41 protein-coding genes and 1 pseudogene (1 of these 42 cut by a window edge) are annotated in these 57,671 nt (G+C 52.9%); 21 read left to right on the top strand and 21 right to left on the bottom strand.

All coding sequences use genetic code 11. From position 1 onward, the window contains the following. From IE117_RS10665 to IE117_RS10645, 5 genes are all read left to right on the top strand, one after another. Positions 1–19, top strand: the end of a protein-coding gene (locus IE117_RS10665) for a hypothetical protein (RefSeq protein WP_189564414.1). The gene continues 128 nt to the left of window position 1, outside the view; the window shows 19 of its 147 coding nt (coding positions 129–147); the start codon falls outside the window, past its left edge; its stop codon occupies positions 17–19. A 6-nt stretch (positions 20–25) separates the two neighbouring features. Continuing rightward, positions 26–601 (top strand): Uma2 family endonuclease, encoded by a 576-nt coding sequence (locus IE117_RS10660; RefSeq protein WP_189564413.1) that lies wholly within the window; start codon positions 26–28, stop codon positions 599–601. Positions 602–871: 270 nt separating this feature from the next. Then, positions 872–1,936, top strand: coding sequence for a family 20 glycosylhydrolase (locus tag IE117_RS10655; RefSeq protein ID WP_229580718.1), 1,065 nt, complete (start codon positions 872–874; stop codon positions 1,934–1,936). Between the two features lie 90 nt (positions 1,937–2,026). Then, positions 2,027–2,275, top strand: coding sequence for a DUF433 domain-containing protein (locus IE117_RS10650; RefSeq protein ID WP_189564412.1), 249 nt, complete (start codon positions 2,027–2,029; stop codon positions 2,273–2,275). A 149-nt stretch (positions 2,276–2,424) separates the two neighbouring features. Next, positions 2,425–4,536, top strand: coding sequence for a hypothetical protein (locus IE117_RS10645; RefSeq protein WP_229580716.1), 2,112 nt, complete (start codon positions 2,425–2,427; stop codon positions 4,534–4,536). Positions 4,537–4,646: 110 nt separating this feature from the next. Here IE117_RS10645 and IE117_RS10640 read toward each other — a convergent pair whose 3' ends face one another. Then, positions 4,647–4,844: a Txe/YoeB family addiction module toxin gene (locus tag IE117_RS10640; RefSeq protein WP_189564410.1), complete on the bottom strand. Its 198-nt coding sequence runs from the start codon at positions 4,842–4,844 to the stop codon at positions 4,647–4,649. A gap of 633 nt (positions 4,845–5,477) precedes the next feature. Here IE117_RS10640 and IE117_RS10635 point away from each other — a divergent pair. Further along, entirely contained in the window at positions 5,478–6,293 is an 816-nt protein-coding gene (locus tag IE117_RS10635; protein ID WP_189564409.1) for a ceramidase domain-containing protein, read from the top strand. Positions 6,294–6,329: 36 nt separating this feature from the next. Here IE117_RS10635 and IE117_RS10630 read toward each other — a convergent pair whose 3' ends face one another. Beyond that, on the bottom strand, positions 6,330–7,223 hold the full coding sequence (locus tag IE117_RS10630) for a PIG-L deacetylase family protein (protein ID WP_189564408.1): 894 nt from the start codon (positions 7,221–7,223) through the stop codon (positions 6,330–6,332). 403 nt (positions 7,224–7,626) lie between these two features. On the opposite strand from IE117_RS10630, the gene IE117_RS10625 reads away from it, so the two are divergent. After that, entirely contained in the window at positions 7,627–8,628 is a 1,002-nt protein-coding gene (locus IE117_RS10625) for a ScyD/ScyE family protein (RefSeq protein ID WP_189564407.1), read from the top strand. Positions 8,629–8,770: 142 nt separating this feature from the next. Here the strand turns inward: IE117_RS10625 and IE117_RS10620 are convergent, their stop codons facing one another. Both IE117_RS10620 and IE117_RS10615 read right to left on the bottom strand, forming a co-directional pair. Further along, the gene (locus tag IE117_RS10620) at positions 8,771–10,969 is read right to left on the bottom strand and encodes an alpha-amylase family protein (protein WP_189564406.1); all 2,199 of its coding nucleotides are present in this window, start codon (positions 10,967–10,969) and stop codon (positions 8,771–8,773) included. Between the two features lie 120 nt (positions 10,970–11,089). Continuing rightward, a complete protein-coding gene (locus tag IE117_RS10615; RefSeq protein ID WP_189564405.1) occupies positions 11,090–11,755 on the bottom strand; it encodes a hypothetical protein in 666 nt (221 codons plus the stop codon). Positions 11,756–11,921: 166 nt separating this feature from the next. Here IE117_RS10615 and IE117_RS10610 point away from each other — a divergent pair, with 166 nt between their 5' ends. Both IE117_RS10610 and IE117_RS10605 read left to right on the top strand, forming a co-directional pair. Then, entirely contained in the window at positions 11,922–12,845 is a 924-nt protein-coding gene (locus tag IE117_RS10610; protein WP_189564404.1) for a helix-turn-helix transcriptional regulator, read from the top strand. Between the two features lie 133 nt (positions 12,846–12,978). After that, a complete protein-coding gene (locus IE117_RS10605) occupies positions 12,979–14,250 on the top strand; it encodes an MFS transporter (protein WP_189564403.1) in 1,272 nt (423 codons plus the stop codon). Between the two features lie 76 nt (positions 14,251–14,326). Here the strand turns inward: IE117_RS10605 and IE117_RS10600 are convergent, their stop codons facing one another. Then, positions 14,327–14,926 carry a hypothetical protein gene (locus IE117_RS10600; protein WP_189564402.1) on the bottom strand — a complete coding sequence of 200 codons (600 nt, stop codon included), beginning with the start codon at positions 14,924–14,926 and terminating at the stop codon, positions 14,327–14,329. A 315-nt stretch (positions 14,927–15,241) separates the two neighbouring features. Between IE117_RS10600 and IE117_RS26555 the strand changes: the two are divergent. Both IE117_RS26555 and IE117_RS10590 read left to right on the top strand, forming a co-directional pair. Further along, positions 15,242–15,799 (top strand): annotated as a pseudogene (locus IE117_RS26555) (immunoglobulin domain-containing protein); the annotation flags it as partial. A gap of 138 nt (positions 15,800–15,937) precedes the next feature. Then, on the top strand, positions 15,938–16,291 hold the full coding sequence (locus IE117_RS10590; RefSeq protein ID WP_189564400.1) for a hypothetical protein: 354 nt from the start codon (positions 15,938–15,940) through the stop codon (positions 16,289–16,291). 92 nt (positions 16,292–16,383) lie between these two features. On the opposite strand, the gene IE117_RS10585 is transcribed toward IE117_RS10590, so the two are convergent. The 4 genes from IE117_RS10585 to IE117_RS10570 form a co-directional block, all read right to left on the bottom strand. Continuing rightward, a complete protein-coding gene (locus tag IE117_RS10585; RefSeq protein WP_189564399.1) occupies positions 16,384–16,983 on the bottom strand; it encodes a hypothetical protein in 600 nt (199 codons plus the stop codon). A gap of 135 nt (positions 16,984–17,118) precedes the next feature. After that, positions 17,119–18,318 (bottom strand): WG repeat-containing protein, encoded by a 1,200-nt coding sequence (locus IE117_RS10580; protein ID WP_189564398.1) that lies wholly within the window; start codon positions 18,316–18,318, stop codon positions 17,119–17,121. 401 nt (positions 18,319–18,719) lie between these two features. Next, a complete protein-coding gene (locus tag IE117_RS10575) occupies positions 18,720–20,867 on the bottom strand; it encodes a xanthine dehydrogenase family protein molybdopterin-binding subunit (protein WP_189564397.1) in 2,148 nt (715 codons plus the stop codon). 3 nt (positions 20,868–20,870) lie between these two features. Then, positions 20,871–21,332 carry a (2Fe-2S)-binding protein gene (locus IE117_RS10570; protein ID WP_189564396.1) on the bottom strand — a complete coding sequence of 154 codons (462 nt, stop codon included), beginning with the start codon at positions 21,330–21,332 and terminating at the stop codon, positions 20,871–20,873. A 248-nt stretch (positions 21,333–21,580) separates the two neighbouring features. Between IE117_RS10570 and IE117_RS10565 the strand changes: the two genes are divergently transcribed. Continuing rightward, a complete protein-coding gene (locus IE117_RS10565; RefSeq protein WP_189564395.1) occupies positions 21,581–22,897 on the top strand; it encodes a MutS-related protein in 1,317 nt (438 codons plus the stop codon). Positions 22,898–22,990: 93 nt separating this feature from the next. On the opposite strand, the gene IE117_RS10560 is transcribed toward IE117_RS10565, so the two are convergent. After that, entirely contained in the window at positions 22,991–25,270 is a 2,280-nt protein-coding gene (locus IE117_RS10560) for a penicillin-binding protein 1A (protein ID WP_229580714.1), read from the bottom strand. Positions 25,271–25,508: 238 nt separating this feature from the next. Here IE117_RS10560 and IE117_RS10555 point away from each other — a divergent pair, with 238 nt between their 5' ends. Continuing rightward, positions 25,509–26,831, top strand: coding sequence for an Nramp family divalent metal transporter (locus IE117_RS10555; RefSeq protein ID WP_189564394.1), 1,323 nt, complete (start codon positions 25,509–25,511; stop codon positions 26,829–26,831). 56 nt (positions 26,832–26,887) lie between these two features. Here the strand turns inward: IE117_RS10555 and IE117_RS10550 are convergent, their stop codons facing one another. Further along, entirely contained in the window at positions 26,888–27,484 is a 597-nt protein-coding gene (locus IE117_RS10550; protein ID WP_189564393.1) for a Uma2 family endonuclease, read from the bottom strand. Between the two features lie 97 nt (positions 27,485–27,581). Beyond that, positions 27,582–28,289 (bottom strand): ATP-binding cassette domain-containing protein, encoded by a 708-nt coding sequence (locus tag IE117_RS10545; RefSeq protein ID WP_189564392.1) that lies wholly within the window; start codon positions 28,287–28,289, stop codon positions 27,582–27,584. A 247-nt stretch (positions 28,290–28,536) separates the two neighbouring features. Between IE117_RS10545 and IE117_RS10540 the strand changes: the two genes are divergently transcribed. Then, positions 28,537–28,890, top strand: coding sequence for a hypothetical protein (locus IE117_RS10540; RefSeq protein ID WP_189564391.1), 354 nt, complete (start codon positions 28,537–28,539; stop codon positions 28,888–28,890). A gap of 10 nt (positions 28,891–28,900) precedes the next feature. Here the strand turns inward: IE117_RS10540 and lacZ are convergent, their stop codons facing one another. Continuing rightward, positions 28,901–32,239, bottom strand: a complete 3,339-nt coding sequence (gene lacZ / locus IE117_RS10535; protein WP_189564390.1) for a beta-galactosidase, LacZ type — start codon at positions 32,237–32,239, stop codon at positions 28,901–28,903. Between the two features lie 182 nt (positions 32,240–32,421). Here lacZ and IE117_RS10530 point away from each other — a divergent pair, with 182 nt between their 5' ends. Beyond that, positions 32,422–33,180, top strand: coding sequence for a type III pantothenate kinase (locus tag IE117_RS10530; protein ID WP_189564389.1), 759 nt, complete (start codon positions 32,422–32,424; stop codon positions 33,178–33,180). Positions 33,181–33,191: 11 nt separating this feature from the next. Here the strand turns inward: IE117_RS10530 and porU2 are convergent, their stop codons facing one another. The 7 genes from porU2 to IE117_RS10495 form a co-directional block, all read right to left on the bottom strand. Further along, on the bottom strand, positions 33,192–37,106 hold the full coding sequence (porU2, locus tag IE117_RS10525) for a putative type IX secretion system sortase PorU2 (protein WP_189564388.1): 3,915 nt from the start codon (positions 37,104–37,106) through the stop codon (positions 33,192–33,194). A 61-nt stretch (positions 37,107–37,167) separates the two neighbouring features. Continuing rightward, positions 37,168–38,358, bottom strand: a complete 1,191-nt coding sequence (locus IE117_RS10520) for a sialidase family protein (protein WP_189564387.1) — start codon at positions 38,356–38,358, stop codon at positions 37,168–37,170. Between the two features lie 14 nt (positions 38,359–38,372). Next, the gene (locus tag IE117_RS10515; protein ID WP_229580712.1) at positions 38,373–38,843 is read right to left on the bottom strand and encodes an META domain-containing protein; all 471 of its coding nucleotides are present in this window, start codon (positions 38,841–38,843) and stop codon (positions 38,373–38,375) included. 43 nt (positions 38,844–38,886) lie between these two features. Continuing rightward, positions 38,887–39,489, bottom strand: a complete 603-nt coding sequence (locus IE117_RS10510; protein WP_229580710.1) for a TlpA family protein disulfide reductase — start codon at positions 39,487–39,489, stop codon at positions 38,887–38,889. 33 nt (positions 39,490–39,522) lie between these two features. Continuing rightward, the gene (locus tag IE117_RS10505; protein ID WP_189564385.1) at positions 39,523–40,398 is read right to left on the bottom strand and encodes a YitT family protein; all 876 of its coding nucleotides are present in this window, start codon (positions 40,396–40,398) and stop codon (positions 39,523–39,525) included. A gap of 93 nt (positions 40,399–40,491) precedes the next feature. Continuing rightward, entirely contained in the window at positions 40,492–40,857 is a 366-nt protein-coding gene (locus IE117_RS10500; RefSeq protein ID WP_189564384.1) for a TerB family tellurite resistance protein, read from the bottom strand. 61 nt (positions 40,858–40,918) lie between these two features. Then, positions 40,919–41,896: a hypothetical protein gene (locus tag IE117_RS10495; protein WP_189564383.1), complete on the bottom strand. Its 978-nt coding sequence runs from the start codon at positions 41,894–41,896 to the stop codon at positions 40,919–40,921. Between the two features lie 106 nt (positions 41,897–42,002). Here IE117_RS10495 and IE117_RS10490 point away from each other — a divergent pair, with 106 nt between their 5' ends. Beyond that, complete coding sequence (locus tag IE117_RS10490) at positions 42,003–42,686, top strand: MCP four helix bundle domain-containing protein (protein ID WP_189564382.1); 684 nt, start codon at positions 42,003–42,005, stop codon at positions 42,684–42,686. A 20-nt stretch (positions 42,687–42,706) separates the two neighbouring features. After that, positions 42,707–43,063, top strand: coding sequence for a hypothetical protein (locus IE117_RS10485; protein WP_189564381.1), 357 nt, complete (start codon positions 42,707–42,709; stop codon positions 43,061–43,063). A gap of 96 nt (positions 43,064–43,159) precedes the next feature. Here IE117_RS10485 and IE117_RS10480 read toward each other — a convergent pair whose 3' ends face one another. Next, complete coding sequence (locus IE117_RS10480) at positions 43,160–43,684, bottom strand: dihydrofolate reductase (protein ID WP_189564380.1); 525 nt, start codon at positions 43,682–43,684, stop codon at positions 43,160–43,162. Positions 43,685–44,157: 473 nt separating this feature from the next. Between IE117_RS10480 and IE117_RS10475 the strand changes: the two genes are divergently transcribed. The 4 genes from IE117_RS10475 (at position 44,158) to IE117_RS10460 (ending at position 57,634) form a co-directional block, all read left to right on the top strand. After that, complete coding sequence (locus tag IE117_RS10475) at positions 44,158–45,312, top strand: DUF11 domain-containing protein (RefSeq protein ID WP_189564379.1); 1,155 nt, start codon at positions 44,158–44,160, stop codon at positions 45,310–45,312. 38 nt (positions 45,313–45,350) lie between these two features. Then, positions 45,351–51,032: a DUF11 domain-containing protein gene (locus tag IE117_RS10470; protein WP_189564378.1), complete on the top strand. Its 5,682-nt coding sequence runs from the start codon at positions 45,351–45,353 to the stop codon at positions 51,030–51,032. A 47-nt stretch (positions 51,033–51,079) separates the two neighbouring features. Further along, complete coding sequence (locus IE117_RS10465; RefSeq protein WP_189564377.1) at positions 51,080–55,666, top strand: beta strand repeat-containing protein; 4,587 nt, start codon at positions 51,080–51,082, stop codon at positions 55,664–55,666. 213 nt (positions 55,667–55,879) lie between these two features. Next, positions 55,880–57,634 carry a DUF11 domain-containing protein gene (locus IE117_RS10460; protein WP_189564376.1) on the top strand — a complete coding sequence of 585 codons (1,755 nt, stop codon included), beginning with the start codon at positions 55,880–55,882 and terminating at the stop codon, positions 57,632–57,634. Positions 57,635–57,671 lie beyond the last annotated feature (37 nt).

Raw genomic sequence — 57,671 nt, 5'->3', positions numbered from 1 at the left:
AAAATGGGCAGAAAACTGAACTCTTATGGTACTTGAAAATGGATTTTTGATAAAAACGGTGGACGGAATGACCGAAGAAATGTTCTTCGATCTTTGCCAGGCCAATTCAGAATTGCGCATGGAGCGCGATCGACACGGAAACATCACAGTTATGTCGCCTACGGGAATGAGTACCGGGAATTTCAACTTTGAGTTTTATCTGGAACTCGGTCTCTGGAATAGAGAAAAGAAACTGGGCTATGCTTTTGATTCGTCCTCAGGCTATACGCTTCCAAATGGAGCCGTACGCTCACCTGATGTGTCCTGGATCGTCAAAGAGCGCTGGGAAAGTCTGCCCGAAGCAGACCGCAAAGTCTTCACGCATACCTACCCCGACTTCGCGGTCGAAATTCGCTCCGAAAGCGACCGCCTGGCTGACCTGAAAGCAAAAATGGAAGAATACCGCGACAACGGTTGCCGCCTGGGCTGGCTCATCGATCGCAAAGGCAAAGCGGTGCATGTCTACCGGGCCGATGGCAATGTCAACGTACTGAAAGGCAAATCAGTTGAGCTCTCCGGCGAGGAGGTGTTGCCGGGCTTTTCGATGACCTTAGAGCTCTGATTCGAATAGTTGTTTTTGGGTTTTTGGGAAGGAAACATCCCGCCTTTTCACCATGCTCAAGACGGTCAGCGGAGAACCAGGGAATTGTCTCTTATTCCTATCCGTCATTCAATTCAAATGATCCAAACGAATTGTATCGATCAACATCGTGGGGGGGCTGACGCCCTTTTTGATGCTGTTCGTGAGTGACTTCCTCGGTTCGGTAGTGTGGGCGTTTAGTATGATTGCCTTGGCCGCTTTATTGGCCAAACTCAATATTCGCTTAAAATTATGATGATGAAAAAAAGTACCCTGCTCGTCTTTGCTGTTCTCTTTTCCTTTTTCGTCCGTGCGCAAAATGACTTTCCAGTCCGGGGTCTTGCCATTGCCGCACCGGACAGAGAGAATGTAGATCGGTTTGTGACATTTATCAACGAGGAACTCGCTCCCCGGAATATCAACACGCTCATCCTGCGGGTAGATTATAACTTCAAATACAAAACGCACCCTGAACTGGCGCAGGAAAACGGTCTTTCGCAGGCCGACGTCGATAAAATGGTGGCGGCGTGCCAAAAACACGGCATCGCCATCATTCCGCAGGTGAATTTGCTGGGGCATCAGTCGTGGCATTCTACGCTTGGAAAATTACTGCAGGTTTATCCTGAATTTGATGAAACGCCGGGCATCCAACTACCCGAAAACTATGAGTGGCCCAATGAAGACGACTTGTACTGCAAAAGCTATTGTCCATTGCATCCAGGCGTACACAAGGTAGTTTTTGAGGTGATGGACGAAATCGTCGCGGCTTTCAAGGCCGATGCTTTTCATGCCGGCATGGACGAAGTATTTTATATCGGACACGAGGATTGTCCCCGCTGCCAGGGACGCGACAAAGCGGAGTTGTTTGCCGGTGAACTGACCAAAATCCGTAATCACTTGGCGTTAAAAAATAAGCGGTTGTGGATTTGGGGCGACCGCCTGATCGACGGCAAAACTACCGGAATTGGGCTTTGGGAAGCCAGTTATAACAACACCTACCGCGCCATCGATATGATTCCGAAAGATGTCATGATCTGCGATTGGCATTACGAGCGACCTGACCCCACCGCCGTCTATTTTGCCATGAAAGGCCTGGACGTAGCTACCTCGCCGTGGCGGAATACACCCGTCGCGCTCCAGCAAAAACAGATGATGCTCGACCTCCGGGCAAATGCCACCCCAGAAATGAAAGCGCATTTCACCGGCATCGTGCAAACGGTCTGGAGCGGAGCGGGTGGTTTCCTGGATCGATTCTATACTGAAAGCGAGGAAGACAGCGATGCGAAGTGTTTTAAGGCGTTGTTTGTGAAGGAGTAAGGTAGTTTGATTTCAAAGGGAGGGAAACAGCAATGAAATCGTAGAAAATGTTTAAATTTCACTTACCATGAGCATTTAAACCAAGAACAGATGGAATCTTACAAAGACATTATCAAAATAAACCCTCTGAAAAGGTTCGGGCACCCCTGTGTGCGCGATACCCGGTCCAGTGTGTATGACATGCTGGCTTGGCTTTCCAAGGGAATGTCGAATGCCGAAATTATTGAGGATTCACCTGAACTGACAGAGACAGATATAAACGCTTGTCTGGAGAATGCGGCTGATCGCGAGCGAACGGTACAGGTAGCCTTTTATTTCAAATACGCAGTCTGTCGTTGAAAGACGTAGACAAAACGCGGTTGGAATAGCTCGAAAAATAACTGTTTAATTTGTGTTGTATCAGTAATAGTACCTTTAACGGATATAATGTCATGGCTATAAAATCAATATTTCTATTATTTTTTCTGATATACAGCACGAGTATTTGTATGGGTCAGCAACAGATTGAAGAAGTCCCCCCCCATATAGTAGACTTATATAAATGTGAAGGAGACACATTTATGGCATTTAGAGATCAATATGTCGAGAGTAGGATAAGAATCCGATATAAGAAAGGAGATTGCGGGGTGTATGGAGAACGGCTCTACACATACCCTAACAATGAGGAATTTACATATACTACTGAAAATTTAATAGAAATAAGTGATACTAATTTTGTAGATATGTGGGGGTATGATGAAAGGTTGATTTACTATTTCAAATACGTCGCTAGGGAGTCAACTCAAATAATTATTAAAAACATTTCTAATATTGATTATGAGTACGAAGAAAAAAATTGCGATGCACCTGATTTAAGACGTCGCATCAATACTTACATCTATAATATACATGTGTATCCTAAAAACCCTAAACCCAATTTATCTGCCCAAACTATAACGACAAACCCCAATGCGCCCGAGATTGTACAAATTACGGCCTCGGGTTGTGATAGTAACGAAGGAACATTTTGGTCTTCCAGCGACCCGAATGCATTCCCATATTATAATTCGACTAATGTCATCCATGTCAGCAATACTTATGATTGCCTAGAATATAAAGTGAAGTGCAATAACCGTTTTTGTCCTCAGTACCCGCCAAATTGGAGTGATCCACTAAGTGCAAGTGATTTCAGGCATACCCAAAACAATCCTGGTTACAGCCCTACTTTTTCTGACTACTTGAATAACCAGAAAAATAAAAGTGTCGGAAAACCTGAGTATACTTATCGTCGGCAGTTGGCTTGTATACAGCAAAAAGCAAGGGACGAATATAATAAGACAGGTGAGAATGGTTGGGCGGGTGGCTTTACAAAGCATTTATTCGATAGTTTCGCGACAAAAGACGCCTGCGATTTAAGCGCAAATTACAGTTGCAAGTATGCAACTACGCAAATAGGCTGTCTAAGAGAAACAGGCGATTTAATACACGGGGTTTTTGAATTAGGACCAGGATTTTTTTCATATCAACCAAATGGAAACTTAACCGAAGGAATTGCATCATGGAATCAGCAGCATGATGGTTTTCTGACACATGCAGTAGCAAGTTGTTTTGATGAACTTAAACAAGACCCTAATTTTTATAATCCGAGCATGCCTACCGATAATACAGCGGCAATTGATGCAATGCAAACCTTTGTAATTACTTCAGCAATCTGGTCTCGTTGGGTAGCCCAATTTTTTTACAAACCTAAATTAGGATACAGCACTATCCAAGCAACCCCAAATCAGGCTATTTCTGTTGACATTCAAAATCAAATATACGGTGACATTCCCTCACCACTAATAAAAGATCAACTATTTTCTCAACAAGTTTTTAATGTAAGTCAACTAAAAGTAACAGCCGAAAATACGTTTTTTCTGAAAACAAATTCAACTATTCAGCTTACTGTTCAACAGAACAATATGAATTTCACCTCTTCAGGAACTACTTACCAGTTAAACGTTGATCCAAGTGTTGCTACAATAACCAATAGCGGTTTGCTTACTATCCATTCTACAAGAGAACCACTTGTTACTGGTCGATTTCCTCTATACGTTACGGTAACAAATAACGGTCTAACTGGAATCGGTCAGTTCGCCATTTACGACACAGACGATGACGGTGATATGATTGCTGATACATATGAGCAGCGAGTCGGCTTGAATCCAATAATTAAAAACGATCTAAAATCCGATAGCGACGCAGACGATTTATTGGATATTTTTGAAGTTAACTTGCGTACCGACCCATTAAAAAAAGATACTGATGGGGACGGTTTTAATGATTTAGAAGAATATCTTCGAAATACAGTTCCAACTAATGCCAATTCGTTTCCATTGATTATTAATAGTATTAGTTCAGGTGATTGGAACAACCCATCAACTTGGTCATGTAGTTGTATACCAACAAGTGCTGATGATGTTATTATCAATACTGCTCACACTGTCTTGCTTGATTCCACTATGTCCGAAGCTGTTTGTAGAAATCTGGAACTTTTAGGCACGTTTTCCATACAAGGAGGTTCACTGATCATTAATGGTAATAGGACTTTCGTCGACCAGAATAATGTTTTGCCAAAATAGTGGTAACTATTGGTGTTTCTCTTCGCTGCCGCCAGTTTGCAACTGGTGGTCAGGAAGGAGTATATGAAAAAGAGGTACATTTTTAATGTGCTATATCGCTATCCAAAAAATCAGGTGTCACCATAATGGCCCAGTGCTGAGAGAATCGCTACTACTACTTCTGATTCAACGATTTTGTAGATCAGCCGATCTTTTTTGTTGATTCTGCGGCTCCACATCCCAGCCAAATCGTGTTTGAGCCTTTCAGGGTTGCCGGTGCCTGTCTCAGGGTGTTCTTCCCGTAGTTCGCAGTGTTCGGCAGTGTGCACTAGTTCGTCATAGTCTTTCTAATCACGTTGTGCGTATGTCTTCCGAAGGAAGACTGCGTACTAAAAATAAATAGCGGTCTGTGACCACGACGCCACCAAGTTTACGCCATGTTAGAAATCAATCAGAATTAGATTAATCTCCTAACGGCGGAAGGTTTTCCAGATCAAGCAAATTTTTTGGGCGGCCGACCGCTTTCTTATTTAGAATCAGTTCTTGATACGAGATGAAATTGATTGCTGCCTACTCAACTTCCTCTTCGTTTAACAATCGGATAAATGTCAGGAAGTGGTCGTGCATCAGGGAGAGGCTTTGGATTGAAAAGAAAATAACGATTCACCAGCACCTGCATCGCTTCCAGGCGCTCTTCGTCGGATTTTTCGTGCCAGAAATTGGACCTACCCTATTCTACTTCCTGCCAGGAGCGATATTTTCGAATCGTCATTTTCATACCCAAATATAGAACTTATCCTGGTATCCCAAAATTGCCTTTGTACGCCGTATACCTCTATTTGTGGGTTGCATGGGCGTCTTCCGAAAGAAAAATTGCCTACTGGAAATAAATGGCAATCTTTGAATGCGACTTCTTCGTCCCACTAGTTTGTTGTGTTGGCCGTTCTTCCCAAATCTTCCGAATGAAAAAAGCCCTCATTCAGGCATCAGCTTACACAGCCACCCTGCTGCTTGTCTATTTTTTACTCGACACTTTTCTGGATGGTAGTGTTTGGGACGGTATGGTATTGAGTAAATCAGCCTTGACTGGGGAGTACTGCGAATACAACGAAGTCCAACGGTTTTTCCATCAGCACATCAACACCTACTCCAACCTGGCGTATTTCTTCGTCGGTACTTTTATCTGCGCTCTGGCCTGGCAAGATAATATGAATCAATCTGATACGACTTTGAATTGGTTGCAGAAGTTTCCGATGCTGTCGTTTTTGATGGGCGGCAGTTTTATTTATCTAAGCCTCGGTTCTTCCTTTTTTCATGCCTCCCTGACCTGGGCGGGACAGCACGTCGATATGAACGGGACGTACAGTATCAGTATCTCTCTGTTATTCATTGCGGTCTATCATGTTTTTCATGAAATAAGCTGGTCTGCAACCGTGAAAAAAGCCACCATTGTCGCAGCCTTGTTGGTCATCGTTTCATTTTATGAAATTCACCTGCTGGTTTCGAGTGGTATTCTGTTGCCCGTTATGATTCTTTTAATCTGGATTTTCACCGCCATCAACTACTTCCAATTCCGAAAAGAGCGTTCTATCATTTTGGCGTTCCTCGGCCTTGCCCTGATTGTTATAGCCTTGCAGATCAGAATATTGGATGTACAGAAAGTGGACTGCGATCCTCATTCGGTTTTTCAGGGGCATGCGTTCTGGCACGTACTGACGGCGCTCAGTAGTTTTTGCAGTTATGCCTTTTTCAGATTTACGTCGAAAAATCCTCGCTAACCCCTCTTTACAATCAGTGTCAGCTAGGGGTACTTTTCACTTCCCTTTCAGCATCGGAAAAATCCGCCGCAGGTCTTCCTCGCTGGGTCGGGCGCCGTATTCGCATACTTCGAAGGCCTCGGCTTGCTGTACCTGGGCGGCTTTTTCCGGACCGTACCATTTTGCCAGTGAGGTCCGTACTTCCGGCGTGATCGTTACGGACCGCTCCTTGCCCAGCCATTCTTCCCTTTTTGATTTGTCCTTGGGTACCTGATCGAGATAGCCCGCAATCCAGGGGAGCCATTCGTAAAACTGGGATTCGTGCGCCCCAAGGGCATGTACTTTTCGGGGGTACACCGCGCTGATGTCGATCGCTACGTCGGGCCGGAAGGGGTTGGGCCGCTGGAAATGGTCCTGAAAGTACAGGAAGACCGGATTCTTTTCGAGCCGGGGCGTTTCAGGGGCCACGTTGGGCACGGCCACCAGGTAGGCCGCGTCCTGCACAAGTACCCCCGTGTAGCGGTGATCGGGGTGGTAGTCGTTGGGACGGGGGGCAATCACGACATCGGCGTTCCACTCCCGGATTTTCCGGATAATCTGCAGACGCGTGTTCAGGTCCGGTAACAGCTGGCCGTCGTGGTTGTCAAGTACCTCGTACGTCACGCCGAACCGTTTGCCTGCCTCCTGCGCTTCCGCCAGCCGGCGGCGGGCCAATTCCTTGCCTTTCATGGTCTGGTGGCCGGCATCTCCGTTGGTGACGGCTACGAACTTCACCGCGTGGCCCATCGAGGCCAGCAGCGCCGCCGTGCCGCCGCCCTTGATGTCGCAGTCGTCCGGGTGGGCGCCAATCATAATGATCCGTACGGGGTCGGAAGTACCTTGCGCCAGGGCGGGCCGGAGACTAACCAGGAGAACAACGGCGACAAGCACTATTCGGGAACGTGTATACATAAGAGGCAGCGGTTTGGCGAAGGAGATGAAAATCGGTTGAAAGTACTTCTATCCATAAAAAGCAAAGGCCGCGCTATTTTACCATTCTTTGTGGCAGCCTTCCAATTTGATACTGGCCTGAATCCGTAGATTTTGCCTGATTAGTACCTCCAATCCTCGTCCAAATTGGTGACAGCGGACCTAAAAAAACGCTTCCAGAAGAGACAGCAGGAGGACCTCAGCGATTGAGTAAATGGTTCACAGACTGTCGTTTTTTCTACCTAGTTTTGTTTCCCAATTACATCCGCACCCCGTAATTGGGAGTTTGGTAGTTGACTGATTCTTAGCGCACTCTCTCCAAACACAGGATTCACACCCATCTACCGTAAAGTATCTTTCCTTATTCACCTTCAACTCTCAAGTTATGAATTACAAATCCCCTCTTTTAGGTAGCCTTTTGGCTGCACTCTTGCTGACAAGCTGCGAAGATCACCGCATTCCGGCGGTGGAAACAATTCAAGTCACCCCCTTTGCTTCGGGACTAGCCGGCCCGATCGGTCTCGAAAAAGATGCCGCCGGCAATATTTGGGTGGCCGAAGCCGGTTCCGGCCAGAACGATGGAAAGATCACCATGCTTACCCCCGACGGCAAAGCCCATCCCGTCATTACGGGCTTCGATTCGGAAATCATCATGGGCGGCGAACTCAACGGACTGAATCACATCCTTTTCGCGGATGGCGTGTTGTACATTCTGGGAGCCCACAGCCGTTTGTACAAAGCCAACGTAGCATCCTTTAAGCCCGGTGATGCCCCCTTGCTGGCCAAGGACCTGCCCGTGGAAGACATGAAGCAGTTTATCCTTGACTACAAATTCGCGCAGGATACTGAAGACACGCACCTGTACAACATGACTCTGGGACCCAACGGCGACCTGTACCTCACCGATGCCGGAGCCAATGCCATTATCCGCCGTACTAAAGCCGGCGTATGGAGCGTGTTCGCTGTCATTCCCGGCATTAAAAATCCTACCCCGGTGGGACCACCAACGGTTGAAAGCGTCCCGACAGGCATCGTTTTTGACGGGCAGAAATTTCTGGTCAGTACGCTGCTGGGCTTTCCGTTCCCCACGGGTTCGGCCCTTATCTATCAAATGGATCAGGCCGGAGCGGTCTCCGTATATCAAGGTGGGTTCACCAGCCTGGTCGATATCAATCTGACCACCGATCCCGGTGTCCTCGTCGTACAGCACGGGGTATTCGGCGCTCAAGGTTTTGCCCCCAATACCGGGCAGATTCGCCGGGTGGCCAGCAACGGCAGTTCCGTAGCGGTCGACAACCTCAACCTTCCTACGGATCTTATACAGGCCGATGCTCACACGTACTACGTAAGCGGCCTTACCGGAACGGTAATGAAGGTCAAGTACTAACTGTAAGCAACAAAGTACCTTTTAGCAAACTTTTCCCAGAGAGCCTCCCTGCAAAGAGGCTCTCTTTTTTGTGAGTGGCGATGACTCAATCGTATTTCAAATACTGGTTATCAACCCATAATTATAAGAAACTACCCAACCCTCACCCAAAATCCAGCGCGACGATTTCGTGGTCCAGCAGTCCGCGCACATCTACGGTTATTTTACCGTTTTTATGCGCAAATTTTGGTTCCGTCCCGCGCATGAGGAGTTTCACGCGGGAAACCTTTTTTCCCGCAGGTACCTGCACCGTGACCTGGGTATCGATGGGGATAAGCTCCCGGAAAGGCCCTTTCATCATCATCGGATTGGTGAGGTTGACCAGGTGGACCGTCATGGATTTCTCCTGCTGCCATACGGTGCTGTCAACTACCCCCGGCCCGATGATCGTTGTAATGGGGGCTTCATCCAGCGCCCAGTCGATAATATTATGCAGCAAAACCCGGTGATCCACGTTCAGCATTTTCCAGAAGGTGCGGTCCAGATCGCCGGGGATATAGGCCACCCGGCCTTTCCCGACCTGTCGCAGGTACACTTCCCGGATATCAGTTTCCTCCACGCGGGGATACACATCCTCCATGGGAAGGTCGGGGTAGGTGGGTATCAGGGTGATCGGGCTGGCGAAAGCCGTAGTCGGTTGCACCTCGACTTTGTAGATAGCATTCACGATCCGTGGAGTATCGTCCAGCCCCGACAGGATTTGGGTATGCAAATCATTCTGGGGCTGATGGTGCAACTGCAGGTAGCTGTTGCGCTGCGGACCGGCTACGTTTTTTCCGTAGGAAACCCCGAACAGGCTCGCCAGCCCAAAGTCGGGGCGGGGTTGGGCTTCTTCATCGTAGAGGGAGGTTTCGAAAGTGGCCACCACGCTACCACCTCGCTGCACAAAGGCTTCAATCTGCGCGCATTGCGCATCGGAGAGCGCTGCGATATTAGGAAGGATCAGCAGCTTGAATCGTCCGAGATCATCCGCCGAAAGCAAACGGTCGTTGACCATATCGAACGGAATGCGGCTTTCGACCAGGGCATGGTACATGCCATTCAGATGGTCGCCGCTGTGCTGCTGCCAGGGTTGGCCGCCGTACTTTCGTTCGGTTTGCTCGGAGTATACGACGCCTACCCGCGCCAGCGAGACCGTGTTGCGGAGGTACTTTTCATTTTTGTAATAGGCATCGTACAGCTCGGCCACCGAATTCATCCAGCGCTTGTCATAAATATCGCCGCCGAATTTTACAAAACAGGGACGCATCCCGTTGGCGGTACCTTCGGCTACCCAGGTGCGGATTTCGGCATCGCTCTGCACGGAATCTTTCCAGCGAAATTCCTCCTCCAGACCAATACTGAATATGCCGATCAGCGGTTTGTTGCCCAATGTGGCGCGCAGTTCCTTGGCCCCCTTGCCGTTGGTCCAGGGCGGAATCAGGCCCGAACGCGCCTGCTGATCGGCAAAGAAAAGATCCGACTCCCGGCCCGTCAGTACTTTGTCGGGAAAGCCGTTGGGAATGAAACGCGATGTGGACCGCACCTCCCGAATTCCGGCGTCCCAGAGCAGCCACAATTCCCGGAGCCGTTTCGTCTTCCATTCGGTCCATTGGCGGTAGGTGGGGTCAAGCCGTTCTTCTTTGGTGGGGAGCGCCAGGCCCGAGTAGTTTTTGAAATTGCGCTGGCAATGCTCGCAGTAGCAGACACCGTGTCCCGCCCAGCGGTTGGAGAAAATACCCTCCGGCGCGAAGCGCTGCATAATCTCTTTGTTTACCTGCGGCATAAACTCGAAATTGTAGGGACCGAGGGCGCAGGTGACCCATAGGTCGGGATTGGCCCAGTGCCGCCTTTTCTGACCATCGGCGGTCACGGCGATCCAGTCGGGATGCGCCGCCAGGGTATCCTGCCGGGTGGCGTGCGGATCGGTGCGCAGCATGATTTTCATCCCCAGTTTTTTACACCCTTCCACCAGATAGCCCAGCGTATCGGCATTGCCCATAAACTGACTCCGGTGGTGCAGCGGGATTTCGGTCGGATAAAAAGCGACCACCCCACCCGCGCTCAGCAGGGCGCCATCGGCGTGGATTCGCTTGAAGTAGTCGAGCCAGGAATCGGGATCGTAGTGGCCGGGATCGCGCTCGACGAAGGCCAGCTGCGCCCAGCGCATAGGCCCGTCGAGCCATACCTCAGCCGGGGGCGCCTGAGCCGGGGGCGTATACGTACTTTCGTTTTGAGACAGGGGATTAGCCCAGGTAGTTGGAGTGACTACCAAAGCGGAGCCCAGTAAACCGGCATTCCGAACAAATTCTCTTCTTTCCATTCTCAGTGAGATAAGCTTTTGAAATGCCGGACCACTGGAAACACGAATGGGGAAGGCATTTGACGAATGAATAAAAGGAAAAGGAGGTATGGTTATACCGAAGAGAATCTATTCCTTCGCTCACTCCGCCTCATTTTCAATCAATATCGCCTCGTACAGCGAAGCAAAGGACGCCTTGATCCAGATGATCGCCGGGATTAGTCCCACGATGAGCAATAGCAGGCCACCCAAGCCAATCAAAATGGACATGCAAGCGAGACCGAAAATTTTCCAGCCGTGTTTGCGCGTCATATTCCAGCTGGTCTCTACGGCTTCGATGGGTTCCAGGCCTTTGTCGATGACCAGGTAGGAAACGAAAGCCAGTCGACAGGCGACAAAAATTCCCGGAATAATCAAGGCAATGAAGGCGATTCCTACCAGCGCCGCGACCAGCAGATGCGCCAACACGACATTGAGGTAGTTGCGGAAACCCGCGAAGAGGTTGTTGAAGTCGAGTTTCTGGTCACGGATGGCGTGAATGAACATCAGATCGGCGCTGTATTCGAAGGCAGGCAGCAGCAGGAGCCAGTAGGCAGCCGACAGGATTTGCAACAGGAGTTCGTCCTTCCGTAAAAGCGTTTCGCTGCTATCTTTAAGCGTATCCCGCATGCTGTCGAGCGGGATATTGACGACGGCTATGACCAGTACGACCAGCAGCAGGGGCAGAAAGTACTGCTTCATTTTTTCCCAGCCAAACGACAGGCTGCTGTTAACGGTGGGGGGAATTAAAAGGGGAATCTTTTCCATGGCTTTTATCTGGTTGGTTTTATTAGTTCTGTATGATTCAAAAGTAAGGCAACCTCCTGTCTCTGAGTAGCTACTTTGGTAGTGATTTTGAAAAACACTACCAAAGTAGGGGGCTAAAATTCTGTTTGAAGGGGTATTTTTGGGCTGTATCAACTTTTATTTTGGTATGTCGGTATCCCCCCTCCTCAGTTGGATTTGTTTCATGTTTTGCCTGGGCCTCATGGCGGGCGGGGTCCTGGTGCTGTTTCGCCAAAAAGAGTACGGGCAGTACCTGCCCATGCGGTACCTGAGGTATTATCTGATCCTGACCTACACCTTCGGTTTCTACGCGCTTTGGAGCCGGTTGCTGCTGCGGGAGCTGTACTTCCCGATCTTACCACCCGCCAGTCGATTACCACTTTCGCGTTTTCTGACACTCCTCAGCGTGCCTTTCCTGCTGGCCGGGATGCTCATGCTTATTTTGTGGATAGCCCACATTCTGAAACCAGGCCGCCGCAACCTCATGCTCTCTATCCTGATCACTTCGTTGGTAGCGGCATTAGTGGGGTACTTTGGCGCGGAAAGTACCTGGACGGTCAACCACATTTACGCCGCATTTGTGCTGGTTCTCATGACCGGAGTGGGTACTTCACTAGCACTGGGACAAGCGAAAGACCTCAATTTTCGGCCAAAGCTGACGCTCGCGGGGCTGGCCTTCGTTGTTGGGGTTGTCCATTTGCTTTTATTCGTGCAATCGGGCTCATACCTTCCTTTTGAACTACTATTCATTTTTCTGTACTTTCTGAGCCACACGGTTTTTGCCGTTTATTACGTCTACCGGGCCAAACTACCCGATGCTGCACCTTCGCGCGCGGCGACATTTGCGACGAAGGTGCCATCATTGGAGCTATTCGTAGAAAACTACGATATTACCCCCCGGGAATTGGAGGTCATCCAGGAGATTTACCGGGGCAAGACCAATAAAGAAATCGCGGAAACTCTGTTCGTGACCGTGCAAACGATCAAAGACCACACGCACCGGATTTATCAGAAAACCGAGGTCAAAAGCCGAACCCAGCTCATATCGCTGATGCGTACTTTCCGGGTATAGGTCGCCGCTACAATCCTCCTTTTTTCCGGCTTGTCCATTCTGGACAAAAACCGGGTTTGAGGCATGTTTTTGGATTGGTACGGGTTTTGGGTAAGCATTGCTCTATCTGAGACTTTTGCTTTTACCCACATCCATGCCAATCACCACTTTCAGTTCTTTTAAAAGCCGCAATTTCCGTCTGTTTTTCATGGGCCAGTCCGTGTCGCTGATCGGGACCTGGATGCAGAAAACCGCCGTGAGCTGGGTAGTTTACTCGCTGACGCAGTCCAAGGTCATGCTGGGGGTGTCGGTATTTGCCACGCTGTTTCCGGCCTCGATGTTCTCCTTATTCGGCGGCATCGTCGCCGATCGGTACGATCGGTACAAAGTACTGCTGGTGACGCAGGTACTTTCGCTGGTGCAGGCTATCCTCCTCACGCTGGCCGTCATCTATTTTCAGCAATACGCCGTTTGGTCGATTATCGGCCTGAGCGCCGTGCTGGGCATCATCAATGGCTTCGATGTTCCGGCGCGGCAGTCGCTGGTGCAGGCGATGGTGAACAATAAGCAGGATCTGCCCAATGCTCTCGCGCTGAATTCCTCAATGGTCAACTTGTCCAAACTGCTCGGTCCGGCGATAGCCGGCTTCGCGCTGGAAACATTCGGCGACCAGGTTTGCTTTGGGCTCAACGCGCTGAGTTTTATTCCGGTCATCATTTCTTTACTACTGATGAAACTACCCGCCTTTTTTCCCAAACCGAAAGCCGACCGGAATATCAAACGGGAATTTCGCGAAGCCTTTGCCTTTATTAAAGCCACACCTGACATCAGCAGTACCATTATTTTTGCGGGTGTGATGAGCCTGCTCGTGCTGCCCTACTCGACGCTGACGCCAGTGTACGCCAAAGACATTTTCCAGGGTTCCGCCTCGACGCTCGGGGTCATCGATGGCGTTATCGGCCTCGGTGCGTTTATAGGGGCCATATTTCTGGCTTCAGTAAAACCCGGCACCAACCTGACCAAAATTCTGGCCATTAACACCCTGATTTTCGGGACCGGACTCGTGCTGTTTTCTTACATGACCAACTACTACCTGGCTTTGGTCATCCTGACGTGCGGGGCATTCGGGATGATGTCGGTCGTCACGATCAGCAACACGCTGATCCAGTTAAGCGTCACGCAGGAACTGCGGGGGCGGGTGCTGAGTATTTTTGTGATGGTATTCGCCGGGGCGATTCCCCTCGGCAGTCTGCTGGTGGGAGGCGTGTCGCACTACATCGGCGTACAGGCCACCGTACTGACGCAGGGTTTCGCAGCAATTGCCGTAGCCCTCATGTACGCGCGGTATCTGAAAAAGCGGCGGCTGACCCAGGAGAAAGAGGACTCTCTCGAAAAACAACCCGAACAGATTTTGGTTGGCGCGTAAAGGACTTATTTGATAATTGGACGCAAAAGACTGCGGCGAACTACCATAATGCTTGGGCACAGAGCAGAATTGGCAATCAATTCAATTTAAACTCAACGCCCGCCGTAAGACTTCCGAACGAGCGGCGATTGTTCTTATTGACCCGCATTCCGATGGCAAATGCCGCGTAGCTATCGCGCCTTTTCTGAAAACGCAAGTCTACCTGGATAGGGATGGCGTATAGGCGATAAATATTGTGTTCGAGCTCACGCCTGTAATTCCCCATGCGAAAGTATGGCTCCTCGATTTGCAGGTAATCTATCCCGATAGAGGGCAAAACCGAAAAGCCATTGTCGGGTGGCGCGAAGCTACGGCCAAACCGCATCCCGTACATTTGATGCCGGTAGCGTGGGTATGTATGAATAATGAAGCCGGTTTTATCGGGAAACTTAGGACTGCGAAACGCGCCCCCGTACGCTTCGGGAATAAGGAACCAATTGTGCCGAAATCTGAGGGGAAGTGTGGCCAGGGCCATGAGCGGCCCACCTGACATTACGGAGGTTTGGCCCGAAATACCCATACCCAGCGATGCAGTCAAATAGACGCGAATAAACGGTTCGTCTGGCTCGACCTTGGCTTCCTGGGCGTAGCCGCAGGTGGCTACGGCGAGTATCATCAAGAGAAACGCTTGCTTCATTATCACTATCCTTATTGGTTAGCCTTATTGAGCGCCCGGTTAGAATCCTTTTGACTTTTGACAACGTCAATTCTTACTTTTGCTCCTCGAAAGTACTCCCTAATTCCAAACACCCTTGCGAGAAACGCTATCTATCTCAATTTCTCGCTGTTAACCGACCTTCATGCACAGTGGGGGTACTTTTCACGAAGAACACCAAATATTTCCTATGACCCCAAAGCATTACCCCTCTTGGTGAATGAAATTTCTCTCCTTTTTAGTACTGTCGCTTGTCCTGTTTTCTACTAGCAATCCTGTTTATTTACATACGAAGGAATCGGTGGCGGAATTTACTACAAATATCTCTGTTGCAGTAGAGTCGATGTCTATTTTGCTGATGCGAACTCAAACTATGATGATGTTACAACTCCGCCGCCAGGGGTAGTTTCTCCCGTTGCTTATTGCGAGGGAGCTACCGCTACTACTCTGACGGCTTCAGCAGCACCGGGTGGTACTCTGAATTGGTATTCAACTTCTGCCGGGGGAACGAGCATTCCCTCCGCGCCCACGCCTTCGACTTCTGCTACGGGTACCATATTCTACTATGTCTCGCAAACCGTAGACGGTCAGGAGAGTGCCAGGGCACAGATTAGCGTAGTTATAAAGGCTATACCTGCTGCACCTGGGGTATTCGCACCTATTAATTATTGTATTGGTTCTCCCGCCCGTCCTTTAACAGCTACGGGCAGCTTTCTGCGATGGTACGCTGATTCTACCGGGGGAACAGGCTCCAATACTGCGCCCACACCCTCAACTTCTGCGGCCGGCTCTACGTTCTATTACGTTTCCCAAACATCAAATACTGGCTGTGAAAGCCCAAGATCCCAGATCGCTGTCACTGTCTCAGCCCTCCCTAATGCCTACACCGTAACGGGCGGGGGTACTTACTGTGCCGGCGGGACAGGGATAGCGGTTGGATTGGACAGTTCCCAGAATGATGTCTACTATCAGCTCTTCATAAATGATGAAGCCATGGGAAATGCCTTGTCCGGTACAGGCAGTGCGCTCTCTTTCGGCAATTTTACCACGCAGGGTACCTACACGGTCCGAGCTACCAAAGGTACTTTGCCCAATTGTAGTAGCACCATGAAAGGTTCCGCTACCATTCAACAATCCTGCCCTGTCATTAGCCTCAAAACAGGTGATTGGGAAGATCCTGCTACCTGGTCCGTTGGTCGCGCACCCCTGTCTGGCGAACAGGTTATTTTGGGGGCAGGACATATGATTTCTCTTCATGGCACAGCCACGGTGCTTGGCTTGGAATACAGCCCCGACGCCCAATTGTTGCTGGTAGGTAGCGGTAGTACTTTGATGTTAGGTCAGTAAAAAGGGGAAGGTTGAAGAATTCGGATTGCACGATATGCCGTTGCAAACGCGAGGTGATAGCCCGCAGGTCGAGTTCAGCGAGCCAATAGGTGTCACAATGAGAAAAGTCGAAACTCGACACCCGTATTCAAACTACCAAAAGGACGACGACCGTTGGCGTCCCAGCGTCCACCGAAAGTCAGGAAAGCGGTTTCCCTTTTATTAAGTCGAAATCTTGCGTCGAGTTGAGCGGGGATGGCATACGTGCGGTATAGCTTTTCGTCGTAGCCTTCGGAGAATTTACTGATGCTGTAGCAACAGGGTTCATGCACTAATAGTACGTCTGCCCCGACTGACATCCGCAAAGTAAATTCAGGATATATGGTTTTGATTCCTTTTCCCAATCGAATACCGTAGGCCTCGTATCTTATGCGTGGATAACTCTCAAAAAAGTACCCCACCTTCTTAGGGTACTTTGGGCTACGGAAAGCCCCTCCATACACCTCGGAAATAAGGTACCACTGATGCCTGAACTCAACGGGTATGGCCAGGCTAGCCATGAAAGCCCCACCGGTAATTTCTTTTGACCTACCCGAAATCCCTAACCCGAACGATGAGGCTAAATGGACGCGCACGGCAGGCTCTTGCTCTTGCTTTTGGGCATGGCAGGTAGTTGTAGCAAAGGCGAATAGTATGAACAGTAGCTTTTTCATACAAATTAGAGGTCTAGTCTAAAATCGCATTTCTCGAATCGCATGGCAGACCCACCCGATTATATATTAGTTTTAGCGGACTTATAAATACAAATATATGGATGTGGCAGTAGCCAATCGTTCCAAATGTCTTAGTTACCAATAATTTCTTGTTAACCTGTATGTCCACAGACACAAAGGGCACAATAAAATAACTATTAAAATATTTATCAAAACTGAGGGTTTCATTCTGTGCCAGCTTTTTTCTCCATTCTGATTTATATACCAATAAGCATATTTATCTAACACCAATCCCTGCCCATTTTTAAAGTGAAACACCTTTTCATATATTGGTGCAACAATCTGATTTCCATCCAGATCTATATACCCAAATTTTCCATTTTTCATTACCGGAGCCACGCCTTCATCGGCCATAAATATAAAATCATATTTTTGGTCACATAGCTCGTGACCATCAGAATCAATCAGAAGGTATCCCAGGTCAGTTTGGGCCGCTGACACTTTACTGGGTACTATCCAGCGTACTGATTTATAATCAGCTTCTTTTAGAACCCGGAGGTTCATATCAATTAAATACCAAGTTTGATCAACTTTTACCCAAGTTATGTTTGAATTAGAAGGAAGTGTTTCATTATATGAAAAATCGATTGCCAGTTCCTTTTTTTGGGTATTCAAATAGCCAAACTTCCCCCCAATTCCGATTCTTCGGAGCTCTTTCCAGAAGTATACACTATCAAGATCAATATCGTCCAAAATAGGTGGAATAATTTCCTTGCCATTTTCATCTAAGAAGCCAAATTTATTAGTTTTTTTCACAACTCTTAGTCTTTTATGAATATAGACCCCCACCGAATCATATTTTTGCGGAATAAGTAAATCGAAGGCACGGTTTAAATAGTTGCGCCGTACATCAAAGGGATTATTTTCAAATGTATACCCATCCTCCTTTCTGAACTTTTGGCCAGTACTGTGCCATACTTCCGAAAGACCTCCTTCAAAAGGACGTATTTCTGTGTAGCTTCCTTTATGAACTTCATTTCCTTCACGATCAACAAAACCATTGTTATTTATATCCTTCCAGAATATGGCTAAATCTTCTTTAAAATAAGTCAATATTCTATACTTTGGATAAATAATTACCTTTTCGTTTTCATCTATTGCTCCCCACCTATTACTCCTAGTTTTAAATAATTTAATTCCCTCCCAAGCAGGAAATATTGAATCTACCGCTATTTTATCCGATCCGTAAAAAACATATTGTGAATTTATGCTCTGAGCATTGGCTGGCTCGATAAACACCATTAATACCAGTATAGTATATATAACATTCTTCATTACAGATGTGCTAACACTTTTGATTCTTTGGTACTTTTTGCAGCAACAGAGCACGCTGCGAAGTATTTCCAAGAATCAAAACTAGTATTGGTTTTTTACAGTTTTTTCGAATGTGTTCCCCGAGGTCACCATAGTTGTTAAGCCGGGCCTCGGCGAAGGCTAGCAGCCCGCCATTGAGTGTTTTGACGAAGGCCAGTATGCGGAATACTGATAGCCGTTTTATCCATTTTCAAAGATGCCGCATGCAGTCGCTCGGCTCCGCCGAGTGGAGCCTTGCACGGTGACAACTATCCCATTATCCTCCGGGCGGCCATCCAAACCCAGCGTAAAATACAAAAAAGCCCGGTCAAACCGACCGGGCTTCTAACATTATAAGTACACCAAAAAAGTCAAGTAAAGACTCAACTCTCCACCTTCCCACTCAACCCCTCAATAAACGGCTGCTTGTACAACCGCTTGCCGGTGGCTTTGAAGAAAGCGTTGGCCACCGCACCGCCCGTGGGGGGCAGGGCGGGTTCGCCGAGGCCGGTGGGGTCGATGCCGTTGTCCACGAAATGCACCTCCACTTCGGGAATTTCCTGCATCCGGATGATGCGGTACTTGTTGAAATTGCTCTGGTCGGGTACGCCATCGGTAAAGCTGAGGCTGCCGTACATCGCGTGGCCGAAGCCATCCACCACGCCGCCCATCACCTGCTGCCGGGCACCGCTTTGGTTGATCACAATGCCGCAGTCCACGGCGGCGATGATTTTGGTCAGTTCCGGCTTGCCCGCCTTCATCTCGACCTCACCGACCTGCGCCACGTACGAGAGGTGCGAGTAGTACAGGCTGAAACCCTGGTTCTTTGTTTTGTCTTTGCCCCAGTTCGATTTCTCGGCGGCGAGTTTGGTCACCGCAATCATGCGATCCACATCGTACCGCACGTCGCCCGCCGGAGCCGTTTTGGCTTTTTCCAATAATTCCAGACGGAACTGGATCGGATCTTTCCCGGCGGCCTGCGCCACTTCGTCCAGGAACGACTGCTCGGCGGCAGCCAGGAAGTTAGTGATCGGCGCGCGCCAAGGCCCCGTTGTGATGGCTGACTTATGTTCGGCGGAGTCGATCAGCAGGTTGTCCACCGCGCCCGCCGGGAAGTTATTCTCCCGGGTGGGGTTACCAGCGTTGATGCCCGCGCCGCGCAGCTTGTAGCCAATCATGTTGCCTTTGTCATCGAGGGCGGCCTCGAAGCGGTACTTCACCGCCGGGCGGTAATCGCCGCCCGTCATATCGTCCTCCCGCGACCAAATGAGCTTGATCGGTGCTTTGGTCAGGGCCGATATTTTCACCGCTTCCATCACGAAGTCGGCGGCCAAACGACGGCCAAAGCCACCACCCATGCGGGTCATATCGACCGTAATTTTTTCTTTGGGAATGCCCAGGAACTTGGCGGCTTCGCCCTGCGCGCGTTCCGGCGTCTGGGTCGGACCAATGAGCTCGGCGCCGTCGGGACGGACGTGGGCAAAGAAGTTCATCGGTTCCATCGGCGCGTGCGACAGGAACGGACACTGGTACTCGCTCTTGACGACCTTGGCGGCGCTTTTGAACGCCTTGTCCACGTCGCCCTCCTTCCGACGTACTTCATTTTTGTCGGAGTTGAGCAATTCATCGAAAATCCGGTCGTGGTCGCTGGTACTTTCCAGTGCGGCTTCCTTTTCGTAATCAATTTTCAACGCCTTGCGGGCCTTCATCACCTGCCAGGTAGATTTGCCCACCACGGCCACGCTGTTGTCGAAGGTCACCACGTCCACGATGCCAGGCACGGCTTTGGCCGCAGCGGAATCCACCGATTTCAGCTTCATACCGAATGCTTTGGGACGCTCCACTACGGCATACAACATGCCCTCACGGGTGAAGTCCAGCCCGAACAACGGCTTGCCCGTAATGATGTCCTGATTGTCCACATTACGAATGGACGAACCAATCAGCTTAAAATCCTTGGGATCTTTCAGCGGCACGTCGGTGGGCGTGGGCATCTTGGCGGCTTCCTCGGCCAGTTCGCCGTAGGTCAGTTTCTTTTTGGAGCCTTTTAGCAACACTGCGCCACTTTCGGTAGTGCATTGCTCGGGTGCCACACCCCAGCGCTGAGCAGCGGTATTGATAAACAACTGCCGGGCGGTGGCTCCGGCCTGGCGCAGACGTTTCCACGAGTGCGGAATGGAGCCGCTTCCGCCTGCCACCTGCCGTTGGAATTTCACCGTGTCCAGCGGGGCCTGCGCCACGTGGACTTGCTGCCAATCGACGTCGAGTTCTTCGGCGACCACGATCGGGAAGGCGGTTTTGATCCCCTGCCCCACTTCGGGGTTCGGCGAGAAAATGGTGATTTTGCCATCGGGCGCGACGGCCAGGTAGCTGTTGAATTCAATGCTCGGGGCCGCAGCTTCCGCCGCCGCGTCGAGGACGGCGGGTTTGGCGTCGGCATTGCGCCAGTGAAATCCCAGCAGTACGCCACCGCCCGCCGTGGCCGCCAGCTTCATGAAATCGCGTCGGTTGGTATTGGTCAGGTTGGACATGGCTTAGTTGGTTTTGGTGGAGGCTACTTTCACGGCTTCGCGGATGCGGTGGTAGGTACCACAGCGGCAAAGGTTGCCGTTCATCGCGTTTTCGATTTGCTTGTCGCTGGGCTTGGCGTTCCGCTTCAGAAGCGCGGCGGCGGTCATAATCTGGCCCGCCTGGCAGTAGCCGCACTGTGGCACATCCACTTCGTTCCAGGCCTGCTGCACGGGGTGGTCGCCTTTCTCGGAAAGACCTTCGATGGTCGTCACTTTGGAGTCGCCGACGGCCGACACGGGCATTACGCAGGAGCGCGTGGCCGAGTCGTTGACGTGGACGGTGCAGGCGCCGCACTGCGCGATGCCGCAGCCGTATTTGGTGCCGACCAGCCCGAGGCTGTCGCGCAAAACCCACAGCAACGGCGTATCCGGCTCGACGTCGGCCTTGTAGGTTTGGCCGTTGATTTTCAGGTTGTATTGGGCCATGATGGTATTGGTTGGTTTAGTTTTGGGCTAAATTACTGATTTTTGTTGGGAATCGAAATTTGGTTTTTTATCCATCGTATTGTCTCACAAGTAAAAACCCTCAGAAGTACCAGCAGCAGCCAGAAACCCTATATCCGTAAGCGCTATTCTTCTCCCAAACAGAGAAATACACTGTCCAAAAACGCCTTTAAGAAATTTTAACAGACGCCCCGCCGGACATTACCTTATGTTTGTAAAAACACCGACTTGTGAAAGCCCTTGCTGCCCATACACTGCACGAACTTCAGATTCTCCCACGTGAGGTGGGCGAACGCAGTGTTTTGGACCTACTCAATCGAGCCTATACGCATTCGGGAAAAGACCATATACAGCAGCTTTTAAGCACGCCGCTGGGTACCCTACCGGAAATTCTACAACGCCAAAAACTACTTCAATATATTTCTGCCAATCTGCCTGAGATAGAGTTTGATATTCCGAAGAGCTATTTAACCGCGTCCCACAACCATCTGGATAGCAACTTGGCCTGGAATTCGGCAAAAACCTGGTTCAATCGTTACCGGTTGTCCCTGTGGTACCGGTGGTTTAGTACGCATGATTTTTACCGACTGCTGTCAGGTACTACCGCTTTGCAAAAAGTACTTAGGATGATTGGCGAAAAGACAGCCTGGTGGCGCGACTCCGATCAGTTGCCCCATGAATTGCTAAACCATGCGAAGGTACTACGAGACTTTTTCGATCACGCCCAGCCGACACTGACGACTAAGCTCAACCTGATTTCGATGATAGAAGTTGATTTCTTTTTGAGGCAGAAGTACGTAAATCAGGTCAAAGCGGTGCTGGCCGTTTTTTATCAGCTCGATGCGTACTGCGGCATCGCCCGCTTTCTGCAAACAGTCCGTTGGGTTTACCCGTCGTTTGTTCAAACTCAAGAACCAACATTCAGCGTCATGGATATGAAGCATCCGCTGCTCAGTGACGAGGTAGCTGTTGGAAACGACTTCTCCCTTGCCTTTCCCCAACGGCTGACGCTGCTGACGGGAGGGAATATGAGTGGAAAAACTACCTTTTTGAAAACCTGCGGCCTGGTACTTTACCTGGCTCACCTGGGACTGCCTGTGCCGGCCCGCACCGCTTCTCTCAGTCTCTTCGATCGTCTGATGACAAGCATTCATTTAAGCGACAGTCTGGATCTGGGGTACAGTCATTTTTATACTGAGCTCATTCGGATTAAAGAAGTGGCTCAGGCCATAGCGGAGGAACAAAGGGTATTTTTGCTGGCCGATGAGCTATTTAGAGGGACCAATCCACAGGATGCCTTCATGTGCGCCCGCCAGGTAATCGATACCCTCGTCCGGCAATCGGGTAGCCTGTTTTTGATTTCTTCCCATCTTGTCCAATTGGGAGCTCCTTATGAAAAGAATACTGGTGTGCAATTTAATTGCTTCAAAACCAAAGTAGTGGAAGGAAAGCTTGTGTTTACACACCGAATAGAGAAGGGTATAACCGAAGAACAAACCGGCCTGCTGCTCTTGAATCAGACGGAGGTACTTTCCTGTTTGCAATAAATTCAAAAGGGGAACCATGATCTTCCACAGAAAAAACTGATCTCACGAAGTAAAGTACAGAAATTTTTCGCCGTTCTTCCTGCCCACTGTTTATCAGTTATTCCGCTTGCGCTCGGCCCGTCTTTCCGCGCGACGTTCTTTTCGGTCTTTTTTCTTCTCTTGTCGTTCTTCTTTGGTAGGAAAATTGAAAGGCAACACGTCCCTCACTTTGTCAAAAAACGTCGGCTCGTCTTCGAGGTAGGGTGCACAGTTCAGGCGATTCTCCAATCGTTCGGATAACGGGGCGAAAGGTACTTTTTTGGAATAATACCCCAGCCTGACCAGCCGCGACGTAAATTCTCCCCAGATCGGCAAAGCCGTACGCGAACCCTGGCCCATGCTCAGGCTGCGGAAGCGCACCAGCGGGCTTTCGCCACCGACCCACACGCCCGTGACCAGACCCGGCGTAATACCGATGAACCAGCCGTCCGTCTGATTTTGGGTAGTACCCGTCTTGCCCGCTATATCAAGAGAAAGGCCGAAGGTCGAGCGAAGTCCAGAGCCGCTGCCCTCGTTGACTACCGCCTGCATCATGTGCAGCATAATGGCCGCGTTGTCGGGCGATAGTACTTCGCGGCGTCGCTGCGGCTCGCTTTCGCGTAGTGCCTTCCCATTCCGATCCACAATTTTGGTCACGTACACTGGTTCGCTGATGCGCCCTTCGTTGGCGAAGGCCGTGTAGGCTCCCACCATCTCGAGCAGCGAAATGTCCGCCGTACCCAGCGCCAGCGATGGCACGGGCGGCAGGTCACTGTGGATACCCAGGTCACGGGCCAGCCGGACGGTGTACGGCACGCCCACATTCAGGATCAACTGGGCCGAGACGGTATTGACGGAATTGGACAAGGCCCCTTCCATCGAGTAGCGTCCACCGTACTTGTTGTCGGCATTCTGCGGCGACCAATTCTCGAACTGTTCGTAGGTCGTCAGTTTGTTTTCGATGTACTTGCAGGGCTGCACGCCTTTTTCCAGAGCGGCGGCGTACAGAATCGGCTTGAACGTAGAGCCGACCTGCCGCTTGGAGGTGACGTGGTCGTACTTGAACAGGTTGTGGTTGATCCCGCCGACCCACGCCCGCACGTAACCCGTTTCGGGCTCCATTGACACCATACCCGTGTTCAGGAATTTTTCGTAGTAAGCCAGCGAATCCATGGGGCTCATCGTGCGGCGGAAGGAGCCGTTCCAGCCGTATAGTGTCATAGGCACGCGCTTTTGGAAAGCTTTCTCAATTTCTTCTTCGGAAGCCCCCGCTGCCTTCATCCGCCGGTAGTGCGGCGAGCGACGCATGGCGTTTTGCAGCACGGACTTATCATTACCCCAGGGTTCACGCCCCTGCCAGTGCGCATTGAATTGCTTTTGCAGACTGGCCATGCGCTTTGCAACCGCCCGCTCGGCTTCGCGCTGAAGCTTGGAGTCCAGCGTGGTATATATTTTCAGCCCGTCGGTGTAAAGGTTGTAAGCATCGCCGTTGCGCTTATACTGATTGCTGCACCACTCAGCCAGTTCCACGCGCAGTTGCTCGCGGAAATAGGGAGCGAGATTTTGCTCCTCCTTCTTTTTATCGACTTTTTCCTTTTTAGTGACCAAAGCCAGTTTCTTCAAAGAATCAGCCTCCTCGGGCGTGAGGTACCCGTACTTGGCCATTTGCGACAGTACTACATTGCGCCTCGTCTTGGCGCGTTCGGGATGATTTTTTGGATTATAGGAAGTAGTGGCTTTCAGCATCCCGACCAGCACGGCAGCCTGTTCGGGTTTGAGTTTTTTGGCGGTAGTATTGAAAAAGTACTTCGCCGCACGCTCTACGCCGAAAATCGTCCCACCGAAGGAGACGGTATTCAGGTACAGTTCCAGAATTTCCGGTTTGGTGTATACCGATTCCAGCCGCCGGGCCAGGACCATTTCCCGGGCCTTGTTGATTGGCATATCCAAAATCCAGTAATCCCGACGGGGATACAGGTTCTTGATTAGCTGCTGCGTGAGGGTACTTCCCCCACCCGAACTTTCCTTCTGCAATAAAATGCTCTTGATAACTACCCGCGCCAAACTACGCGAATCGACACCATGGTGCCGATAGAAACGGGCATCTTCGGTCGCGACCAGCGCCTCAATGACCGTGGTGTCGATGTCACGGTAGGCAATGTTCGTTCGGTCGTAGAGGAAGTACCTTCCCAGCAAGACGCTGTCGGCAGAATAAACCTCGGAGGCGGTGTCGTTGCGCTTGTCCTGCAACTCGCGGCGCGACGGCATGTCGCCGAAGAAACCCATGATAACGAAAAGGTAAAACGCAACGCCCAACGAAACGATAATGGCTGCAAAAGCGCCTCCAAAGAACAATAGCAATCGAAAAAAACGCCCGCGACTGCGTCGATTAACTGTTTGCCAGGTTTTTTTTACAAAATTTCTCAAAAATTGTCGGAGTCAGATCAAAAGTGAGTTGGATTACGCCTAAAAACGCGTGCCTGGTTGAATTCTTGCCTTGCCAGGTCAAGAAACCGAATGGCTTCAAATATAGCGTAATCAGTAATAACCCCCGGTAGTTTTCTTTTGACCGCGAACCCCGAACTCCAGTTTCATGCAACAACCCCTCGACCCGCCAAAGTCCATCGCCGGACAATTAAAATATCTGGGCCCCGGCTTCATCATGTCGGCGGCCATCGTCGGCTCCGGCGAACTGATCGCCACCACCACGCTGGGAGCCAAGGCGGGTTTCGTGACTTTTTGGGTCATTCTGGTGAGTTGTCTGGTCAAGGTAACGCTACAGCTGGAATTTGGGAAGAATGCCATATACACCGGAACGTTCACGATGCACAATTTCAACCGCCTGCCCGGCTTACGGCTAGGGCGGGCGCACTGGAGTATCTGGCTGTGGCTGTCGCTGCAGGGACTCAAACTCCTGCAAGTCGGTGGTATCGTGGGCGGCGTGGCCATCGTGCTGAACATGGCCCTGCCCGCACTTTCTGTGGATATCTGGGCGCTGCTGGCGGCACTTGTCACCGCGCTGCTGGTGTACCGCGGGTACTACGCTCCTATCGAGAAAGGCTCGCTGGTGATGATCGTGCTTTTTTCGTCGGTGGTACTTATCTCTTTGGGATTATTACAAGGAACGCCTTTCGCCATTCGCTGGCTGGATATTCAGGAAGGGTTGAGTTTCAAACTACCGCCGGAGGCCGTACTCGTGGCTTTCGGGGCATTCGGTATCACGGGCGTGGGTGGCGATGAAATCATGTACTACAACTACTGGTGCATCGAGAAAGGTTACGCGGCCTACGCTGGCCCCAACGATGGCAGCCCCGCCTGGGCGGCCCGCGCCAAAGGCTGGATCAACGTCATGTACCTCGATGCCCTGCTGTCGATGGTCGTCTATACTATTGTGACGGCGGCTTTCTACCTGCTGGGGGCAGCGGTCCTGCACCGCAGTGGCGAAGTACCCGAGGGCTACCGGATGATCGGCGTGCTTTCACGAATCTTCACCGAAACCCTCGGTCCCTGGGCCGAAACGCTGTTCCTGGTGGGAGCATTCACAGCCCTCTACTCCACGCTTTTCACCGCCACGGCGAGTTGGGCGCGGGTGTGGGGCGATGCCTTCGGGCAGTTGGGTTGGCTACCATTTGGAACAGTGCAGGAGCGCCGCCGCTCCATTGCCATATTCTCCTGGATATTCCCCTTTGCCTGGTGCGTCTTCTTCCTGTTCTTCCAGTCCCCTGTGATGATGGTGATTTTGGGCGGAGTCGCCACGTCAGTACTTCTACTGCTGATCGTGTGGGTGGCTTGGGTGTACCGTTACCGCGAACTACCCAAATCACTGACGCCATCACGGCTGTACGATGTTTTCTTCTGGCTGAGCGTAGTGTCGATTCTGGTCGTGAGCGGATATGGGGTTTGGCAGGTAGTTTGAGGTTAGACTACCCTGCGTCATCAAATTGATTTTTTCAATAGCCGAAAACCCTAGCGTTAACGAAACACCTCCGCCAAGTCCACGCTCAATCCCGAAAAAATTACCGACTGCGCCACTTCGGTGGCCGGTTGTAAGCCAATGTACTGCTCGGCTTCGTTGAGAACGTATATCTGCACCGACTCGTCCAGCGGATGCACCAGCCAATATTCCTGCACGCCCGCTTCTTCGTAGAGCTCGAACTTGTCCTTCATTTCGCGCTTGGTATTGCCAGGCGACAGAATTTCGACGACCAGATCGGGCGCCCCGTTGCAGCTTTGGTTGTCTTTCAGCTTTACCGAATCACAAACCACGCACAGATCAGGCTGTACTACCGTAAAGATATCTTTATCGGCTTTGAGAGACTTTTTACGATCGTAAAGTCGCACGTCAAAAGGTGCAGAGAATAGACGGCAATCTGTGGATAAAAAATAGTTAAAAAGAAAACCCTGTAACATGGTAGATACCTGCTGATGCCGGACGCTCGGCGCGGGAGACATCGGGAATATTTTACCGCGCAGCAGCTCGACACGCTCCTGAAACTCCCATTTCAGATAGTCGGCGTAGGAATACGTGCCGTCAAGGTCGAGTTGCGATAGTTGGGTGATAGTAGCCATGTTAAGCGAAAGATCGTAGTTTTTTCAAATTTACTTTAAAAACCCCAAAAAGTTTAAAAGTGAATCTTACCAATAACGACGCCCAAACTACCCCAGGCTAAGCCGTCAGTACCCGAAAAATTTCTTCCAGACTCTCTCCCCGCTGCCGCAGCGTAGCCAGCGGGCTGTCGGCCACAATTTTCCCTTTGTTTATGATAATCACCCGGTCGCAGAGCGCTTCGACCTCCTGCATGATATGGGTGGAGAAAAGTACCGTCTTGTCGGCTCCGGCGGTTCGGATCAGCGAGCGAATTTCGGTGAGTTGGTTAGGGTCGAGGCCGGTGGTGGGCTCGTCGAGAATCAGCACGGCGGGATCGTGCAACAGGGCCTGCGCCAGGCCCACGCGCTGGCGGTACCCCTTGGAGAGCTGACCGATTTTCTTGTGCTGCTCCACCGTCAGGCCGCAGAGTTGTACCATTTCGGCCACCCGCGCAGTCGGTGATTTTCCTTTCATGCCGTACAGCTTTCCCACAAAAAGCAGGAACTCCCGTACGTACATATCCAGATAGAGCGGATTGTGTTCGGGAAGGTAGCCAATGGCCCGTCGGGCGGCCATCGCATCGGTCGCCAGGTCATGTCCGTTCACCACTGCCCGGCCCTCGGTGGGGGTCAGATAGCCCGTCAGTAGCTTCATGGTCGTGGATTTTCCGGCACCGTTGGGGCCAAGGAAGCCCACGATTTCGCCCGGATGCAGCGAAAAGCTCAGCGAGTCAATAGCTTTCTGGGAGCCGTACTGCTTGGTAAGTTGCGAAACTAGGATCGACATGGGTGGAGTTTTATTTCAAAAAAGTAAATTATTTTCAATTGAAGAATATTCTTTCGGTTTTCAGGATTGCCAAACAAAATTTTTGTCTGCGAATCGGCTCGTATTTATTATTCGCCTTTCCTAAAATTCTTCAATAGGGTCAGGCTTTTGTGATATATCATGGCTATTTTTAACTACAAGGTTCGATAGTTATATTTACCCAACTATCCCTTATAGTTAAATTTATTAAAATAAAAATACAATTGTCATGAATATTATCCGCTCTTTTTTCGTAACGCTTTGCACGGTTTTGCTGGGTGGGTTTGAAGCCGTTTCCCAGAACGAAGCCAAAGTACAGGTCGATCCCGGCGTATCGGTTCATAATTACAAGCATACCCATAAAGCCAAAAAAGCCGAAAGTATGCAGCAGGTCCAAACAAAGCGGCGGTTTTCTTCGCGCGTAGGTATTGTGCCACGTTCAATCAATGCGCCAAGAGAAAGCGCACGACTCAGCACGCCCAAATACAAGAGACGTTCAGTTTGGTCTTTTTTCAAAAATTCCAACCCAACGCCAACGCGCCTCAACCCGCTGACAAATCCCGGCAATTACAAGACGCAGTGATAACAAACGGTTATTTCCGCTTCGTGTAAGTCTTCTTTTTAGGGTAGTAGCGGGTCGGCGCTTTCTTCACGGGAGGCCGGACGGCGGCCTCCTCTTCACCTTCTTCCGACGTAGCTTCGGTTCCCATACCCGGACTCATGGTTTTGGCAAAAATGGGCAGGGATGAGTGCACCAGCGCCGGAATGTCATCGGCCGTATCGATGGGACGCAACCGGAATGCGTAGCGGTACTCCTTTACAGGTAATTGGTATGCCTCGTGAACGCGCGGCGACCAGCTATCGTCACCGCCAAGTCCCATCTGCACCAAATCCAGGTTCACCACCGTCGCGCTGTCTTTCGCAAGCGGAATACCGGGCTTTTTGGCGGCCAGCAAAGCCTTGTCGGTATAGTTATGGACGCTGACGTTGAACACGGAATCGCTGATGGCCAGCAGTCCCAGGCCGGTGGCATTGGTCACGGCCATCCAGCGGACATCGGTCTTGTTGCCATTTTCCTGCGCCATGATGTAGGGAAAGTGCTGCTCATCCACGGTCCCGGCGTACAACCCAACCTTGGCGCTACTCTTGCGGTCGGCATACGTCTCGTAGGGGCCACGTCCGTACCATTGCACTTTGTCATGGCTGAGCGGCATCTCAAACTGCAGGCCAATCCTGGCAAATGGCGGCCAGGTGCCGTTGGGGGCAAAGGTTGTCTGCAGATGCACATCGCCCGTGGCGTACACGGTATAGAGCGAACTTACCAGCAAGCCGCCCGCTTTGCCTTGCAGGCTTTTAATCAGGCTTACCTTATAAACGTGCGCATTCACTTTTTCAACCCGCAGGTCTGACCCCATCAATTGCAGAGAATCAAGCCCGGCGGCGCGCCAGCGGGCGGCGTAACTTTTGTCGCCTCCGCCTTCATCGTTGTCAGTCGGCACACGCATGAAATTGGCGTACATACCGCTTTTCATCAGTTCTTTGCCCTTATACATAAAAGAGCTCATGCGGGCGGATTTCTTGTCGAAACTAACGGCGAATTGCTGGCCCGACAACGTAATGCCCTTGCCACGCGTCAGCGTGAGCCGCAGCGGCGTGTTACCGGCGTAGCTGACTTCGGTCAGCTGCCCCGTCGGCACCATAATACGTACCTGCCGTCCGGCCACCTCGTGCCCCATTGCTGCCCAGAGCGTCTTTTCTTTCAACTGCACGCTGAGGTTCAGGAAATATTCTGCCCCCGGTGATGGATCCGCGGGAATCTGGTAAGCTATGGTAACTTCCTGCACCTGCCCGGCAGCGGCCGTCAGGCTCTCCACTACACCGTCCTGAATCGGTTTGCCGTTTTCCTGCAATGTCCACACCAACTTGAAAGGACTCAGCGCCTGAAAATCGTAGCCATTGCGGAGCTTGATTTGCTTTTGGCCAGGCAGTATAGAATCGGGCACTTCAAATTTCACGTACTGGTACACGTGCTTGACCTCGTTGATTTCCGGCTGAGGCGTGCGGTCCGGGTTCACCAGTCCGTCGCCCGCGTTGGCGCCATCTATGTAGTTGATATGGTTCCAGTAGTCGCGTCCCTGGGAGGTTTTGGCGTGAAGTCCCTGGTCCACCCAATCCCAGATGAAGCCGCCCTGCATGGTGGGGTACTTTTCGATCACGTCCCAATATTCCTGCAGATTCCCGACACTATTGCCCATGCCGTGGGCGTACTCACACACAATCAGGGGGCGTTCGGGATCTTTTTTAACCAACTCGATCATATCCTGCACCGAAGGATACATCACCGAAATAATGTCGAAACTGCTCAGGGAGGTCGGCGTGTAGTTGGCGCGACCTTCATAGTGAATAGGCCGGGTGGGGTCGGCCAGCCGGATGTAATCGGCCATTGCGACAAAATTTGCGCCGTTACCGGCCTCATTGCCCAGCGACCAGATGATAATCGAAGGATGGTTCTTGTCGCGCTCGATCATGGCTTTGCCCCGCGCCAGGAAGGCCGTTTTCCACTCGGGCTTGTCAGCTAAAATGATGTTTTTCGACCAAAGCTCGTGGCTTTCGATATTAGCCTCATCTACCACGTAAAGACCGTATCGATCGCAGAGATCGTACCATTCCTCCACATTGGGGTAATGCGAGGTGCGGACGGCGTTGATGTTGTGTTGCTTCATCAGCGTAATGTCGCGGATCATGCTCTCGCGGCTGATGACTCGCCCCGTTTCGGGGTCGAATTCATGGCGGTTGACACCCTTGATCGTGATCGGCTTACCGTTGACCAACAGCTGCCCCCCCTTGACCTTGACCTCCCGAAAGCCCACGGGCTGACTCACAGCTTCCATTACCTGGCCGTCAGGGCCCACGATCTGCATCGTTAGTTGATAAAGGTAAGGTGTCTCGGCGCTCCATTTCTGAGGCGAAGTCACGGGAAACTCCAGCCGGACGGGTAGTTCTCCACCGGGGTCCAGTGTACCGATGGTCTGGGCTTTGGTGGGAATGGCTTTTTGACCATTCGCGTCGTAGAGCGTCGTGACGAGCAGGTAGCCGTACTGAGACTCTTTCGAGTGATTTTTGGCGTAGACGCTCACTTTCAGGTTGGCGTTGCGGTAGTCGTCGTCGAGGTCGGTCTGCACCACGAAATCGCTGACGTGAACGGGTGGTGCCGACAGCAGGTACACATCCCGGAAAATGCCGGAAAGTCTCCAGTAATCCTGGTCTTCGAGGTAGCTGCCATCCGACCAGTTGATGACCTGCACGGCCAGCGTGTTCGGCCCATCCTGGATTTTGGCCGAGATGTCGAACTCGAAAGGGGTCATGCCGTCCTCATGATAGCCCAGCGACTCGCCATTGAGCCAGACGTAACAGGCCGACTGCACTCCACCGAAGTGCAAAAACAGAGAACGCTGCGCCCAATCCGCCGGAACGTTGAACGTGGTTCGGTACAGGCCCGTGGCGTTGGTATCAGCGGTGATCCGCGGCGGCGTGGCCTCGAAGGGGTGCTTGATGTTGGTGAAAACCGGACGGTCGTAGGGCCGATTTTCCTTGGCCCCAACTACCTGCCAATTGGACGGCACGGGCAGGTCGTCCCAGGCGGCGGTAGAAGTGGCGGGCTGGAAAAAATCGGCGGGTACTTTGGATGGGTGCGACACCCATTTGAATTTCCAGGTACCGTTTAGCGATTTGATGAAAGGCGAGTTGCCCGCGTTGGCCAGGGCCTGCTCTTCGGTGGCATAGGGTGTGAAGCTGGCGCGGGGACGCTCGGTATTTTTGCTGATTACTTCGGGGTCTTCCCAGTCAGGGAGCGTGGTCTGTGCCCGTAGTATGCTATTTGAAAGGAATAAAAAACCAACGGCACAAATCAATTCTCTCGGGGCGAAACGCATAGTTCAATTCGGAAACAGGGGAGGTACAATATAGGTCTGGCATTCGGGTTGTGGTGTGGGGATGAGGATATCATGCAAAGTAAGGCATTTTTTTGAAAAAGAGTTGGTGCAAAAACACCTTCCAAAGCCAATTTTTTGGCTTAAAACCTCTAATTTGCCCCCATCAACGAATCCTCTCAACCATGCTCCTCGCTGTCGATGCCGGAAACACCGATACCGTATTTGGCCTTTTTGAAAAACAAAACAAACGGCACGTGTGGCGCACGCGCTCGCTGCCGCAGGAATCAGCGGCAAACTACGAGTCGTGGCTGAGGCTGCATTTTCTGGAAGCGGGGATCCCACTCGATACGGTGGAAAAAGTCGTACTGGGCAGCGTGGTACCCGACCTGACGGGTACTTTACGCGCTATGCTCACCTCCCTTTTTGGCCTGGAACCCACAGTCGTCGGGCCGGACATTTACCCGGGTCTGGAAATCGCCATCGACCATCCGCACGAGATCGGAGCCGACCTGATCGCTAACGCTGTGGCCGCCCACGCCCGCTATCCACAGAATTGCGTAGTCGTGGATTTTGGCACCGCGCTTACGTTCACTACCATTTCAGCCACGGGTCAAATCCTGGGCGTGGCCATTCTGCCGGGCCTGAAAACTGCCGTAAAAGCGCTCTTCGCCAACACCGCCCAACTTCCCGAAGTACCCCTGCAACTACCCGAATCTGCCATCGGCAAAAATACCGTCCACGCTATTCAGGCGGGCATTCTGCTGGGTTACGAAGGGCTGGTCAAATCCATGCTCCGTCGCATAAAAGCAGAGCTGGGCGGCGACTGCATCGCCGTCGCGACGGGAGGCCTGTCGTCGATCATCGACACGCTGGAAGGGGAGTTTGTGGAGATAGACCGGGGGCTGACGCTGGACGGGCTGCGGTTGATTGGCTCGGTATAAGTTTACGATCGTTATCGCACCAGCAAAACCCTGCCTTCTCCCGCTATTGGCGACCAACCTTCGCCTTCCAACTCCATTTTATAGAGGTACACGCCCGACGCCACACCCGCTGGAAGCCAAAGTACCTCGTTTCGGCCCAGATAGGGCCGATACTGTAAGGTTGCAATAGCCTTTCCGTTCAAATCAAAAACCCGAATGCGCCAACTGCCCGGCGCGTTCTTTCCTTCCAGTTCCAGCCCGAACTTCACCCAAAAATCCGCCGGATTGGGCGAAGCCGTGGCCGACACGACGCGATTGGCTTCGGCTACGCGGAGGCCAATTTCGTAAGGCGCGGCGGCATTGCCGACAAGGTCGCGGCCTTCCACGCGGAGTCGGTAAGTACCCGGTGCAAGTTTAGGAAAAGTAAAATCAGCGCGAAAATCGGCCATGGGCGTCGGCGACCAGGTGGCTTTATCCACCGGAATCAGCGTTTCCGGGCATTTGTCGCAGGTCTTCCAAAGGCTTACCTGCAAGTCCGTGGTGTCGGCTCGGAGCAAATAAGGGTTGGAATCCAACAGCCGAACCTGGATTTTGGGTTGCGGAGAAACGGCTTCACCATCGGTCAGGCGGCGGGAATCTACCGTTACATCCAGCAGCGGCGGGGTGCGGTCGGGCCGGACGGTGTAAAGTACCTCGGCCACGTTATTGGTGTATAGTTCTTCGGGTAGTCGGTTGGCATTGAAATAAATCAACGCTCGATTGAAGCCTGGTTTAGCCTGGGTACTTTGGGTAAAATTGAAGACATAACTACCCTGCGCGGCCAGTGGAGCAATCTTGTATTGCATTTCCAAAACCTTATTCTCATAAAATTCCCGCACCAAAACGGTAATCGAATCCTGGAAGGGAACATTGGTAATGTTACTGAACGACACGTTTGCCTGGAAAGTAGCGCCCTCGTCCAGTTGAGCCGGGTAGGTACTTTTCACCTCCGCCACGCCTTCGGGAAGCGGTGAAAGGTTGGCAGGCCCGCTGGGGTCGTAGCGGAAAGTGCGGGAAACCGAAGCCACCGAATCGCCCGCGAGGCGCACCCGCCAGTAAACGGCCTTCGGACTGGTCAGCGTGAGGGTTTTTCTTGCCAAAATAGTCTCGCTGCGGATGGTATCGCGCTGAATAGAACTACCAAAGTCCGCGCTGCTGCTCCACTCGAAAATCACCGTCGCCGTTTTACGCCCTGCCGGAAGCTGGGCCACCAATTCAATCTTGGGTCCCACAAAAACGGACTGATCGGCGGGCAGCAGCGGAATCGCGCCGCCCTCGGCGATTTGGATTTGGGTGGAAAACAGGTTGTTGGTTTCGTCTTCTTCTGCAATCGCGTCCTCAGCATCCAGCCGAAACTCCCAGGTTTCTTCCCCGCCCTGTCGGCTGACGTTGGGGAAACTGAAACTCAGTGAATCTTGCAAAGGTATGGCTGGCCGGGTGAGCGTGTACTCGACCAGGAGGCGAGCGTCTTTTTTTCGGGAAATGGTGAGTGAGTAACTACCCGGCAGGAATCGTCCGTAGTTGGCCACGCGCGCGGTCACGCGCAGGGAATCATCCCAGGCCGATATTTTTTCTCCCCGCCCGTTCGTCACTTTGATCGAAGTGGTCTGCCACGCGTAGTCGGGCCGGGTGGCGGGAAAAATTTTGATGGCCGGATCGCCCTGCAAGCCCATTTGGGTTGCCGTCACGCGGTCGCTGAGCGTAGGGTTCAGGCTCATGGTACGACGGATTCCCTCACGCATAATATCACCAAAAGGGCGACTGGTGAAAGAGGGATCGGCCAGTACTTCGTAAAACGAGGAGGTGTAGTTATGAAGTGCCGCCGTAAAACCCAGGTGCGTATGGGCCACGAACAGCACCGCGCCGCGGTCGGGTGTAAGCACCCAGTCGGTGCTGGTGGGTGGTCCGGCGAAGTAGAAATTTCCCAGGGCGCAGCCATTGACGATCACCGCCGGATAGCGGCCTTTGTTGCGATAACCGAAGGCACTTTTGGACACTTCACCGATTTCAATGTCCGTCACGTTCAGGCTCGAATGACCGTAGAGCGTCATCAGGGCCACACCTTCGTTGACGATGGGCGCAATGGGGAAACGCTCGATGTACTCGTCGGTTTTCTTGGATATAGTCTGTACATCAGGGGCTACGAAAGTACCCTCAATTTTGGCGGCGTAGGAATCCGTGAAGTATCGGAAAAGAATCAACTCCTGGTCCGAGCGTCCACCGCTGAGGTGCAGCACGTTCTTGCGCCAGGGCGCGGCGGCTGGCGCAGCTTCGTGTTGCTTTACTTTTTGTAGATAATCCCACACATTCTGGGAAGTGTAAGCGTTCACGCGGCCAATCGGTACCAGCGGTGTAAAAGGGTCGGCGGGGTCGAGTCCCACGCCCAGGGCCAGATCGGAATCTGGCCAACCCGCGCTGGGTACCATGTCTTGCGAGCGGGCAGCCGGATTCTTCCGGACAGCCTGCGGTGAGCGCGACTGCCCGAGCAACAGCACGTATTTCAGCTTTGCGCGGTCGTGCAGCCAGCGCATCAGCCGCCGCATGCCCACGGGGCCGGGCTCACCGTAGTTGAACTGATCAAATACCTCGGCGGCGTTGATGACCAGCGGCCTGAAACTACCTCCTGCCGCCGAAGCCCGGTAGGCGGCATAGTCGGCCACGGGGTCGGTACTGCCCGCCACGGCCTTGCGCACCAGCGGATGTGTAATGATAAGGTAGTCGGTGGCGACGGAGTCGATGTTTCTGAATTTTACCGGATGGAGATTGGTAACGGGCAACGGGTTCCTGACTACCAAAATAGTGGAACTACCTTGTGGAGCTACCGTCGCGTTTCCGGCATGGCTTTGTGCGAAAAGTTGGCGTGGAGAGCCAGAAACCGACAGGTCGAAAAACCTCGCATTTTCGACCGAATCCACCTGGATCGCACCTCCTCCGGCAGGGAAAAGCATTTTCTGGTCGGTGGCGTTGGCCAAAAGTACCCGCTGCGGATACGTCCACTTGATATACGAAACCGAAACGCGATCGTCCTTTCCTCTTGGCACAAAGGTGATGCTGACTTTGCCGAGGCTATCGAGATCTTCAGGCAGCAGACTGGCTTTGAACATTTTGGTTTCGTAACCCTCCCACTCTACTTCGCCCAGTTTGCGGCTTTGCTTCAAATGATCGCCAATCCAGACTTCCACGCGATGCTCTCCGACATAGCGGCCCACGAAAAGCATCTCTACCGTAGCCGTGCCAAACGATTCTACCAACGGTTCCTCCGTCTGTAATCCCAGCCCGCCTGCCCACTGGTCGGTACGTTGCAACCAGCCGGTCCAGCCCTCACCCGTGTCGCCAAAGGTTTGGAGGTAGCCATCGTCGGGCCCCGCGCCCGGCGGATAGATGGCCCCGGCGGCGTACTGGTTGGCCATGACCTGCAGAACGGTTTCCTGGTGGTAGTTCGTCGTGGAAGAGGTAGAAGCAACAGGGGCCTGTACGATTCGTCGGCCCGCCCTGCCGTCGGTACGCCAGGTAAGAAAATACGTGGCGGTATCGGAATACAGGCTGTAATGCGGATGCGGCAGAAATTCGGGCGACGCGTAGAGCAGCGTATCGAGCCAGCCGTCGTTGCGCTGGCCGTAGAACTCCACGTAATCCAGCGAGTCCAGCGTCCCGTCAGCCTCGCCTTCCACCTGAATGGCCACTTCCTGCCCGCGCCGGAAAAGTTGCAGCGATTTGGCCGGGATTTGGGATAAATCAATGCCCTGCTTTTGCAAGTCTCGGGCATCAAGACGGTACCAGCCGTCATGCGTCGTGCCTATGCGGAAATATTGTTGCGAAGGGTTGAGCCACTCATTACCGTAAGAAGTCTGCGCTTTTACGCTCAAACTCGCCAGAAAAAACAGGCTCATCCAGAAGTACCGCATCATTTCCTTTTTTTCAAATTTAAGGATAAATGGCCTAAGAATGAGCTTCTCACCTACTCCTCCGCTATTCTTTCAGCCAATCATACGCCAATTGAGCGTACACAATGTGTTTATAGCCGTCCTTTTCGTAAAGTACGCCGATGTCGCCGTTCTTTTGAACCACCAGATCGGAATAGGCCGCCGGGCCGCTGTAAACCACTTTACCCGCTGACCAGGTTTGGCCATCGTCGGTACTTTGGCGGATGGTGAGATTCTCACGTTTATCCTGACTGTCGAGGTTGGAAAATAGCAGAACAGGCTTTCCCCTCTTCGGCTTGTAGCTGATCAGACTCCCCTGACAGACCGGGTCAGGCAGCTGCTCCATTATCTTAACCTCTTTCCAGCTCGCGCCCGCGTCGCGGCTGAATGCCTGAATCCGGTACTTGGCATCGCCCGACTGGTTGCGGCAGTTGAGCAGCAAACTACCATCGGAAGTCTCGGCGGCGGTAGCCTCGTTGCTTCCGGCATAGTCTACATCCGGGCTGATTTTAAAGGTCTTACCGTGGTCGTCGGAGTAAAAAGCGTGGGCACGGTAATCGCGAAACTTGTCCTGGGCTGGCCCGGCGGAGTGGTTGGCCGCGACAAAAACCCTTCCCTTATACGTGCCTTTCTGTATTTGCAATGCGTGGCCGGGCGTATTGGCATAAGAGCGCCAGTCTTCGCTGAACGTATAGGCCGGATTCGTCGCCGGAGCATTGGGGCGTGAGGTCTGGCTCGTAATATTCATAGCCTCGCTCCACGACAGTCCGTTATCTACACTGGTGCGGTACCACACCTCGCGCACCGCCTTGCCTTTTCGGTTGTCACTTTCGGAAGCCGTACCCGTGTTGTAGAACAAAAACAAACGGCCGTTCGGAAACGCAGGGTCGGTCAGGTCAAAGACCGGAGCGGGGTTTCCGGCCTGATTGCTGCCGTAATCGACGACTAGTTGAAGCTCGCCCCAGGTCCTGCCGTTATCAGGGCTTATTTTCAGGACAAGGTCCACGTCGCCGAAATCCCCGCAATCGTTGCGCCGGGCTTCGGCGAAGGCCAGCAGGTCGCCATTAGGCGCTTTCACGATGGCCGGAATGCGGTAGCACTGGTAGCCGTTTTGTCCATTTTCAAAAACAACCGTTTCAACAACATTTTCCTTATCGGACAGCCCCTGAAATAAATTTTGGAAAAGCGGGGCGGTAAAACCGGCAAGAAGACAGAGGTTCAGGAAAAGAGTTGTCATATTCTGGTTTTTTGTTAAAAATACACAGCCTCAAAAACGGCCAGCGGCGCTCGGCGGCCTACGTTCAGGGTCAGGGTATCGCCCTTGATGGTGTAGTTGTCAGTCAGCCCGAAGACTCGGAGAAATTCTGGCTCGCTGATATCTACATCGGAGCAGGCTTTCCGTGTAGTGGCCAGAGGTGAAAAGCGAATACGGCTGCCTTTTTCCAAGGTGTAGGTGCCATTGAACGTATTGCAACCCGCAAAACCCGTCACTCGGTTTTGGTCGGTTTTCAAGATGAAATAGCTTTCCCGTTCCTGATTCTTTGACATTATCACCTCACGGCCGGCCAGCGTGACCAACTTCCAGTACTTTTCAGTGATGGGATTCTGATCAGTCTTATTCAAAGTCTCTAATGCATCGCCTTTTACTTTCCGGGGGTGGTTGTCGCTGCAGCCTGTTACTGAAAGGGCAACGAAAACCAAAGCAATAAGTGATGATTTCATTGACATAACCGTTTTTTTGGAAGATGAGACTGGTACTTTTCCGTCAGGTGCCCGAACCGGAAAGATTCAGCAGATATTGGCGAAACCCATCCGTATCGTAGTTGGCAATCCCCTCGATTCGCTGCCTGATCTGGCCGTTTGGATCGAGGATGATGGTTGTCGGGATCGCCTCAGAAGCAAAGGCGGCGGGCAGCGGTCCGGCGGGCAGGTACACCGGAAAGGTAAAGGCCTTTTCCTGCACGAAATCCCGGGCTTTCTGGTCGGAATCGTCCAAGGACAGCATTACGAAGGCAATCTTACTTTGATCCACCGATTCATAAAGTTTCTGAATGGCAGGCATCTCAGCCCGGCAGGGAGGACACCAGGTGGCCCATTGGTTCAGGAAAACTACCTTCCCCCGCAACTCGCTCAATTCAACTGATTTCCCGTCTAGGGTGCGAACCGAAAATTGATGAGGGTAGCCATCCGCGACTGAATTATTGGAGACAGCTTCTTCTGACTCAGTCGGAGCATTTTTCAGACCTGTCTTGAGTATCAGCTGTTGCAAGCTCACCAGTGTCGATTTGCCCGCATCCGTAAAAAAAAGGAAACCAGCCAGCGCTGCCCATAGCGTGTACTCCAGCCAGGTCCGTTTCTGTTTGCTCATGCCGTCCAGTGCTTCATAAGTAAGGTGGGTGTATCAATGTACCGTCATACTCTTGACCTTCCCGTTATCCACGTTTTCCAGTGCTGACTGGCTTACGAAAGCCTGATCGTCGATGTCGAAAATAGCATCCATCAACCGGCTCAATTCCAGACGGGTCACGATCACATACAGCACGTCAACGGTTTTTTCCTGCTCACCACGCTTTCCAAAGCCCTGGTGGCTGTTCAGACTAGTGACGCCCCAGCCCTTATCCTGAATACTTTGCCGAACTTCATTGAAACGTTCAGAGACGATCATTACGGCGGTGTATTGCTCGATACCGTTCACGATGAAGTCGATAGTCTTGAAGGCGGCAAAGTAAGTAAGCATCGAGTACAACGCTGACTCAACACTGAGGAAGAAAACCGCCGCTGAAAAAATGAACACGTTGAGTATCAGGATCACATCACCAACTTTCAGGAAACGCGACTTCCGGCTGATCAACAAGGCCAGTGCCTCCGTGCCGTCCAGTACAGCGCCGCCACGCATGGCTAGCCCAATGCCCGCCCCAATGAAAAACCCGCCGAACACCGCCGTAAGCAGCGAGTCAGGTGTCACATCCGGATAAGGTACTACCAGTAGGCACAAAGCCAGACCCGCAATGGCCAGTACACTGCGTATGGCGAAGGTGCGGCCAATAAACCGGTAAGCCATCACGATGAACGGCAGGTTAATGAGCGGGATCAGCACCGCCAGCGAGAGGCCGAAAATCTCGCTCAGCAGCATCGAGATGCCCGTTGCTCCACCGTCGATGAAGTTGCTGGACATCAGGAAGCCTTTAAGGCCCATGCCTGTGCTTCCTATGCCTAGCAAAATGAGAAAGGTATCTTTCAGGACAAACCCGATTCTGGATTTCTTTTGTTTTGTCATTTCTTTGATAGAAGGGATTTGGGGCCGCCGAGCGCTGACCTCAATTTGAACAGAGTCACTACCCGGTAGGTTCACAGTTGGCCCCGCAACTTGTTATTCCCTTGCTTTCATCGATAAAAGCTCGCGCCAGAACCTGCGGATAAACTCCCACTCGGCCCGCGAAGCGCCCTCGTGTGCCCGTGCCACCCGCAGCAGAATATTGACGAACCGTTTCCGGGTCTCCCGGTTGATCTCAATCCCTTCGCCTGCCATGCGCCGTATTCCCGCCTCATAGGCTTCAGTGGAACTATACCCAAAGTTATTCCGCAGGAAAAAACCGCAGACAGCCAGGTCGCCGTGTGTTTCCTCCGTCAGGATTTCACGGACAACCTCTACTTCTTCTTTCTGGAGTTCGCCATCGACCATTGATAGGGCATAGATGACACTACCCAGGCCAATTAATAAGTCAGGTGAATTCATGACATTTTTATTATTGGTGGTACATACTTTCAAAACCTTCCGTAGTCCAAAAACCAAGCGCTCAGTTGAATGAATGCGCGGCCAGTTGGTGAAAAACCCGCTCGTCGAGCCGGTAACGGTCATTGAACGTCAGACTGCTCCGGGCGGTGAAAAGCGCGTAGTTGACCGCATTGTACAGTAACCAGTACGAAAGTTTCGCTTCCAGCATCTGCTCTTCGAGCCGCAGCCGCTCGCGGGCCTGCTTGGCCAGCTGGGCCGGAATGGGTAGTTCTTTCAGAATAGTGTCGTCAGCCTTGGTTGGGACTGTTTTCTGAAAATGGTCGTACACTCTGGTCGTAAGCGTGTATTCGGCCGCGAGGTGTTCAGCAATCAGGTCGCGCAGGTGCTCCTGAAAGAGCTCGATAGTGAGCGCGCTGTGGTGGATATTACGAATTTCGGAACGTATCTGCCGGGTCCGCTTCGGAGCGACGGTGCTTGTCGGCGGCTGCTTCTTCCTCCGCCCCCCGGCCCACTGCCCCAGCCAGGATTCGTATTCGGTCAGATCGGCAAACGGATCGGCCCAGCCCATAAGACCGTTTTGGCAAAGGTTGCGGTAAAGGCTACTACCCAACCGGGTGGTGGGGTCGAGCAGGGAAGTCAGCGACTGCCCCTGAATGCTGAACGGAGTCTTGCCGTTGTAGCTGTTGGTCAGTGTCAGGCTCCGATGGATGCTCTCCCCGCCGATTTGCACGGTGGCAGGCAGCACGATGCAGATACTGAACTCTCCGGTGATGGTGTGCTTGATCACCAGTTGATATTCCGATATCAGTTCATCGATCACCTCTTGAATTGCGGCGTTGGGAACGATCGTGTAGTCAGCACTCTGAATGCCAAAGAGCGTTTTGCGTCCGCCGGGAATGTGGCCCACCACGAGTTGCTGACGATCGGTGGCGATGATATCGTAGTCCGGCAACAGGTCGCTCAGCCATACCGATTCAATGGGATAGCAAATGTCCTTCCAATAACCTGTTATTCGGGGTTCAGTGCTGAGATATGTCATAAAGTTTGCGTTTTTATTTTTACAGTTGTAAATTTACGGTCATAAAATATCATTATCAAGCATTACTGCTCAGTTTGTTCATTTTTTCATCAAAGGCGGCTGGATCATGAAAATCTCCCTGTTGGTTACCCAGAAAGTGAAAGTGGCCGCCTTGCTGCTGCTTGTGATGGTTTTCGTAGTGCTTTTTTCGTTGCGGGTGGACAACAGGGCGCATCACATGGACGAGGCTGTCACGACTGTGTACAAAGATCGTCTGCAACCGGCCCTGATCATTGTATACCTGAGTGAAAATCTTCATGCCAAGCGCATTTTACTGGATAACTACTTTGGCGAATATTCAAGAACTCCCCTTGCAGAATTAAAGATCCAGCTTTCGGACTACGACACTAAAAACGACAAGCTGGTGGCCGATTTTGAGCACACTATCCTAACCCGTAACGAGGCAGCAGTACTAGCCGAATTCAAGGCCGACCTGGCTGCTAATACCCGGCTGGAGCGCAGGGTGCTGCAGCAAGCCGAAAATGAAAAAAGGCAATTGGCTGCCGTACTTTATAACAGGGAAGGCATAAAGGCCTTTCGCAAGAGCATCCAGAATCTGCATGTTCTGGCTCAGATTCAGTCGGAGACCGGACAAGAAATCGTCCAGGGATCACACCGCGATGCTGCCGGAGTATCCGCCATCACTTCATTGTTGATCGCCGTAGCCGTTATCATCGGCATTCTCATACAAAGTCTGGTCCATAGTGCCCGGTTTCTTGACAGAAATCCGTCAAAATTCAATCTCAATTAACTCTATAAATCAAACCAATCATGCGTACCATTCATTCTTTCCTCGTCACTATCATCGCGATGATGATGAGCAGCCTCGAAGCTCTTGCTCAGGATGAACAAAAGATTAAAGTTGATCCCGGCGTATCAGTGCACAACTACAAGCATCCTCATAAAGCCAAAAAGGCTGACAGTATGCAAAAGGTTTACAGCCGCTCCCGGTATAGTTCCCGGGTCGGCATTGTACCCCGCTCCATCATAGCGCCCCGGGCGAACCTACTGCCCGTAACGCCAAAGTACAAGCAGCGTCCGGGCTGGTCTTTTTTCAAGAATTCCAGCCCTACTCCCACACGGCTGAACCCACTGACGAACCCGGGTAATTATAAGACCCAGCATTGAAGTTACGAAATAAAAAAATGAAAGTACTTTTGGTTTTGTAACTATTTTCAGGTAAGACCAGCAGGCAGTTTAAAGAAAACTGCCTGCTGACAAAACCTAGGACCGGCGGGAATCAGAAGAACCTGATCCAGCAGAACGCACGTAACGCTTCATCGAAAAAGCGTGTTCATGCCGCTCGTCCGGCTCGTGCCGGTCGGAATACACCTCCTCCCAATTGGCCCAGTCGATCTCTGGGAAAAACGCATCTCCTTCAATAATGGCGTGGACGATCGTCAGGTATAACTTGTCCGCGAGTGGCAGCATTTCCTTGAAAATACTCACGCCTCCCAGTACAAAAACTTCTTCTTCGTCGTCCAGCATTTCCAGGGCTTCCTCTAAACTCTGCGCTTGCTCAGCCGGCTGGTGATCCAGCACGAGGTCGTCACGGGAACTTACGACCACATTGCGGTAGCTCGAATACAGCCCGTCGGGGGCTTCATAGCTTTTGCGCCCCACAAGAAAAGGTTTGCCATCAGTCGTTTTCTTGAAGTATTCCCATTCGTCAGGCAGGTTCCAGGGCAGATGGTCACCTTGACCAACGCAATGATTTTCGCTCATGGCGGCAATGAGTGTTAGCTGCATTTCTACTAAAGTTGCTTTGTTTTCATTATTGGTAAACTTATCCAAAAATGAAAAGACGACCAATTCTATCAGACTTCAAATGTTTGCATGATACTTTCAGAAGAAACCCGAATTTAATGTTGTAACTACATTAAACTATCAAAAATGGCCTGGTTTTTGATAAAAGGCTTTTCTTCTGTTTTTCCCTCTCTTCGCCTCCAAACAATGCTCCGACAGCCCCCCGCCATTTAGGACTATTCGAATTACTTAGGAGAAATATCGGGTTTAGAATTGCATTCAAGTAACCATCATGTGTCGCCAATTAGTCAACCCGGATAATTGGCATAGAGATTGCCGTCTTCTTTGCAATCCCCTCCCTAGTGAAATTTACGAGCGCAAAAAAGAAAGCTTTTGAAGTGTAAAAGAAAATTTTAACACGATGTCCAGCGGCGGCATCGACTGCCCATCACATTGATAAAGACTATCTATCCCGAATGGAAACCATACCCATTTATAGGCGCCCCCATGGCCTGATGAAATGTATCCGGACAAGCACAGTGAACATTGTGATTGTTCTGCTGACAATCTTTCATTTTTCACATGCTCAGGTAGCCACTCAAACATTCAACACTGCCGGTACCTATACTTTCACGGTCCCCATTGGCGTGAACTCCATTACGGTTCAGGCGTGGGGGGGCGGAGGAGGTGCCCGTGGAGATGGCACCAGTAACCGGGGAGCAGGCGGCGGTGGGGCCTATGCAAGTTCAACACTCAGCGTAACACAAGGCACGACCTTTACAGTTGTGGTAGGCGCCGGAGGAGTAGCCACGGGCAACCCCGGCCAGTCAGGTCAGGCGTCAGTTTTTGGAAATAATCAGGTAGTGGCTGACGGCGGAAGCGGGGGTACCAACTCAGGAGGCGCTGGTGGAACAGTGGCGGGTAGCATAGGTACTACCCGGTTTGCTGGCGGAGCCGGTGGAAACCGTGGCGGCACTACTGGTGTCGGTGGCGGCGGCGGTGGCGGCGGATCGGCTTTCAGTACCGGCAATGGAAATAATGGCGCGAATGGCGGACTGACCCAGGGAGGCAGTGGTGGAACCGGGGCCGGCAATGGCGGAAATGGTGGAAGTGCTGCGCAGCCTGGGAGCGATGGCGTAGTGCCTGGCGGTGGAGGCGGCGGCCGTGGATCGCAAGGTGGAAGTAGTGGTATGGGCGCCGATGGCCGCATTGTGGTTACTTATGCAAGCAACGCAGTGGATCTGGCTGTTACCAAAACCGCAAGTACCAGTTCGGCTACGGTGGGACAGGCTGTCACGTTTACCGTAGGTATTACCAATACCAGTAACGGAACTACCGCGACCAACGTGGTAGTCAATGACCTTTTGCCTTCGGGCTATACTTTCATCAGTGCTGCTTTGACGCCTTCAACGGGTACCTACGTCAGCTCTACCGGTATCTGGACTATCGGCAGTCTTGCTTCCGGTGGCTCAGCCTCCATGGTACTTGTGGGGATAGTCAACACAGCCGGCACCTACAACAACTCGGCCAGCGTCACGGCAAACCAACCCGATAGCAATACGGCCAATAATTCCGCAACTGCTGTAGTCACGGTCTGTAGGGCAGGATCGTCATCACCGCTATTCAATTGATGATAATCCAAAAAAATCGCACATTCAAACGGATCCCTATGCTGGATAGTTTACTTAAAAAACCGAAGGGTCTTACTTATCCATCCACCACGGTACATCTTAATTTGGTTCGTACCAGGTGGGCAGGATTGGTATGGTTGCTCTTGTTTTTCATCTCGAATTCGTCTCTGGCAGAGGGAACCAAGCAGGCGTCACCCACCAGTAACACCATCTCGGCCCTGCTTTCAGCTCCCGATCTGGCCAATGGTTCCTACTTCAATACTAGTGAAGATAACCGACTGTACTTTTCAATCAAGAATTTTTCCACCGAAAGCCTGTACTTCGGATTTGACTGGCGGGATTACTCCGGGAGTTCGGCGAACCTGGCAACGCCTGTCTATTATCGCATTATGAATCCCGACGGAACAGTCGCGTTGGGTCCTACGCTCTGGACGGGTACCGGAAATGGAAAAATAAATACCTATGCTCAGGCTGTAGCCGGGCCGAACATCAACGGCTCCGTACCGACGGGCTACTCGCCTCTGGTATTTAACCCGACGGTGAATGGCGAATACTGGATCGAGTATTGGCTGGGTACATCAACCACCAATTCCACGCCTATCACCACCTCAGCGGGAAGAATTGATTCTCCGCTTTTTGACCTGACGGTAGCCAACAGAACATCGCCCTATGCTGTGCAGTCAGGTAGGCTTTTTTCGTATAAGTGGGGGTTTGTAGCCGTCGATCCAACGACGTTCACCATAGTGGCAAGCGCCAACGCTGCTCCTAGTTTTTACGCCTATACTGATGATAGACTAGTTGTAAGGCTGCAATTTGCTACGGGCTTCCAGCCCATTGCATTTGCGGTTGCAGTTAACAATTATGGGGTCAACGATTCAGGCGACCGCCACGTAGATCGAAAATCGGTAAATGATGCTGTCGCTCCTTCCCTTCCGGGGGGATATATGGTTTTTCTCCAGCCTCCGGATGCGTCCATCTATCCCGTCGCTACCGACCCTGGCCAGCCCACATTTCAATCGCCTATATTTGAAGGATGTGTGCCCCCTTATGGTGTTCGGTTCACCCTGCCGGCCAATGGAGACGTCCGGCTTCTGTTCGACTTAAACGGTGTCGCAGGGTATCAGGCCGGAACTGCCGACCGGATACTCGAAGGCTTTGACCTATTGGCAGGGCCCAATACAATTCCCTGGGATGGGAAAAACGGTTTGGGTGTATTTATTGCCAATAATGTGTCCCTAAACCTAAAACTAACCTACCTAAGAGGCCGATTCAACTTTCCGCTTTATGATGCTGAGATCAACAAAGGCGGCTTTACGGTAACGACAATCTCACCAGCCAGCTTACCATCACCAAGGCTCTATTGGGATGATAGTGGTCTGACCAACATCGGGACAACCTGTAATGACAGCCAGAATAATGTAACGGGTTCTGGATTAGACAATTCGTTGGTTGGAAGTGTTTCTCCAGGCCATGCCTGGAATGGAAACGGCAATCCCGGGCAGGTCATTCCGGCTCCGGCGGTCAGTGGCAATGATACAGACAACCTTCAATGCAACGACTATGGCAATGTGAGGACCATCAATACCTTCGGTTGGGGACAGGAAAAGGAAGTAAGTGCGACGGGAGTGCTGGGATGTCCTGATCTTACGCTTACCAAAAGCGTAAATAATGCTACTCCTAATAAAGGAGGTACGGTGACTTTTACCGTCACAGCCCAAAACCTGGGACCGATTACTGCCACCAATACCGTGGTGACGGATGTGTTGCCTTCGGGTTTCACCCTGGTAAGTGCAGTTCCTTCTGTAGGTACCTTCACGGCCCCCAACTGGAACGTAGGGAATCTGGCGGTTGGAGCCACGCCAACCTTGGCCATAACTGCCACCGTAAACTGTTCGGGCCTGTATACGAATATTGCCAGTATCGCTAGCGATCTGCCCGATATAAATCCAAACAACAATAAGGCTTTCGCTGTAGTAACTCCCAGAAGTACAGGGTCAGTCAGCCTGACTAATACCTGTCCGGCCACTACCGTAAACCTGACCACGCAAGTACCTTGTAATGTTCCTTCCGGGGCTACATTGACCTGGCACACGGGTTCCACTGCCACCGCCGCTAATAAAGTGGCCAATCCGGCCAGTGTGGGTGCCGGCACTTACTATGCCGCGTTTGAAGATGCAACCAACAACTGCTACAGTCCCACCACCGCCTATACGGTTACTATCCAGAGTTGCAATACAGATCTGAGCATTGTAAAGTCGGCGAATACTTCTACTCCCAATGTAGGAACTAATGTAGTGTTCACTCTGAACGTTACCAACAACGGTCCGGCTGCAGCTACGGGTGTAAGTGTAAATGACCAGCTGCCCAGTGGATACACCTACGTGAGTGATAATGGTGGGGGTGCATACAATAGTAGCACAGGCGTATGGACCATTGGTAGCTTGGCTAACTCGGGCACTGCGTCTTTACAAATTACTGCCACGGTAAAACCCACAGGCAGCTATGCCAATACAGCCACGGTAACTGGAAGCCAGAACGATCCCAATACGGCTAACAACGCATCCACCAATACTCCTACACCTGTACCTGTAGCCGATTTATCCGTCACCAAGACCGACGGCAGTGCCACCTACACGCCCGGTACCACCACGACCTACACAATCGTCGTCAGCAACGCCGGCCCCAGCAACGTGACCGGCGCCACCGTGGCCGACAACGCCCCGGCGGGCACCACCATCAGCTCGTGGACGGCCGCGTTCGCCGGCGGGGCGACGGGCACGGCCAGCGGCAGCGGAAACATCAGCCAGACCGTCAGCCTGCCCAGCGGCGGCAGCGTCACCTACACCGTGGCGGTCGCCGTACCCAGCAGCCGAACAGGCAATCTGGTCAACACGGCCACCGTGGCGGCTCCCGCTGGCGTGATCGATAACAACCAGGCCAACAACAGCGCCACGGACACCGACGCGCAGAACTCAGTGGCCGACCTGGCCATCACCAAGACCGACGGCAGCGCCACCTACACGCCCGGCCTGCCCCTTACCTACACCATCGTCGTTAGTAATGCCGGACCCAGCAACGTGATCGGCGCCACGGTGGCCGACATCATCCCGGTTTCATTGACGGGCGTGACGTGGAGTTCGGCCACGGCCGGTACGGCCAGCGTGGTCACCGGTGCCACGGGCAGCGGAAATGCCCTGTCGGCCTCGGTGAGCATTCCGGCCGGAGCAGGCAACACCGTCACCTTCACCGTGACGGGCACCGTGTCAGCGGCAGCCACGGGCGACCTGGTCAACACGGCCACGGTGACAGCCCCCACTGGCGTGACCGACCCGACCCCGGCCAACAACAGCGCCACGGACACCGACGCGCAGAACTCAGTGGCCGACCTGGCCGTCACCAAGACCGACGGCAGCGCCACCTACACACCGGGTACTACCACGACATACACCATCGTCGTCAATAATGCCGGACCCAGCAACGTGACCGGTGCCACGGTAAGCGACAACGCCCCGGCGGGCACCACCATCAGCTCGTGGACGGCCGCGTTCGCCGGCGGGGCGACGGGCACGGCCAGCGGCAGCGGCAACATCAGCCAGACCGTCAGCCTGCCCTCAGGCGGCAGCATCACCTACACCGTGGCGGTCGCCGTACCCAGCAGCCGAACAGGCAATCTGGCCAACACGGCCACCGTGACGGCACCCGCCGGCGTGACCGATAACAACCAGGCCAACAATAGCGCCACGGATACCGACGCGCAGAACTCAGTGGCTGACCTGGCCATCACCAAGACTGACGGCAGCGCCGCCTACACGCCAGGCCTAACCGTCACCTACACCATCGTCGTCAATAATGCCGGACCCAGCAACGTGACCGGTGCCACGGTAAGCGACAACGCCCCGGCGGGCACCACCATCAGCTCATGGACGGCCGCGTTCGCCGGCGGGGCGATGGGCACGGCCAGCGGCAGCGGAAACATCAGCCAGACCGTCAGCCTGCCCTCAGGCGGCAGCGTCACCTACACCGTGGCGGTCGCCGTACCCAGCAGCCGAACAGGTAATTTGGTCAACACGGCCACCGTGGCGGCTCCCGCTGGCGTGACCGATCCGACTCCGGCCAACAACAGCGCTACGGACACCGACACGCAGAACTCAGTGGCTGACCTGGCCATCACCAAGACCGACGGTAGCGCCACCTACACACCAGGCCTGCCCCTCACCTACACCATCGTCGTCAGCAACGCCGGGCCCAGCAACGTCACCGGCGCCGCGGTGAGCGATGCCATCCCGATTGTACTAACAAACGTGACATGGACCTCGGCCACGGCCGGTACGGCCAGCGTGGTCAGCGGCGGCTCGGGTAGCGGAAACAATCTGTCAGCCTCGGTGAGCATCCCGGCCGGAGCGGGCAACACCGTCACATTTACCGTGACGGGTACCGTGTCAGCGGCCGCCACGGGCAACCTGGTCAACACGGCCACGGTGATGGCCCCCGCCGGCGTGACCGATAACAACCAGGCCAACAACAGCGCTACGGACACCGACACACCAGCGCCACGAACGGATCTGAGCATTTCAAAAACGGTAGTTGTTCAAAGGCCCGAAATAGGGGCTAATGTGACCTTCACCCTGGTAGTAACCAATAATGGCCCTAGTGTGGCCACAGGGGTATCAGTTGCGGATCTGCTCCCCAATGGTTATTCCTACGTATCCAGTACATTGCCAGGCAACTATAACAGTGGTACCGGGGTATGGACTATTGGCAACCTCGCCAATGGAAATAGCGCAACTCTGGAAATCACCGCTACTATCAATGCTTCGGGTGCTTATGCCAATACAGCTATCGTATCTGGCAATGAAACTGATCCCAATACGGCCAACAACACCTCCACAGCAAGTGTCCAGGCGCAGATTTTGCGAACCAGGGCGTACTTGCAGGGAGCGCTCTTTGGGGTCACCTATTCCAGCCCTTCTGTAGTCGATTCGCTGATGCGTGACAACCTCCGTGTCCCGACGCCAATGATACCCCTTACTTCACCTTACAACTACTGGAATCCAACGGTAACCGCCAATACGATCCCGGCCAATGTGCTAAACGCCACGGGACAAGACGCAATCGTGGACTGGGTATTTGTAGAACTACGCGATGCGACTAACCCTGCGGTGATTGTCAGCAGTCGCTCGGCGCTCCTGCAGCGTGATGGTGACATCGTGGATCTGGACGGAGTGACGCCACTTCCGGTACGCTCACCAGCCGGAACTACCTACTACGTAGCCGTTCGACACCGGAACCACCTGGCGGTAATGACTGCAGGAGCCGTAACCATGACAACGGTAGGCACAACGGTTGATTTCCGGAAGGCTTCTACCCCCACTTACCGTAAGGGCATCCAACCGATTCACCAATCCCAGGTGGATGTACTGCAGGGCAAAGCCCTGTGGGCCGGGAATGCCCTGCGCGACGACGGAGTGATTTACCAAGGCACCAGCAACGACGTGAATCCAATTTATCAACAAGTGATCGGTGCATCTGGCAATATCAACACTCTGCCTTTCTATATCCTTAAAGGCTACTACGGCGGAGATATCAATATGGATGGCAAACTGACTGCTCAGGGTACCCGCAATGACGTGGAGTACATCTACCAGAATGTTTTCAAGAATCATCCGGGCAATACGCCAAAGGCCGATAATTTCATCATCCAGCAACAACTCCCTGAATAAATCAGATTGAAAGAAAATTTCATCAGAAATCTTTACGACTACCCATTATGAGAAAATCCCACTACCTCAAAAACCTGCTCAGTGCCCTGGTATTGATTCTTCTGGCAACCTCCGTCCACGCCCAGCTATCAACCAACACCATCAAATATCAGCTTACGTACGAGGCATCTTCCGGCAGGTACACGGTCTGGGTGGTACCTGATTACAGTACCCCCAATGCCTTTAATCCGGATACGGATGAAACGGGAGGAACTGCTCAGGTAACCCTTAAAGCCCCTCAGGCTTTCGACATCGTGCCGGGTAGCGTAATTAACATAAAGGGATTTTGGTCCGAACAGCCAATCAAACTGAATGGAGGTGACTTTGGGCTCGATCCTGGTTTCAGTTACCTCGTCTTCGGGAAGGACCCTTCGCGAACAAATTATGGTCCTTTCGCCCCAAATACTCCCGTTGCATTATTCTCGTTTCTGGGAAATAGCTGCTTCGGGCAGATCGGTATCTTGGCCAAGGCAGATCCCTTTGTGGCCGCAGCCGCAGCCGATCCTTTTTCTCTGAACGTAGAAGGAAGTTTTTATTCAAGATCCGGACAACCGGGCAATGATACGGGTACTCCAACTGGTGGAAACCAGGAACCACTCGAACAATTCATCGACAAGCTTGGTCCTGATACCGAATGTCGCTCTGACCTGATGCTGACCAAAATGGTTGATAACGCCACTCCCAATGTGGGGAGTAATGTCGTGTTCACCATTACGGTTACCAACAGCGGACCTGGTATTGCAACCGGGGTGGAAGTTACTGACCAACTACCTTCGGGATACACCTTTGTAAGTGATGACGGAGCAACGGCTTCCACCTACAACGAGATTACGGGCTTGTGGACAATCGGGACAATTCTCGCCGGTAACTCCGCAACGCTCGCCATTACGGCACAAGTGAATCCAACGGGAGTCTATTTAAATTATGCCCAGGTCTCTGCTTCCAATGACCTCGATATCGACTCTTCTCCCGGAAACGGACCCCAAACTCCCGATGAGGATGACGATGATCAAGTAACGACAGTTCCTGTCCCTGTGGCTGACCTGGCCATCACCAAGACCGACGGCAGCGCCACCTACACACCCGGCCTGCCCGTCACCTACACCATCGTTGTCAGCAACGCCGGGCCCAGCGATGTCACCGGCGCCACGGTGGCCGACGCCATCCCGGCTTCATTGACGGGCGTGGCGTGGACTTCGGCCACGGCCGGTACGGCCAGCGTGGTCAGCGGCGGCTCGGGCACCGGAAACAATCTGTCGGCCTCGGTGAGCATTCCGGCCGGAGCGGCCAACACCGTCACCTTCACCGTGACGGGGACCGTGTCAGCGGCAACCACCGGCAATCTGGTCAACACAGCCACGGTAGCGGTACCCAACGGGGTAATCGACCCGACCCCGGCCAACAACAGCGCCACGGACACCGACACGCAGAACTCAGTGGCCGACCTGGCCATCACCAAGACCGACGGCAGCGCCACCTACACGCCAGGCCTGCCCCTCACCTACACCATCGTCGTCAGCAATGCCGGGCCCAGCAACGTGATCGGCGCCACGGTGGCCGACGCCATCCCGGCTTCATTGACGGGCGTGACGTGGACTTCGGCTACGGCTGGTACGGCCAGCGTAGTCAGCGGCGGCTCGGGCACCGGAAATGCCCTGTCGGCAGCGGTGAGCATCCCGGCCGGAGCGGCCAACACCGTCACCTTCACCGTGACGGGCACCGTCTCAGCGGCAACCACGGGCAACCTGGTCAACACGGCCACGGTGACAGCCCCCGCCGGCGTGACCGATAACAATCAGGCCAACAACAGCGCCACGGATACCGACACGCAGAACTCAGTGGCCGACCTGGCCATCACCAAGACCGACGGCAGCGCCACCTACACGCCCGGCCTGCCCCTCACCTACACCATCGTCGTCAGCAACGCCGGACCCAGCAACGTCACCGGCGCCACGGTGGCCGACATCATCCCGGCTTCATTGACGGGCGTGACGTGGACTTCGGCTACGGCTGGTACGGCCAGCGTGGTCACCGGCGCAACGGGCAACGGAAATGCCCTGTCGGCAGCGGTGAGCATCCCGGCCGGAGCGGCCAACACCGTCACCTTCACCGTGACGGGCACCGTCTCGCCGGCAACCACGGGCGACCTGGTCAACACGGCCACGGTGACGGCTCCTGCTGGGGTGACCGACCCGACCCCGGCTAACAACAGCGCCACGGACACCGACGCGCAGAACTCAGTGGCCGACCTGGCCATCACCAAGACCGACGGCAGCGCCACCTACACGCCGGGCACTACCACGACCTACACGATTGTCGTCAGCAACGCCGGACCCAGCAACGTGACTGGTGCCACCGTGGCCGACAACGCCCCGACGGGCACCACCATCAGCTCGTGGACGGCCGCGTTCGCCGGCGGGGCGACGGGCACGGCCAGCGGCAGCGGCAACATCAGCCAGACCGTCAGCCTGCCCTCAGGCGGCAGCATCACCTACACCGTGGCGGTCGCCGTGCCTAGCGGCTTCACCGGCAACCTGGTCAACACGACCACCGTGACGGCCCCCACTGGCGTGACCGATAACAACCAGGCCAACAACAGTGCCACGGACACCGACACGCAGAACTCAGTGGCCGACCTGGCCATCACCAAGACCGACGGCAGCGCCACCTACACGCCCGGCCTACCCGTCACCTACACCATCGTCGTCAGCAACGCCGGGCCCAGCAACGTGACCGGCGCCACGGTGGCCGACATCATCCCGGCTTCATTGACGGGCGTGACGTGGAGTTCGGCCACGGCTGGTACGGCCAGCATGGTCAGCGGCGGCTCGGGCAGCGGAAATGCCCTGTCGGCAGCGGTGAGCATCCCGGCCGGAGCGGCCAACACCGTCACTTTCACCGTGACGGGCACCGTGTCAGCGGCAACCACGGGCGACCTGGTCAACACAGCCACGGTGACAGCTCCCGCCGGCGTGACCGATAACAACCAGGCCAACAACAGCGCCACGGACACCGACGCGCAGAACTCAGTGGCCGACCTGGCCATCACCAAGACCGACGGCAGCGCCACTTACACGCCAGGCCTGCCCCTCACCTACACCATCGTCGTTAGTAATGCCGGACCCAGCAACGTGATCGGCGCCACGGTGGCCGACATCATCCCGGTTTCGCTCACAGGCGTGACGTGGAGCTCGGCCACAGCCGGTGCAGCCAGCGTGGTCAGCGGCGCCACGGGCAGCGGAAATGCCCTGTCGGCAGCGGTGAGCATCCCGGCCGGAGCGGCCAACACCGTCACCTTCACCGTGACGGGTACCGTGTCAGCGGCAACCACCGGCAACCTGGTTAACACGGCCACGGTGACAGCCCCCGCTGGCGTGACCGATAACAACCAGGCCAACAACAGCGCCACGGACACCGACGCGCAGAACTCAATTGCCGACCTGGCTATCGTAAAAACACTGTCCATCCAGCGGCCTGAACCAGGAGCCAACGTAACTTTCACGCTGGTTGTCACCAATGATGGCCCCAGCGCGGAAACAGGGGTTGTCGTGACCGACGTATTGCCAGCTGGCTTTACGTATGTATCAGACAACGGAGCAGGAGCTTATACCGGCGGCACCTGGAATATCGGTGCCATGACTGTGGGAAGTACTGCTTCGCTACAAATTGTGGCAACAATAAACGCAACGGGCTCTTACGTCAATACCGCTGTCGTATCAGGTGACAACACGGCCAATGATCCCAATATGGCCAACAACACCTCAACGGCCAGTCTTGATGCACAAATTCTGCTGCCAAAGGTTTACCTGCAAGGATCGCTGTTCGGGGTGACTTACTCTGGTGGTTCGACAATCGACTCCTTGATGCGTGACGATCTGAGAGTGAAAGGACTTATTCCGCTCATTTCTCCGTATGGCTTCTGGAACCCGACCATCCCAGCCAATACCATCACGGCTGATGTGCTGAGTACGACAGGCCGCAACGCGATTGTGGATTGGGTGTTCGTAGAACTACGCGATGCAACAGATCCTACGGTAATTGTGAGTAGCCGCTCGGCACTCTTACAGCGTGATGGTGATATTGTTGATCTCGATGGAGTGACTCCGGTACCGGTACGTTCACCAGCCGGAACTACCTACTACGTAGCCGTTCGGCACCGGAACCATTTGGCCGTGATGACAGAAGGGGCCGTGACGATGACGGTGGCGGGAACGACAGTTGATTTCCGGAAGCCTTCGACGCCTACGTTCCGTAAAGCTGACCAGCCGATTCACCAACCGCAGGTGGATGTATTGCAGGGCAAAGCCATGTGGGCCGGCAACTCCCTGCGCGACAATGCAGTAATCTATCAGGGCACGAGCAACGACGTGAACGTATTGGCTCAGCAGGTAGTTGGCGCACCGGGCAATACCAATCAACTGCCTTTCTACATCCTGAAAGGCTACCAAAGCGGGGATATCAATATGAATGGCGAGGTAGTGTTCCAGGGCACTGGCAATGACGTGGAGTTTATCTATCAGAACGTTATCAAAAATCATCCAGGCAATGGATTGAAAGATAGCTTCTTCGTTATTCAGCAACAACTGCCCGAATAATCGTAGGGGGGGGCATACCTAGCTATGCCCTCCCTTACTAATTCCGAAGGCAATTCGACCCAGGCAGCCTGGGTATACTGTACTACCTGATACCAAAGACGGGAAAAGCTTTTCCGCAGCTGCGGATTAAAATATGCGAGTGACGAGGCTGACGATTCAATGCGACAAGCAGAAAACCAGCCTGTGAGTTTTTACTAGTAATGTGATATGATTATGAAATACGCAAGTTTGTATAGGGCAGCAATTGGACTTTGTTTTTTCTGGTGCACTACCTCGGTTCATGCACAAACCTTATCCACCAATACGGTAAAGTATAAGCTGACTTACAATGTAGACACCGAGGTGTATACGGTATGGGTGCACCCGGACTACAGTACACCCAACAGCAACAACACCAATGGAAGTGAGTTTTCGGCTACTGCTCAGGTATCGCTGAAAGTACCCAAGGCATTTGTCATCCAGGATATAACGGATTTGAAGGGTTTTTGGGAAAAAGACCCACGCAAACTGGGGGACCCCGCGATAGAACCCACGCTGGCCAGTGAAACATACGATTCTACCGCCCGCTACTATGCGATCGGGAAAGCGCCCTTCCAAACCAACCTGGGCAAATTTACGGTGGGCGATTCGGTCGCACTGTTTACGTTCAAGGGAAATGGCTGTTTTGGCCCCGTTAGCATACTGGCGGCGAATGATCCTTTTATCCAGGCGGCCTTCAATGCATCGTCGCTCAATGTACGGGCCAGCTTTTACTCCCGATCGGGACAACCGACAGGAGGCAACGAGATTCCCAAAGAACAGTTTATTGCTAAAAAAGGGCCCGATGTCAATTGCAGCGCCGAGTCCAAAATCGGGGTGGCCAAGTACATAGCGAGCGTAGTGGACAACCTGGACGGCAGCTTCAATGTAAGCTACGGAGTAAAGGTCGTGAATACCGGAGACGTGCCCCTCGCAAATGTGCAGGTGTACGACACTCTGAGTAATACGTTCTCGTCGCCGGCTACCTATATTTTGGTGGGGGGAGTGACAGCCACTCCTTCTTTTCCAGTAAATACCTCGTTCGATGGTAGTGGCAACAATACCGGCCTATTGGCGGGTACTTCTTCGCTGGCGGTCGGCGATTCGGTAGTTTTGGATTTTACGGTGAAGGTTATTCCCGGCACCGGCAACACGGGGCCATTCTTCAACTCAGCCTGGGGGGAAGGTACTTTCAACGACATCAAAGTACTTGATCGGTCAAACAACGGTCAGCAAGTGGACCCGGATCTGGACGGCAACTCGGGCGATAACTCGATACCCACTCCTGTAGTGCTCGCTCCTCAGGGCACGGCGGATGTAGCGCTGCGGGTTAGTGTCAGCGACAACCTCCCTCAGGTCAACGATAACGTAACCATAAGGCTGGTCTTGGAAAATCAGGGTACGCTGTCGGCCACAGGCCTTGAGGTGAAAGACCTGCTGCCAAACGGCGTACAGTTTATAGGTAGTAGTGGGGATGGTAGCTACGTTGAGGGCAAATGGACGGTTGGCTCCGTGACGGCAGGGGACTCGGCTGTCATTCTGCTGACTATAAAAGTAATCTCCATGGGCGCGCAGTACTATACCGCCGAAGTGTCAAAAATGAATGAATCCGACGTCGATTCCAGCCCGGACAACGGCGTGGTGTCAGAAGATGATTTCGGTCGGGTATGCATAAGCGCCCCCGTTCTGTTATGCACAAATCAAACTGTCGAAATTTCATCCCCACCGGGTTCGACCGGCATCCAATGGTTCAGAAACGGGGTGCTTCTTCCCAATGAAACCAGCGCCACGCTGAAGGTAACCAGTGCCGGCTCGTATACATTCACCACATCCGGCGATGTTTGCCCAGCCGGAGGGTGCTGTCCGATTCTGGTTGAGGAGGTGGATTGTTGTCCGGTCAATGTTTGTGTACCTGTAGTCATAACCAAAGTAAAACGAGGCGTTCGATGACAACTTCCGGTTGAATTGCTTATCCGGTCACTTTGCA

It is taken from the genome of Persicitalea jodogahamensis (genome assembly GCF_014651615.1).
GTDB classification, from domain to species: Bacteria; Bacteroidota; Bacteroidia; order Cytophagales; family Spirosomataceae; genus Persicitalea; species Persicitalea jodogahamensis.
Note: the sequence above shows the minus strand (reverse complement) of the source record. Positions and strands in the feature narration are given on the sequence as shown.

What these genes read in the sequence shown, in the direction of transcription:
- IE117_RS10635 (WP_189564409.1), top strand. Translation starts at nt 5,478, where the DNA reads ATGAAAAAAGCCCTCATTCAGGCATCAGCTTACACAGCCACCCTGCTG.
- IE117_RS10465 (WP_189564377.1), top strand. Translation starts at nt 51,080, where the DNA reads ATGAGAAAATCCCACTACCTCAAAAACCTGCTCAGTGCCCTGGTATTG.
- IE117_RS10495 (WP_189564383.1), bottom strand. Translation starts at nt 41,896, where the DNA reads ATGACATATCTCAGCACTGAACCCCGAATAACAGGTTATTGGAAGGAC.
- IE117_RS10615 (WP_189564405.1), bottom strand. Translation starts at nt 11,755, where the DNA reads ATGGAAAAGATTCCCCTTTTAATTCCCCCCACCGTTAACAGCAGCCTG.
- IE117_RS10625 (WP_189564407.1), top strand. Translation starts at nt 7,627, where the DNA reads ATGAATTACAAATCCCCTCTTTTAGGTAGCCTTTTGGCTGCACTCTTG.
- IE117_RS10540 (WP_189564391.1), top strand. Translation starts at nt 28,537, where the DNA reads ATGAATATTATCCGCTCTTTTTTCGTAACGCTTTGCACGGTTTTGCTG.
- IE117_RS10660 (WP_189564413.1), top strand. Translation starts at nt 26, where the DNA reads ATGGTACTTGAAAATGGATTTTTGATAAAAACGGTGGACGGAATGACC.
- IE117_RS10500 (WP_189564384.1), bottom strand. Translation starts at nt 40,857, where the DNA reads ATGAATTCACCTGACTTATTAATTGGCCTGGGTAGTGTCATCTATGCC.
- IE117_RS10605 (WP_189564403.1), top strand. Translation starts at nt 12,979, where the DNA reads ATGCCAATCACCACTTTCAGTTCTTTTAAAAGCCGCAATTTCCGTCTG.
- IE117_RS10610 (WP_189564404.1), top strand. Translation starts at nt 11,922, where the DNA reads ATGTCGGTATCCCCCCTCCTCAGTTGGATTTGTTTCATGTTTTGCCTG.
- IE117_RS10530 (WP_189564389.1), top strand. Translation starts at nt 32,422, where the DNA reads ATGCTCCTCGCTGTCGATGCCGGAAACACCGATACCGTATTTGGCCTT.
- IE117_RS10460 (WP_189564376.1), top strand. Translation starts at nt 55,880, where the DNA reads ATGAAATACGCAAGTTTGTATAGGGCAGCAATTGGACTTTGTTTTTTC.
- IE117_RS10570 (WP_189564396.1), bottom strand. Translation starts at nt 21,332, where the DNA reads ATGGCCCAATACAACCTGAAAATCAACGGCCAAACCTACAAGGCCGAC.
- IE117_RS10505 (WP_189564385.1), bottom strand. Translation starts at nt 40,398, where the DNA reads ATGACAAAACAAAAGAAATCCAGAATCGGGTTTGTCCTGAAAGATACC.
- IE117_RS10620 (WP_189564406.1), bottom strand. Translation starts at nt 10,969, where the DNA reads ATGGAAAGAAGAGAATTTGTTCGGAATGCCGGTTTACTGGGCTCCGCT.
- IE117_RS10520 (WP_189564387.1), bottom strand. Translation starts at nt 38,358, where the DNA reads ATGACAACTCTTTTCCTGAACCTCTGTCTTCTTGCCGGTTTTACCGCC.
- porU2 (WP_189564388.1), bottom strand. Translation starts at nt 37,106, where the DNA reads ATGATGCGGTACTTCTGGATGAGCCTGTTTTTTCTGGCGAGTTTGAGC.
- IE117_RS10580 (WP_189564398.1), bottom strand. Translation starts at nt 18,318, where the DNA reads ATGAAGAATGTTATATATACTATACTGGTATTAATGGTGTTTATCGAG.
- IE117_RS10655 (WP_229580718.1), top strand. Translation starts at nt 872, where the DNA reads ATGATGATGAAAAAAAGTACCCTGCTCGTCTTTGCTGTTCTCTTTTCC.
- lacZ (WP_189564390.1), bottom strand. Translation starts at nt 32,239, where the DNA reads ATGCGTTTCGCCCCGAGAGAATTGATTTGTGCCGTTGGTTTTTTATTC.
- IE117_RS10475 (WP_189564379.1), top strand. Translation starts at nt 44,158, where the DNA reads ATGGAAACCATACCCATTTATAGGCGCCCCCATGGCCTGATGAAATGT.
- IE117_RS10515 (WP_229580712.1), bottom strand. Translation starts at nt 38,843, where the DNA reads ATGAAATCATCACTTATTGCTTTGGTTTTCGTTGCCCTTTCAGTAACA.
- IE117_RS10630 (WP_189564408.1), bottom strand. Translation starts at nt 7,223, where the DNA reads ATGTATACACGTTCCCGAATAGTGCTTGTCGCCGTTGTTCTCCTGGTT.
- IE117_RS10480 (WP_189564380.1), bottom strand. Translation starts at nt 43,684, where the DNA reads ATGCAGCTAACACTCATTGCCGCCATGAGCGAAAATCATTGCGTTGGT.
- IE117_RS10485 (WP_189564381.1), top strand. Translation starts at nt 42,707, where the DNA reads ATGCGTACCATTCATTCTTTCCTCGTCACTATCATCGCGATGATGATG.
- IE117_RS10550 (WP_189564393.1), bottom strand. Translation starts at nt 27,484, where the DNA reads ATGGCTACTATCACCCAACTATCGCAACTCGACCTTGACGGCACGTAT.
- IE117_RS10490 (WP_189564382.1), top strand. Translation starts at nt 42,003, where the DNA reads ATGAAAATCTCCCTGTTGGTTACCCAGAAAGTGAAAGTGGCCGCCTTG.
- IE117_RS10590 (WP_189564400.1), top strand. Translation starts at nt 15,938, where the DNA reads ATGGGAAATGCCTTGTCCGGTACAGGCAGTGCGCTCTCTTTCGGCAAT.
- IE117_RS10645 (WP_229580716.1), top strand. Translation starts at nt 2,425, where the DNA reads ATGGGTCAGCAACAGATTGAAGAAGTCCCCCCCCATATAGTAGACTTA.
- IE117_RS10555 (WP_189564394.1), top strand. Translation starts at nt 25,509, where the DNA reads ATGCAACAACCCCTCGACCCGCCAAAGTCCATCGCCGGACAATTAAAA.
- IE117_RS10600 (WP_189564402.1), bottom strand. Translation starts at nt 14,926, where the DNA reads ATGAAGCAAGCGTTTCTCTTGATGATACTCGCCGTAGCCACCTGCGGC.
- IE117_RS10545 (WP_189564392.1), bottom strand. Translation starts at nt 28,289, where the DNA reads ATGTCGATCCTAGTTTCGCAACTTACCAAGCAGTACGGCTCCCAGAAA.
- IE117_RS10470 (WP_189564378.1), top strand. Translation starts at nt 45,351, where the DNA reads ATGCTGGATAGTTTACTTAAAAAACCGAAGGGTCTTACTTATCCATCC.
- IE117_RS10510 (WP_229580710.1), bottom strand. Translation starts at nt 39,489, where the DNA reads ATGAGCAAACAGAAACGGACCTGGCTGGAGTACACGCTATGGGCAGCG.
- IE117_RS10650 (WP_189564412.1), top strand. Translation starts at nt 2,027, where the DNA reads ATGGAATCTTACAAAGACATTATCAAAATAAACCCTCTGAAAAGGTTC.
- IE117_RS10575 (WP_189564397.1), bottom strand. Translation starts at nt 20,867, where the DNA reads ATGTCCAACCTGACCAATACCAACCGACGCGATTTCATGAAGCTGGCG.
- IE117_RS10585 (WP_189564399.1), bottom strand. Translation starts at nt 16,983, where the DNA reads ATGAAAAAGCTACTGTTCATACTATTCGCCTTTGCTACAACTACCTGC.